The 57,671-nt window shown below is 51.5% G+C and carries 58 protein-coding genes, 1 pseudogene and 1 other annotated feature (2 of these 60 running past the window's edge); of the genes and pseudogenes, 30 read left to right on the forward strand and 29 right to left on the reverse strand.

Annotation, left to right across the window (positions count from 1 at the left end):
- The 7 genes and pseudogenes from fabI to osmB all read left to right on the forward strand — a co-directional run.
- Positions 1-212, forward strand: partial view of an enoyl-ACP reductase FabI gene (gene fabI / locus J4614_RS03655; RefSeq protein WP_000506501.1) — the end only. The gene continues 577 nt to the left of window position 1, outside the view; only the last 212 of its 789 coding nucleotides appear in the window; the start codon falls outside the window, past its left edge; it ends in the stop codon at positions 210-212.
- 199 nt (positions 213-411) lie between these two features.
- A pseudogene (locus tag J4614_RS03660) lies at positions 412-1,389 on the forward strand (CMD domain-containing protein); the annotation flags it as partial.
- Between the two features lie 244 nt (positions 1,390-1,633).
- Positions 1,634-3,568: an exoribonuclease II gene (locus J4614_RS03665; RefSeq protein WP_023220538.1), complete on the forward strand. Its 1,935-nt coding sequence runs from the start codon at positions 1,634-1,636 to the stop codon at positions 3,566-3,568.
- Between the two features lie 261 nt (positions 3,569-3,829).
- On the forward strand, positions 3,830-5,812 hold the full coding sequence (gene pdeR / locus J4614_RS03670) for a cyclic di-GMP phosphodiesterase (protein ID WP_208293069.1): 1,983 nt from the start codon (positions 3,830-3,832) through the stop codon (positions 5,810-5,812).
- A 121-nt stretch (positions 5,813-5,933) separates the two neighbouring features.
- A complete protein-coding gene (locus J4614_RS03675) occupies positions 5,934-6,113 on the forward strand; it encodes a hypothetical protein (protein ID WP_001279854.1) in 180 nt (59 codons plus the stop codon).
- A gap of 86 nt (positions 6,114-6,199) precedes the next feature.
- Entirely contained in the window at positions 6,200-6,952 is a 753-nt protein-coding gene (locus J4614_RS03680) for a DNA-binding transcriptional regulator YciT (protein WP_001088594.1), read from the forward strand.
- 258 nt (positions 6,953-7,210) lie between these two features.
- Positions 7,211-7,429, forward strand: coding sequence for an osmotically-inducible lipoprotein OsmB (gene osmB / locus J4614_RS03685; RefSeq protein WP_000481166.1), 219 nt, complete (start codon positions 7,211-7,213; stop codon positions 7,427-7,429).
- Positions 7,430-7,548: 119 nt separating this feature from the next.
- Here osmB and yciH read toward each other — a convergent pair whose 3' ends face one another.
- The 5 genes from yciH to pgpB form a co-directional block, all read right to left on the reverse strand.
- Positions 7,549-7,875, reverse strand: coding sequence for a stress response translation initiation inhibitor YciH (gene yciH / locus J4614_RS03690; protein ID WP_001285199.1), 327 nt, complete (start codon positions 7,873-7,875; stop codon positions 7,549-7,551).
- Positions 7,875-8,612, reverse strand: a complete 738-nt coding sequence (gene pyrF / locus J4614_RS03695; RefSeq protein WP_023213823.1) for an orotidine-5'-phosphate decarboxylase — start codon at positions 8,610-8,612, stop codon at positions 7,875-7,877. Before pyrF ends, yciH begins: the two co-directional genes overlap by 1 nt.
- Positions 8,613-8,802: 190 nt before the next feature.
- Entirely contained in the window at positions 8,803-9,972 is a 1,170-nt protein-coding gene (gene lapB / locus J4614_RS03700) for a lipopolysaccharide assembly protein LapB (RefSeq protein WP_000891378.1), read from the reverse strand.
- 6 nt (positions 9,973-9,978) lie between these two features.
- Positions 9,979-10,287, reverse strand: a complete 309-nt coding sequence (locus J4614_RS03705) for a LapA family protein (RefSeq protein ID WP_000876301.1) — start codon at positions 10,285-10,287, stop codon at positions 9,979-9,981.
- A gap of 149 nt (positions 10,288-10,436) precedes the next feature.
- Positions 10,437-11,201: a phosphatidylglycerophosphatase B gene (gene pgpB / locus J4614_RS03710; RefSeq protein WP_000948651.1), complete on the reverse strand. Its 765-nt coding sequence runs from the start codon at positions 11,199-11,201 to the stop codon at positions 10,437-10,439.
- A 195-nt stretch (positions 11,202-11,396) separates the two neighbouring features.
- Between pgpB and ribA the strand changes: the two genes are divergently transcribed.
- Positions 11,397-11,987, forward strand: a complete 591-nt coding sequence (gene ribA / locus J4614_RS03715; RefSeq protein ID WP_001176283.1) for a GTP cyclohydrolase II — start codon at positions 11,397-11,399, stop codon at positions 11,985-11,987.
- Positions 11,988-12,042: 55 nt separating this feature from the next.
- Here ribA and acnA read toward each other — a convergent pair whose 3' ends face one another.
- From acnA to topA, 6 genes are all read right to left on the reverse strand, one after another.
- Complete coding sequence (acnA, locus tag J4614_RS03720; RefSeq protein ID WP_000099466.1) at positions 12,043-14,718, reverse strand: aconitate hydratase AcnA; 2,676 nt, start codon at positions 14,716-14,718, stop codon at positions 12,043-12,045.
- 182 nt (positions 14,719-14,900) lie between these two features.
- Positions 14,901-14,993: a small membrane protein YmiC gene (ymiC, locus tag J4614_RS21985; protein ID WP_223148964.1), complete on the reverse strand. Its 93-nt coding sequence runs from the start codon at positions 14,991-14,993 to the stop codon at positions 14,901-14,903.
- A gap of 109 nt (positions 14,994-15,102) precedes the next feature.
- On the reverse strand, positions 15,103-15,273 hold the full coding sequence (locus J4614_RS03725; RefSeq protein WP_000029025.1) for a hypothetical protein: 171 nt from the start codon (positions 15,271-15,273) through the stop codon (positions 15,103-15,105).
- Complete coding sequence (locus J4614_RS03730) at positions 15,274-15,414, reverse strand: YmiA family putative membrane protein (RefSeq protein WP_213083417.1); 141 nt, start codon at positions 15,412-15,414, stop codon at positions 15,274-15,276.
- 280 nt (positions 15,415-15,694) lie between these two features.
- The gene (gene cysB / locus J4614_RS03735) at positions 15,695-16,669 is read right to left on the reverse strand and encodes an HTH-type transcriptional regulator CysB (protein ID WP_000776232.1); all 975 of its coding nucleotides are present in this window, start codon (positions 16,667-16,669) and stop codon (positions 15,695-15,697) included.
- 404 nt (positions 16,670-17,073) lie between these two features.
- Entirely contained in the window at positions 17,074-19,671 is a 2,598-nt protein-coding gene (gene topA / locus J4614_RS03740; RefSeq protein ID WP_000513597.1) for a type I DNA topoisomerase, read from the reverse strand.
- A gap of 402 nt (positions 19,672-20,073) precedes the next feature.
- Here topA and J4614_RS03745 point away from each other — a divergent pair, with 402 nt between their 5' ends.
- Complete coding sequence (locus J4614_RS03745; protein WP_000548616.1) at positions 20,074-20,325, forward strand: YciN family protein; 252 nt, start codon at positions 20,074-20,076, stop codon at positions 20,323-20,325.
- 41 nt (positions 20,326-20,366) lie between these two features.
- Here J4614_RS03745 and sohB read toward each other — a convergent pair whose 3' ends face one another.
- Positions 20,367-21,413 (reverse strand): protease SohB, encoded by a 1,047-nt coding sequence (sohB, locus tag J4614_RS03750; RefSeq protein WP_000422082.1) that lies wholly within the window; start codon positions 21,411-21,413, stop codon positions 20,367-20,369.
- A 237-nt stretch (positions 21,414-21,650) separates the two neighbouring features.
- On the opposite strand from sohB, the gene J4614_RS03755 reads away from it, so the two are divergent.
- Both J4614_RS03755 and cobO read left to right on the forward strand, forming a co-directional pair.
- Positions 21,651-22,412 carry a YciK family oxidoreductase gene (locus tag J4614_RS03755; RefSeq protein ID WP_000559310.1) on the forward strand — a complete coding sequence of 254 codons (762 nt, stop codon included), beginning with the start codon at positions 21,651-21,653 and terminating at the stop codon, positions 22,410-22,412.
- Positions 22,409-22,999 carry a cob(I)yrinic acid a,c-diamide adenosyltransferase gene (gene cobO / locus J4614_RS03760; protein WP_001278862.1) on the forward strand — a complete coding sequence of 197 codons (591 nt, stop codon included), beginning with the start codon at positions 22,409-22,411 and terminating at the stop codon, positions 22,997-22,999. The genes J4614_RS03755 and cobO overlap by 4 nt, the downstream gene beginning before the upstream one ends.
- 86 nt (positions 23,000-23,085) lie before the next feature.
- Here the strand turns inward: cobO and rluB are convergent, their stop codons facing one another.
- The 3 genes from rluB to rnm all read right to left on the reverse strand — a co-directional run bounded on the left by rluB (position 23,086) and on the right by rnm (position 25,571).
- On the reverse strand, positions 23,086-23,961 hold the full coding sequence (gene rluB / locus J4614_RS03765; protein WP_001291233.1) for a 23S rRNA pseudouridine(2605) synthase RluB: 876 nt from the start codon (positions 23,959-23,961) through the stop codon (positions 23,086-23,088).
- Positions 23,962-24,061: 100 nt separating this feature from the next.
- A complete protein-coding gene (locus tag J4614_RS03770) occupies positions 24,062-24,682 on the reverse strand; it encodes an L-threonylcarbamoyladenylate synthase (protein ID WP_000077250.1) in 621 nt (206 codons plus the stop codon).
- Positions 24,683-24,689: 7 nt separating this feature from the next.
- Entirely contained in the window at positions 24,690-25,571 is an 882-nt protein-coding gene (gene rnm / locus J4614_RS03775; RefSeq protein ID WP_000500452.1) for an RNase AM, read from the reverse strand.
- 121 nt (positions 25,572-25,692) lie between these two features.
- Between rnm and trpL the strand changes: the two genes are divergently transcribed.
- From trpL to J4614_RS03825, 10 genes are all read left to right on the forward strand, one after another.
- A complete protein-coding gene (gene trpL / locus J4614_RS03780) occupies positions 25,693-25,737 on the forward strand; it encodes a trp operon leader peptide (RefSeq protein ID WP_010989026.1) in 45 nt (14 codons plus the stop codon).
- Positions 25,714-25,809, forward strand: a sequence feature (Trp leader region). (Overlaps the previous gene by 24 nt.)
- A gap of 22 nt (positions 25,810-25,831) precedes the next feature.
- Positions 25,832-27,394, forward strand: coding sequence for an anthranilate synthase component I (gene trpE, locus J4614_RS03785; RefSeq protein WP_208293070.1), 1,563 nt, complete (start codon positions 25,832-25,834; stop codon positions 27,392-27,394).
- Positions 27,394-28,989: a bifunctional anthranilate synthase glutamate amidotransferase component TrpG/anthranilate phosphoribosyltransferase TrpD gene (gene trpD, locus J4614_RS03790; protein WP_000763492.1), complete on the forward strand. Its 1,596-nt coding sequence runs from the start codon at positions 27,394-27,396 to the stop codon at positions 28,987-28,989. The genes trpE and trpD overlap by 1 nt, the downstream gene beginning before the upstream one ends.
- A 3-nt stretch (positions 28,990-28,992) precedes the next feature.
- Positions 28,993-30,351, forward strand: coding sequence for a bifunctional indole-3-glycerol-phosphate synthase TrpC/phosphoribosylanthranilate isomerase TrpF (gene trpCF / locus J4614_RS03795; RefSeq protein ID WP_001195293.1), 1,359 nt, complete (start codon positions 28,993-28,995; stop codon positions 30,349-30,351).
- A gap of 9 nt (positions 30,352-30,360) precedes the next feature.
- Positions 30,361-31,554 carry a tryptophan synthase subunit beta gene (trpB, locus tag J4614_RS03800; RefSeq protein WP_085425630.1) on the forward strand — a complete coding sequence of 398 codons (1,194 nt, stop codon included), beginning with the start codon at positions 30,361-30,363 and terminating at the stop codon, positions 31,552-31,554.
- Positions 31,554-32,360, forward strand: a complete 807-nt coding sequence (trpA, locus tag J4614_RS03805; RefSeq protein ID WP_000443031.1) for a tryptophan synthase subunit alpha — start codon at positions 31,554-31,556, stop codon at positions 32,358-32,360. Before trpB ends, trpA begins: the two co-directional genes overlap by 1 nt.
- Positions 32,361-32,839: 479 nt before the next feature.
- Positions 32,840-33,022 carry a general stress protein gene (locus tag J4614_RS03810; RefSeq protein WP_000807657.1) on the forward strand — a complete coding sequence of 61 codons (183 nt, stop codon included), beginning with the start codon at positions 32,840-32,842 and terminating at the stop codon, positions 33,020-33,022.
- Positions 33,023-33,111: 89 nt separating this feature from the next.
- Positions 33,112-33,615: a ferritin-like domain-containing protein gene (locus tag J4614_RS03815; RefSeq protein WP_001022826.1), complete on the forward strand. Its 504-nt coding sequence runs from the start codon at positions 33,112-33,114 to the stop codon at positions 33,613-33,615.
- A gap of 73 nt (positions 33,616-33,688) precedes the next feature.
- Entirely contained in the window at positions 33,689-34,195 is a 507-nt protein-coding gene (locus J4614_RS03820; protein WP_001109977.1) for a ferritin-like domain-containing protein, read from the forward strand.
- A 19-nt stretch (positions 34,196-34,214) separates the two neighbouring features.
- The gene (locus tag J4614_RS03825; protein ID WP_000488348.1) at positions 34,215-35,093 is read left to right on the forward strand and encodes a manganese catalase family protein; all 879 of its coding nucleotides are present in this window, start codon (positions 34,215-34,217) and stop codon (positions 35,091-35,093) included.
- 81 nt (positions 35,094-35,174) lie between these two features.
- On the opposite strand, the gene ompW is transcribed toward J4614_RS03825, so the two are convergent.
- Complete coding sequence (gene ompW / locus J4614_RS03830) at positions 35,175-35,813, reverse strand: outer membrane protein OmpW (RefSeq protein ID WP_000714802.1); 639 nt, start codon at positions 35,811-35,813, stop codon at positions 35,175-35,177.
- 336 nt (positions 35,814-36,149) lie between these two features.
- Between ompW and J4614_RS03835 the strand changes: the two genes are divergently transcribed.
- The 4 genes from J4614_RS03835 (at position 36,150) to yciA (ending at position 38,481) form a co-directional block, all read left to right on the forward strand.
- Positions 36,150-36,554, forward strand: a complete 405-nt coding sequence (locus J4614_RS03835) for a YkgJ family cysteine cluster protein (RefSeq protein ID WP_000114955.1) — start codon at positions 36,150-36,152, stop codon at positions 36,552-36,554.
- Positions 36,555-36,579: 25 nt separating this feature from the next.
- A complete protein-coding gene (locus tag J4614_RS03840) occupies positions 36,580-37,323 on the forward strand; it encodes a YciC family protein (protein WP_000028507.1) in 744 nt (247 codons plus the stop codon).
- Between the two features lie 56 nt (positions 37,324-37,379).
- Positions 37,380-37,919 carry a septation protein A gene (locus tag J4614_RS03845; protein ID WP_000808683.1) on the forward strand — a complete coding sequence of 180 codons (540 nt, stop codon included), beginning with the start codon at positions 37,380-37,382 and terminating at the stop codon, positions 37,917-37,919.
- A gap of 160 nt (positions 37,920-38,079) precedes the next feature.
- A complete protein-coding gene (gene yciA / locus J4614_RS03850; protein WP_000210317.1) occupies positions 38,080-38,481 on the forward strand; it encodes an acyl-CoA thioester hydrolase YciA in 402 nt (133 codons plus the stop codon).
- A 59-nt stretch (positions 38,482-38,540) separates the two neighbouring features.
- Here yciA and tonB read toward each other — a convergent pair whose 3' ends face one another.
- Positions 38,541-39,269: a TonB system transport protein TonB gene (tonB, locus tag J4614_RS03855; RefSeq protein ID WP_001525247.1), complete on the reverse strand. Its 729-nt coding sequence runs from the start codon at positions 39,267-39,269 to the stop codon at positions 38,541-38,543.
- Positions 39,270-39,492: 223 nt separating this feature from the next.
- Here tonB and J4614_RS03860 point away from each other — a divergent pair, with 223 nt between their 5' ends.
- The gene (locus J4614_RS03860; protein ID WP_000967605.1) at positions 39,493-39,789 is read left to right on the forward strand and encodes a YciI family protein; all 297 of its coding nucleotides are present in this window, start codon (positions 39,493-39,495) and stop codon (positions 39,787-39,789) included.
- Positions 39,790-39,832: 43 nt separating this feature from the next.
- On the opposite strand, the gene J4614_RS03865 is transcribed toward J4614_RS03860, so the two are convergent.
- Complete coding sequence (locus J4614_RS03865; protein ID WP_001531561.1) at positions 39,833-40,006, reverse strand: YciY family protein; 174 nt, start codon at positions 40,004-40,006, stop codon at positions 39,833-39,835.
- Between the two features lie 142 nt (positions 40,007-40,148).
- On the opposite strand from J4614_RS03865, the gene cls reads away from it, so the two are divergent.
- The gene (cls, locus tag J4614_RS03870) at positions 40,149-41,609 is read left to right on the forward strand and encodes a cardiolipin synthase (protein WP_000206886.1); all 1,461 of its coding nucleotides are present in this window, start codon (positions 40,149-40,151) and stop codon (positions 41,607-41,609) included.
- A gap of 33 nt (positions 41,610-41,642) precedes the next feature.
- Positions 41,643-41,972, forward strand: a complete 330-nt coding sequence (locus J4614_RS03875) for an HI1450 family dsDNA-mimic protein (RefSeq protein ID WP_000425070.1) — start codon at positions 41,643-41,645, stop codon at positions 41,970-41,972.
- A 47-nt stretch (positions 41,973-42,019) separates the two neighbouring features.
- Here J4614_RS03875 and J4614_RS03880 read toward each other — a convergent pair whose 3' ends face one another.
- The 7 genes from J4614_RS03880 to J4614_RS03910 all read right to left on the reverse strand — a co-directional run bounded on the left by J4614_RS03880 (position 42,020) and on the right by J4614_RS03910 (position 49,944).
- A complete protein-coding gene (locus J4614_RS03880) occupies positions 42,020-42,856 on the reverse strand; it encodes an ion transporter (protein ID WP_138019998.1) in 837 nt (278 codons plus the stop codon).
- Between the two features lie 47 nt (positions 42,857-42,903).
- A complete protein-coding gene (oppF, locus tag J4614_RS03885; protein WP_000994698.1) occupies positions 42,904-43,908 on the reverse strand; it encodes a murein tripeptide/oligopeptide ABC transporter ATP-binding protein OppF in 1,005 nt (334 codons plus the stop codon).
- Positions 43,905-44,912 carry an ABC transporter ATP-binding protein gene (locus J4614_RS03890; protein WP_138019999.1) on the reverse strand — a complete coding sequence of 336 codons (1,008 nt, stop codon included), beginning with the start codon at positions 44,910-44,912 and terminating at the stop codon, positions 43,905-43,907. Before J4614_RS03890 ends, oppF begins: the two co-directional genes overlap by 4 nt.
- An 11-nt stretch (positions 44,913-44,923) precedes the next feature.
- Positions 44,924-45,832, reverse strand: a complete 909-nt coding sequence (oppC, locus tag J4614_RS03895) for an oligopeptide ABC transporter permease OppC (RefSeq protein WP_000979653.1) — start codon at positions 45,830-45,832, stop codon at positions 44,924-44,926.
- 14 nt (positions 45,833-45,846) lie between these two features.
- Positions 45,847-46,767 carry an oligopeptide ABC transporter permease OppB gene (gene oppB, locus J4614_RS03900; RefSeq protein ID WP_000911097.1) on the reverse strand — a complete coding sequence of 307 codons (921 nt, stop codon included), beginning with the start codon at positions 46,765-46,767 and terminating at the stop codon, positions 45,847-45,849.
- A 122-nt stretch (positions 46,768-46,889) separates the two neighbouring features.
- Complete coding sequence (oppA, locus tag J4614_RS03905; RefSeq protein WP_208293071.1) at positions 46,890-48,521, reverse strand: oligopeptide ABC transporter substrate-binding protein OppA; 1,632 nt, start codon at positions 48,519-48,521, stop codon at positions 46,890-46,892.
- Between the two features lie 775 nt (positions 48,522-49,296).
- Positions 49,297-49,944, reverse strand: coding sequence for a YchE family NAAT transporter (locus J4614_RS03910; protein ID WP_000615840.1), 648 nt, complete (start codon positions 49,942-49,944; stop codon positions 49,297-49,299).
- 476 nt (positions 49,945-50,420) lie between these two features.
- Here J4614_RS03910 and adhE point away from each other — a divergent pair, with 476 nt between their 5' ends.
- Positions 50,421-53,099 (forward strand): bifunctional acetaldehyde-CoA/alcohol dehydrogenase, encoded by a 2,679-nt coding sequence (gene adhE / locus J4614_RS03915; RefSeq protein WP_000301625.1) that lies wholly within the window; start codon positions 50,421-50,423, stop codon positions 53,097-53,099.
- 196 nt (positions 53,100-53,295) lie between these two features.
- Here the strand turns inward: adhE and tdk are convergent, their stop codons facing one another.
- Complete coding sequence (tdk, locus tag J4614_RS03920) at positions 53,296-53,913, reverse strand: thymidine kinase (RefSeq protein ID WP_000068097.1); 618 nt, start codon at positions 53,911-53,913, stop codon at positions 53,296-53,298.
- 662 nt (positions 53,914-54,575) lie between these two features.
- On the opposite strand from tdk, the gene hns reads away from it, so the two are divergent.
- Complete coding sequence (hns, locus tag J4614_RS03925; protein ID WP_001287383.1) at positions 54,576-54,989, forward strand: histone-like nucleoid-structuring protein H-NS; 414 nt, start codon at positions 54,576-54,578, stop codon at positions 54,987-54,989.
- 131 nt (positions 54,990-55,120) lie between these two features.
- Here hns and galU read toward each other — a convergent pair whose 3' ends face one another.
- From galU to rssA, 3 genes are all read right to left on the reverse strand, one after another.
- Positions 55,121-56,029: a UTP--glucose-1-phosphate uridylyltransferase GalU gene (galU, locus tag J4614_RS03930; protein WP_000729450.1), complete on the reverse strand. Its 909-nt coding sequence runs from the start codon at positions 56,027-56,029 to the stop codon at positions 55,121-55,123.
- 202 nt (positions 56,030-56,231) lie between these two features.
- Complete coding sequence (gene rssB / locus J4614_RS03935) at positions 56,232-57,245, reverse strand: two-component system response regulator RssB (RefSeq protein WP_000193432.1); 1,014 nt, start codon at positions 57,243-57,245, stop codon at positions 56,232-56,234.
- Between the two features lie 90 nt (positions 57,246-57,335).
- Positions 57,336-57,671 carry the 3' end of a patatin-like phospholipase RssA gene (gene rssA, locus J4614_RS03940; protein ID WP_001230575.1) on the reverse strand. 570 nt of this gene lie beyond the right edge of the window, so only the last 336 of its 906 coding nucleotides appear in the window; the start codon falls outside the window, past its right edge; the stop codon is at positions 57,336-57,338.

The raw sequence follows: 57,671 nt of genomic DNA on the forward strand, positions 1-57,671 counted from the left end.
GCACGCTGGCGGCGTCCGGTATTAAAGACTTCCGTAAAATGCTGGCGCATTGTGAAGCCGTTACGCCAATTCGTCGCACCGTGACCATTGAAGATGTGGGTAACTCAGCGGCGTTTCTGTGCTCCGATCTCTCGGCAGGCATTTCTGGCGAAGTCGTCCATGTTGACGGCGGGTTCAGCATTGCGGCAATGAATGAACTGGAACTCAAATAAGCGCATTAAGTTTATTAGCGGGCAGCACGGCTGTGCTGCCCCATTCCCCTCACTCACCACTCATCTCGTTATATAGCGTTCTGATATTTGTTATCACCTAACAATCTTTCATCCCTTTCCCGCATACGCCAGGATAATCCAGCATAAACGATCCGACGCCGAATCATTATCGATCGCCATTTCATCCTCGGGAAACCCTATGGAACAATGCCGAAAAGCGGGTAAAAGCCACTGGTATCATGAAACACAATCCACTATGTCGTCACAAACCCCGCTTTCGCTGATGCCGGAAGCCGCGTATGTTAACGATCGATTTTTACTGGATTTAGCGGTAGCAAAAACCGCGTTGACGCCTTTTGAATCATGGTTAAAGCCAGCTCGCCAGTTGGCGGATGTCTTATTTCCCCGCACGGTTCTCAACGACCGGCTTCATACGTTTAGCGCCTATGAACGTATGAGCACCGCGCTGACCGCCGCTCAGGTATTTGGGGTTCAGCGTTTGTGCCGCCATTATGCCGCACGTCTGGCACCGCTACCTGGCCCTGACGCCTCAAGAGAGAGCAATCAACGGCTGGCGCAAATTACGCAATACGCTCGTCAACTTGCTGGCTCCCCCTCCGTTATCAATACGCGGGCCCGTGAACAGCTTGCAGAGGTGGGATTAACCGCCCGGGATACCGTACTCATCAATCAGATCATTGGGTTTATCGGTTTTCAGGCGCGGGTAGCGGCGATATTTCAGGCGTTTTGCCGTTTGCCCGTGCGCGAACTGCCCGGCCAGGAGATGCAGCGCTTTGCCAGGGCCGCACGGTTTCAAAACCCCCAGACGACATGGCGGCCCGCCGCCAGTCTGGTAGAATATCCTCCCGCCCATACCAAAGTTCGGCGGCAATATTCGTCTTCACAATGCCAAATAATGGCACCGGTACTCATCCGCGATCCGTCTTCATTCGCGTTACTCGAACGCATACTGACCAGCACATTACACACCGCGTCGCCCCTTTCTTTACTTCCACTTATCACGCTCCTCACATCACGTATCAACGGCAGCGCCGCCTGCTTTAACGAACAGGCAACCCAACCTGGCGCGTGGCGTCGCGCTGTCATCACGTTACGCCAGGAAGACGACGACATCGCTCGTTGGGAACTTGAGCCTGCGCTGACACAGGCGATACAATGGCTCACCAGAGCGCCCGATCGCTTTAGCGCCGCGCATTTTTTCCCGCTACTCACCAGGGGTGTTTCATCGGAGCAGGCCATTAACATGTTAGGCTGGTGCGGCGTGTGCGGATGGTTAAATCGTTTAAAAATCGCGTTGGGCGAAACCTATTAACTCATCCATTACAGAAAGAGCGCTTGCTGCGCCAGGCAGAATCGCGTAAAACTGTCAGCCGCTCTTTTGGCTACGAAAATAGACGAATATGTTTCAGGACAACCCGCTGCTAGCGCAGCTTAAACAGCAACTGCATTCCCAGACGCCGCGCGCTGAAGGGGTCGTAAAAGCCACGGAAAAAGGCTTTGGCTTCCTTGAAGTTGACGCGCAAAAAAGCTATTTCATTCCTCCGCCGCAGATGAAAAAAGTGATGCATGGCGATCGTATCGTCGCGGTCATCCACACGGAAAAAGAACGGGAGTCTGCCGAGCCGGAAGAACTGATCGAACCGTTCCTGACGCGCTTTGTGGGAAAAGTTCAGGGTAAAAATGACCGCCTGTCCATCGTGCCGGATCATCCGTTGCTGAAAGACGCGATTCCCTGCCGCGCCGCGCGCGGCGTTCAGCATGAGTTCAAAGAAGGTGACTGGGCGGTTGCTGAAATGCGCCGCCATCCGCTTAAAGGCGACCGTTCGTTTTACGCCGATTTAACGCAGTATATCACCTTTGCCGACGATCACTTTGTTCCCTGGTGGGTTACGCTTGCCCGCCATAACCTGGAAAAAGAAGCGCCGAACGGCGTAGCGACGGAGATGCTTGACGAAGGGCTGGAGCGCCAGGATCTTACCGCGCTGAATTTCGTCACTATCGATAGCGCCAGCACTGAAGATATGGATGACGCGCTTTATGCTGAGGAATTAGCGGACGGCAGACTCCAGCTTACGGTGGCTATCGCCGATCCTACCGCCTGGATTGCCGAGGGCAGTAAGCTGGATAACGCAGCGAAAATTCGCGCCTTCACCAACTACCTGCCGGGCTTCAATATTCCTATGCTGCCGCGTGAGCTGTCTGACGATCTGTGCTCACTGCGCGCCAACGAAGTGCGTCCGGCGCTCGCCTGTCGCATGATAATCGCCGCAGACGGCACCATTGACGATGATATCGCCTTTTTTGCGGCCATCATCGAATCGAAGGCCAAGCTGGCGTACGACAATGTCTCCGACTGGCTGGAAAATAACGGCACCTGGCAGCCGGATAACGAAGGCATTGCCCAGCAGATTCGTCTGTTGCACCGTATTTGTCTAAGCCGCAGTGAGTGGCGTCATCATCATGCGTTAGTCTTTAAAGACCGCCCGGATTACCGCTTTGTGCTTGGCGAAAAAGGCGAAGTACTGGATATTGTGGCGGAACCGCGCCGTATCGCTAACCGTATCGTAGAAGAGTCGATGATCGCCGCTAACCTTTGCGCCGCGCGCGTACTGCGCGATAAGCTCGGTTTCGGTATTTACAACGTACATACGGGCTTCGATCCCGCGAATGCCGACGCGCTGGCCGCGCTGCTGAAAACGCATGGTCTGCATGTCGATGCCGAAGAGGTGCTGACGCTGGAAGGCTTCTGTAAACTGCGTCGCGAACTGGATGCGCAACCCTCCGGTTTCCTTGACAGCCGCATTCGTCGCTTCCAGTCTTTTGCGGAAATCAGCACCGAGCCGGGGCCGCATTTCGGTCTTGGTCTTGAGGCTTACGCCACCTGGACTTCTCCCATCCGTAAGTATGGCGATATGATTAACCATCGCCTGCTGAAAGCGGTCATCAAGGGGGAAGCTATTGCGCGTCCGCAGGAAGATATCACCCAGCAAATGGCGGAACGCCGTCGCCTGAACCGTATGGCGGAGCGCGATGTCGGCGACTGGTTATATGCACGCTTCCTTAACGATAAGGCGGGGACAAATACCCGTTTCGCGGCAGAAATTATTGACGTCAGCCGCGGTGGTATGCGTGTGCGACTGGTCGATAACGGCGCTATCGCCTTTATCCCTGCCCCGTTCCTGCACGCCGTTCGCGATGAACTGGTATGCAGCCAGGAAAACGGTACGGTACAGATTAAAGGTGAGACGGTTTATAAAGTGACGGATGTCATTGATGTCACTATTGCGGAAGTTCGCATGGAAACCCGCAGCATTATTGCCCGACCGGCAGCGTAACCACGCTTAGCTCGCTCAACGGCCTTTGCTGAGAAGGCAAAGGCCGTTTCTTTTCTTCTTCTCCCTTCCGTCATGCTCTGCGTTTAATCTTATTCAAGCGCCCCATTTCTTGTTATTTTTAGCTGGCGACTATGCTTTTTCCAGAATCTGGATTACATATGAATACATAGATAAAACAATACGTTCAGCCATAATTACCCTTATTTATAACATGGCTAACCTTTCTTTTCGGGCACCTGGCGCTTAAATGGGATGGTATGCATGATGAAACAGATTCAGGAACAAACGGCGCTAAGTCCCCTTCACTCTCACTGGCGTCTGGCTGATAACCGCAACGTGCTGTATCTCTCCCCGACAGGTGAAACGGATGCAGAAAAAACGGTTGAGCTATCGCCGGAGCAAGCCGGGCGTATCCGGGAAATAACGGCGATTACGTCCAGTCTGCTGATAACGTTGTTGATAGAAAAACAGGTTACCGCAGTACACCTGGTAGGCCGTAAGATTAATAACCGTGAATGGGCTGGCAGCCTGGCAACCTGGCCTGATACGCCTGCCGTCACACCAACGCAGGCGCAGGAACTCTCTTTTGCCGAGCAAATCGTATCAGAAGCCAACTCAGTCATTGCGATACTGGATAGTCGGGGAAAAATCTGTCGATTTAATCGGTCATGCGAAGAGTACACGGGCTTAAAAGAGCGAGATGTAATTGGTCAAAGCGTCTTTAAATTATTTATGAGTCGCCGGGAGGCGGTTGCCTCCCGGCACTACATTGAGAATTTTTTTCGCAATGGCAATGCCTATGAAATCGAACGCTGGATAAAGACCCGTAAAGGCCAACGCCTGTTCTTATTTCGTAATAAATTCGTCCATAACGGTAGCGGAAAAAACGAAATTTTCCTGATCTGCGCAGGCACGGATATCACCGAAGAAAGGCGGGCTCAGGAGCGTTTACGCATACTGGCGAATACAGACACCGTCACCGGCCTGCCCAATCGCAATGCTATTCATGAATTTATTAATCATGCTATTGCCTCGGCTGGCGAGTCGCAAGTGGGTATCGTTTATCTCGATCTGGATAATTTCAAGAAAATTAATGACGCCTATGGGCATATGTTTGGCGATCAGCTCTTACAGGCCGTTTCGCTGGCGCTGTTGAGTTGTCTGGAGGAAGATCAATTGCTGGCCAGACTGGGGGGAGATGAATTCATTGTTCTCGCTGCCCATACGTCTCAGGCCGCGCTGGAAGCAGTAGCCTCACGAATCCTTACCCGTCTGCGGCAACCGTTTCGTATTGGACTCATTGAAGTTTACACGGGATGCGCTATTGGCATTTCGTTGGCCCCCCGGCACGGACAGGACAGCGAAAGTCTCATTCGCACTGCCGACACCGCAATGTATAACGCCAAAGAAGGCGGCCGCGGTCAGTTCTGCGTTTTTTTGCCGGAAATGAATCAGCGCGTATTTGACTACCACTGGCTGGATACAAACCTGCGAAAAGCGCTGGAAAACGACCAGTTACTTATTCACTATCAGCCCAAAATTACCTGGCGCGGCGAAGTACGTAGCCTGGAAGCACTGGTACGCTGGCAATCGCCGGAACGCGGATTAATTCCGCCGCTGGAGTTCATCTCATACGCCGAAGAGTCAGGACTCATCGTCCCGCTGGGCCGCTGGGTGATTCTGGATGTGGTTCGCCAGATTGCGAAATGGCGCGATAAAGGGATTAACTTGCGCGTAGCCGTTAACTTTTCGGCGCGACAACTGGCCGACCAGACGCTTTTTACTGCGCTTAAACAGGCTTTGTACGATCTGAATTTTGAGTATTGCCCGATCGATGTCGAGCTAACGGAAAGCTGCCTGATCGAAAACGACACGCTGGCGCTATCGGTTATCCAGCAATTTAGTCAGCTCGGCGCTCAGATTCATCTGGATGATTTTGGCACCGGGTATTCTTCGCTTTCTCAACTCGCCCGGTTCCCTATTGATGCCGTTAAACTGGATCAGGCTTTCGTCAGAGATATCCATAAGCAACCGCTGTCGCAATCTCTGGTTCGGGCGATTGTCGCGGTGGCTCAGGCGCTAAATTTACAAGTGATTGCCGAAGGCGTAGAAAATGCTAAAGAAGATGCCTTCCTGACAAAAAACGGCGTCAATGAACGACAGGGCTTTTTATTCGCCAAACCTATGCCCGCCGTTTCTTTTGAACGCTGGTACAAACGTTATCAGACGAAAAAAATGCGTTAATGGCGACGATAATAGGGAGAACAGCCTGTGCAGACAGGCATAGCCCTATTTTTCCCTTCTCTTTTCAGATTAATTTCTGCATCATGAATTGAAACCTTTTCTGACATTAAGGATGACAAACATGTCTGATATCGAAGCACAACGAATTGCCGCACGCATTGATACCGTGCTGGATATCCTTGTTGCTGGCGATTACCACTCGGCCATCAATAACCTTGAAATATTGAGAGCAGAGCTGTTAGATCAGGTTAAAGACGGTATCTCGCCATCCCAGGCTCCCGGGTCGCCCTGGGAAATCTGATAGCGATAATTTGTCCGGGATGGCCGTTAGCCCTTCCCGGCTCTCTGACTGTCTGTTGACTCCTCTTAACGTATAAAATTAATACTATGAACTCCCGACAACAATCAATTTTGCAAATGGTGGTTGATAAAGGCCAGATGAGCGTTGCTGAACTGGCGAAAATTACCGGCGTATCTGAAGTCACGATTCGTCAGGATCTGAATACCCTGGAAAAGCAGAGCTATTTACGCCGTGCGCACGGTTTCGCCGTTTCGCTTGAGAGCGATGACGTAGAGACTCGCATGATGACGAACTACACGCTAAAACGCCGACTGGCGGAGTTCGCCGCCTCGCTGGTCAGTCCAGGGGAATCCGTTTTTATTGAAAATGGCAGCAGCAATGCGCTATTGGCCCGGACGTTGGCGGAACAAAAAGATGTCACGATCATCACCGTGAGCAGTTATATCGCGCACCTGCTCAAAGAAACTCCTTGCGAAGTCATTCTCCTCGGTGGAATCTATCAGAAAAAAAGTGAAAGCATGGTAGGGCCGTTGACGCGACAGTTTATCCATCAAGTGCATTTCAGCAAAGCATTTATCGGTATTGATGGCTGGCAGGCTGATACCGGCTTTACCGGACGCGATATGATGCGATCGGATGTGGTTAACGCTGTTCTGGAAAAAGGCTCAGAAGCGATTGTCCTCACCGACAGCTCCAAATTTGGCTGTGTGCATCCCTATCCCCTGGGCCCGCTCTCTCGCTTCCATCGTGTCATTACGGATTCCAGAATTTCCGCCAGCGATCAAATGCAGTTAGAACATGCAGGGCTGCTAGTCAATGTTATTGGCTCATCCGTTTAAAATATTTCCCGATGGTTTGCCCTATGGCAAATCATCCTCTCTCTAAGACTTTTCTGACATCCCAATTAAGACTATTTACCTGTTGTAACGAGCGTAACGTCGTAAAATTAATATTAGCGAAATAACAGGAAGTGACTATCACCTGCGTGATATACCCCTGCGCAATCAGGTTTTACGGAAAATCTCTTAACAGGTTTTATTTTAACTATAGTTATAGTGAGCTTAATTCCGTGAATCGTTAATTCAGGAGAGAGTATTATGTTTATGACGAGCAAAAAAATGGCCGCTGCTGTGCTGGCAATCACCGTAGCAATGTCTCTGAGCGCCTGCTCAAACTGGTCCAAGCGCGATCGCAACACGGCTATTGGCGCAGGTGCGGGGGCGTTAGGCGGCGCAGTGTTAACGGACGGCAGTACATTAGGCACCTTGGGCGGCGCGGCGGTCGGCGGCGTGATTGGTCACCAGGTTGGAAAATAATCCAGACGTTTAAATATTGAACGGCTCAAAATAATACGTTTATTCTTTTCAGGTCTGGATTACAAAAATAGACAAAGTTGACTTTTACGCCACGGTAATTTACAACCGTGGCGTTTTCATTAGCCGCCAGCTAATTTTACTTTCATTCCTTTAGCTTCCAGCAATGATTTTATCAAGTCGCGTTTATCACCCTGAATTTCAATAATCCCTTCTTTTACTGCCCCGCCACAGCCGCATTTTTTCTTCAGTTCAGCCGCCAGTTTGGTTAATTCCGCATCATTCATCTCGATACCGGTAATCAAACATACGCCTTTACCCTTACGGCCACTGGTTTGACGCTGAATGCGAACGATACCATCCCCTTTGGGACGAACCGGCGCCGTTTTAGGTTCTTCAATGCGCCCCGTCTGTGTTGAATAAACCAGACGACTATTGGAATCGCTCATTATGCCTCCCGTTTCAGTGACGCGTTAATATCCTTCAGCGTTTGCGCCGGATCTACCGATTGCGTAACCGGGCGGCCAATCACCATATAGTCGACGCCGGCGGATAATGCCTGTTCGGGCGTCATAATGCGTCGCTGATCGCCTGCCTCGCTGCCTGCGGGCCGAATGCCCGGCGTCACCAGCTTAAATGCAGCGCCAAAGACCTGTTTAAATCTGACCGCTTCCTGAGCGGAACAGACCACGCCATCCAGCCCGCATTGCTGCGTCAGGCGCGCCAGCCGCTCCGCATGTTCCGCCGGTGACAACGTCACGCCCAGATCGCGCAGATCGCAGGTTTCCATACTGGTCAACACGGTCACGGCAATGAGCAACGGCGCATCTTTACCGAATGGCGCCAGCGCGTCGCGCGCTGCGGCCATCATTCTCGCCCCGCCAGACGCGTGAACGTTTACCATCCAGACGCCCAGGTCTGCCGCTGCGGCGACTGCCCGGGCCGTGGTGTTGGGAATATCATGAAATTTTAGATCAAGAAAGACATCAAACCCACGCTGCTGGAGATCCCGAACGAGCTGTGGACCAAACAGCGTGAACATCTCTTTGCCTACTTTTAAGCGACAATCGCGAGGATCGATTTTATCGACAAACGCCAGGGCTTTATCGCGTTCATGGTAATCCAACGCCACAACGACAGGCGATTCAGTAATAGCGCAGGAAGAAGATGAAGCAGTAAACGTCATGACCAGACCTTCTTGATGATGGGCACCGGAAGTGGCGCAAATTGGATAAACGGCGTGCATTCTACCTGCGGCGCAGGGAAATTAACAGGTTCGATTGACAACCTGATAAGCCTTGGTCGCCGATGCCAGCGTTGTTTTTAGTTTTACATCATTAAGTATGTTGTAACTAAAGTAAAGCTTTTTTTATATACTACTGCCCATCAAGTCCGCGAATAGGTTTAATGGTCGACCATGCCCGGCAGGACGGACAGTGCCAGTACAAGGTATAGGCGGTAAAACCGCATTTCTGACAACGATACCGCGGTTTACTGCGCACCTGCTCGCCAACCATATCACGCAGTACCATCAGGCTTTCTTTCGCTCGCCCTTCTTCCGCCTCGTTGAGATGGTAATCCATCAGCTTATGGAACACCCGCATGGTAGGATGTCGCTGTAGCTGACGTGTGATATAGACTTGAGCTGCGTCACTACCTTCACGCGCTTCCAGAATATCGGCAAGCATTAACTCAGCGCCAGCACCGGTATTCTCCTCAACGGCGCGACGTAAAAACTCCGCCCACTCGGCATTTTTACCGAGCTGTTGATAACAGGTTTGCAGCATCTCCAGCGTTTCGCTGACCAGCTCTTTATCCTGAACGATCACACGTTGCAGGCTTTCGACCGCTTTGGCGTAATCCCCTCTCGCCATATAAACGCGCCCCATCATGATAGACACCCGGGCGCTATTTTTATCTGCGGCGGCACCTTTTTTCAGCAACGCCATCGCGCGATCCATGTCGTCGTTGCCCATTTGCTGTAACGCTAACTCACAGTAAAAATGGGCGATTTCGATACGCTGTTTATCTTTGCCCAGTTTCACCAGCCGTTCTGCTACTTCGATCGCCTTTTGCCAGTCGCTGGTTAGCTGATAGATTTGCAAGAGCTGCTGTAACGCGCCTACGCGAAATTCCGTTTCGTCGGTAAGTTGGTTAAACATATCTTCCGCGCGGTCATATAAACCGGCGGCCATATAGTCGCGCCCCAGTTGCTGAACAGCCAGTAAACGCTGTTCATAGGTCAATGAAGCGCTTTCCATGAGCGTTTGATGAATACGAATGGCGCGATCGACTTCGCCTCGTGAGCGAAACAGATTACCGAGAGTGAGATGAGCCTCAACGGTGCCGGTATCCTCTTTAAGCATATCGAGGAACAGATCCACCGCTTTATCTTGTTGGTTACTCAGCAGGAAGTTAACCCCTGCGACATAATCGCGCGACAGGCGGTTAGCTTCATCCTGTTTTGTTTGTTGCGCACTTCTGCGACCCATATACCACCCATAGGCAGCGGCTACAGGCAACAGCAGAAATAACAACTCCAACATAAATGATTATTCCTTTACAACCGACGAATCGGCAGGGACCGCAACGTCGGTTGCTGGCGAAAGCTTGTTTTCCAGTCGTTTAATTTTACGTTCAGCACGGGCAAGGGAAACGCGGACCCGCAGCCAGAACAGGCCGCAAATCAGCCAGCCAATCGCAAAACCGACGGCGAACAACACAGCAAGCAACGTGGAGATACGATACTCCCCTTGCGCCAGCAGGTAGTTAAACGTCACCTGTTGATCATTCTGCGCGCCCAGCGTCACCGAAATAACAAAAATCGCCAATACCAGTAAGAAAATGAGTAAATATTTCACATTACTTCCCGTTATGTGGTTTGCGCGAATAAATCGTGTCCAACTTACCGCATCCAGCCTTCTAAATTACCATTTTCCCGCCTCGCGCGAAATGGAAATGCGCCCGCCATCAGATGATTTAAGGGCAATAGTCAGAAAATCAACCGTTGTCAGCTTTCCTGCTCGCGTTCAGCAATTTCTTGCGCTTCTTCACGAGGCGGCATAAGCGGCCCGCAAATTCGCTGCGCCAGCCAGGTCGCCAGGGTAACTAATAGCCAGGAGATAAGCGTGGCGACCACTAAATCTCGCGGCCAGTGCATTCCCAGAAGCAAACGGCTGCCCATTACGCCGGTTGCCCAGACTAACAAAAACGCGATGGTGAAAGTCCGTCTGCGCGGCCATAACAGACCCACGGCCAAAAGCGCCCAGCTCGCTGCAAACATGGTATGTCCGGAGGGAAACGCAAAACCCGTCTCTTTTTGCCAGTGCTGACGCAGGAAAACGGGGATGTTCTGTTGCCCGGCCAACTGCTCTTTCACTAAATGTCCGCGTTCTGTACGCTTTAAAGTGTAGAACTCATCGACGGGAATATGGTGCGTTTTTTCAAGCCAGACCACAAATGGCCGCGGCTCCTGTACGCGCTCCTTTACCCATGACTTCACGCCCTGCCCGACGATAATCGCCCCACCGAGAATCGCAAACAGCATAATGGCGGCGCGCAGGCGAAATCGCAGGCACCATAAGAACCATCCACAAAGAATCACATGCGTGATAACGCCCCAGGGTTTGGTCACGGTTTCCGTTATCCAGAATAGCGTTTTTAGCCACCAGACCTGATGTCCTGGCTGCCACTGCCAGCCTGATACCCATACGGCAAGCGGCATGATAAGCAACAGGGCGGCGCCTGCCGCGGTGCGCCTCGCAATTGAAAGCATGGATGCTCCTTTTATAAGTAAGTATCACAATCATAACTGAAAATTCTCGCCGGACTGGAAAATTGACAAATTTGTGCCATTCCTGAGCAATTACGTGGTAGTGATTAGGTGATGTCCGCCGCCTTATGGCAAAATAGCGGGATACAAGCCAACAGGCGACGACACCGCAGGCGTCAGCATAATCTGGAGAAATACATGCAGCTTAAACGTGTGGCAGAAGCCAAACTGCCAACCCCATTGGGTGACTTTCTGATGGTGGGATTTGAAGAACTGGCAACCGGACACGACCATGCCGCGCTGGTTTTTGGCGATATTTCAGGTAAAACGCCGGTACTGGCTCGCGTTCATTCCGAATGTCTTACCGGGGACGCGCTTTTTAGTCTGCGCTGTGATTGTGGTTTTCAACTGGAAGCCGCGCTGACGCATATTGCGGAAGAAGGACGCGGAATTCTGATATACCACCGTCAGGAAGGCCGCAATATTGGCCTACTTAATAAAATTCGCGCTTATGCGTTACAGGATCAAGGCTATGACACGGTGGAGGCCAATCATCAGCTCGGCTTTGCCGCCGATGAGCGTGATTTCACCCTGTGCGCGGATATGTTCAAATTACTCGGCGTGGATGAAGTTCGCCTGCTGACCAATAATCCGAAGAAAGTCGAAATACTGACCGAGGCGGGAATTAATATCGTGGAACGCGTTCCGCTCATTGTGGGTCGTAATCCAAATAATGAGCATTATCTCGATACTAAAGCGGCCAAAATGGGTCACCTGCTAAACAAGTAAGCCACCGGTATTAAAGCGCGGGCCTGCCTGTTTACGGCAGGCCCGATAAACGGCTTTAGTTCAGCATATTTCTAATGACATAGTGCAATATGCCGTCATTCTGGTAGTAAGTCAGCTCGGTGGCGGTATCAATGCGACAGCGACAAGGTACCGTTTCTTTGCTGCCGTCCGATCTCGTTAACGTCACCGGAATGGTCGCGCCAGGGCGCAGGTTTTGCAGATCCGCGATATCAATCACCTCTTCCCCGGTCAGTCCCAGCGTTTTACGCGTTACGCCCTGTGGAAACTCCAGCGGCAGGATCCCCATCCCAATCAGGTTTGAGCGGTGGATACGTTCGAACGACTCGGCGATCACCACGCGGATACCTAACAGCCGCGGACCTTTTGCCGCCCAGTCACGGCTCGATCCCGACCCATACTCTTTCCCGGCAATCACCGCCAGCGGCGTTTTTTCCTGCTGGTAGAGCATCGCGGCATCATAAATCGACATCGCTTCCGTACCCGGCAAATGCCGCGTCATCCCACCTTCGACGCCGGGCAGCATTTCGTTGCGAATACGAATATTGGCGAACGTACCGCGCATCATCACTTCATGGTTACCGCGCCGTGATCCATAAGAGTTAAAATCCTTCCGCTCAACGCCGTGATTTTGCAGATAGCGTCCGGCGGGACTGTCCGGCTTGATACTGCCGGCCGGGGAAATATGGTCGGTCGTCACCGAATCACCCAGCATCGCCAGGATACGCGCGCCGTGGATATCTTTGACGGGCGCAGGCTGGGCCTGCATTTCATCAAAGAAAGGCGACAGGCGAATATAGGTTGAATCCGACTGCCATCCGTAGGTATCGGACGATTCAACCTGAATCGATTTCCATTCGTCCGTGCCCTCAAACACTTCCGCATACTCTTTACGGAACATATCCGATGATACCAGTTCAACGGCGCGGGCAATTTCCTGCGCTGAAGGCCAGATATCCTTCAGGTATACCGGATCGCCTTTACGATCATACCCCAGCGGGTCTGTCGCGAGGTTAATATTCATGTTTCCGGCCAGCGCATACGCCACCACCAGCGGCGGCGACGCCAGCCAGTTCGTTTTCACCAGCGGATGGATACGCCCTTCAAAATTTCGGTTACCGGAAAGCACGGCCCCTACCGTCAGATCGCCTTTTTTAATCGCGGTCTCAATAGGCTCCGGCAACGGACCGGAGTTCCCGATACAGGTCGTACAGCCATAACCGACCAGGTTAAAACCGAGCTCATCCAGGTAAGGCGTAAGTTTGGCCTGCGCCAGATAGTCAGATACCACTTTTGACCCCGGCGCCAGAGAAGCCTTGACCCAAGGTTGACGCTTCAACCCCAGCGTTACTGCCTTTTTCGCCAGTAATCCCGCAGCCATCAGCACGCTGGGATTCGAGGTATTCGTACAGGAGGTGATGGCGGCAATGACGACAGCGCCATCAGGAAGCTGATATGGCTGTCCGTTCATCGTATAGTCAACCGGCTGGCGATCTCTTTGCGCGGTATTCAGCTCCAGCTCGGCGCTGGCGGCAAAGGCTTTCGGCACATCGCCTAACGCTACGCGATCCTGCGGGCGTTTCGGCCCGGCCAGGCTGGCCTCGACATCGCCCATATCCAGTTCCAGCGTACTGGTAAATACCGGTTCGTCTCCGGGATTACGCCACATTCCCTGCGCCTTCGCGTAGGCTTCAACCAGCTCGACCAGATCGTCGCTACGTCCGCTTAATCGCATATATTCCAGGGTAATGGCGTCAATAGGGAAGAAACCACAGGTTGCGCCATATTCCGGCGACATATTAGCGATGGTCGCGCGATCCGCCAACGGCAGCGAATCCAGACCATCACCATAAAATTCAACAAATTTACCCACGACGCCATGCTTACGCAGCATTTGCGTGACGGTTAGCACCAGGTCAGTGGCAGTGATCCCCTCCCGAAGTTTACCGGTTAACTTAAAGCCGACGACATCCGGGATAAGCATCGACACGGGCTGACCAAGCATCGCCGCTTCCGCTTCAATACCGCCCACGCCCCACCCCAATACGCCCAGACCATTAATCATGGTCGTATGGGAGTCAGTCCCCACCAGCGAGTCCGGGTAAGCAATCCACTCCCCGTCCTGTAATTCGCTCCAGACGGCTTTACCCAGGTATTCCAGGTTAACCTGATGGCAAATGCCGGTTCCGGGTGGCACCACGCTGAAACGACTGAATGCCTGCTTTCCCCATTTCAGGAACATATAACGCTCATGGTTACGTTCCATTTCCAGCCGCACGTTTTCTTCAAACGCATCGTCATCGCCGAAATGATCGACCGTCACAGAGTGGTCAATAACCAGATCAACCGGCGATAACGGGTTCACTTTCGACGTATCGCCGCCGAGGCGTTTAACGGCTTCACGCATCGCCGCCAGGTCGACAACGGCAGGCACGCCGGTAAAGTCCTGCATCAGGACACGGGCGGGCCGCCAGGCAATTTCACGATCGGCATGGGCATTTTTAAGCCAACCGGCCAGCGCCTGAATATCTTCATCAGTCACAGATTCGCCGTCCTGCCAGCGCAACAGGTTTTCCAGTAACACTTTAAGTGATTTGGGCAAACGGGCGATATCGCCCAGGGATTTGGCAGCCAGCGGCAGACTGTAGTAATGATACGTTTTATCTTTGGCCTGCAATGTATCCTTACTGGCTTCTCGTAGGGTTGACGACATAGCTCCTCCTTAAATGACAGGGTTGCGTTACCCTGATTCTCCACAGGGTTGTATTAAAGATAACACAAACAAAATGTAACGTTTTGATAACAACCCAAATTGCTAAAAGAGGAGAAACCTAACAGGCGAGGAGCGAAGATGAAAAAGCCCGATAAATAGCGCATTATCGGGCTTTGACGAGATTAGACGGCAATCCAGATTAACTCGGCCCAGAACAGTAGCGATAATATAAACGCGCCAGTCCATGACCAATACTTTATATTTGACGTTAACATAGGCGACACCAACTGTGTTTAATCAATACTGAGAGGCGCTCAGCACACGGTTGCTGCGGTGTAATAAGACAGCGTTAATAAAACAGTAACGCCAATAAAAAGACGAATATTATTTTTGTGACACCTCGTCAGCAAAAGCATCAATAAATGCCCGCTGCTGCGGTGTGAGCGTCCAGTGTTGCGGAACAGACCGGAAAACGGTCGTATCCGGGGTGTTATCATCGTCACAAGATTGAATCGGGGGCGCGACCACGCGCTCGCGTTCCGACGTAATGCTCACTTAGCCCCACCAATGCCAGATAACAAGCGCTACCACTACCCAGAACAACGCAGAACCCACAAAAACCGCCAGCCATGCTTTACGTTTGAGCTCAGGGTCGCGGCGCGGTTCCTGGTTTTCAGAAGGCATTACTAACCTCATGCTATCGGTATCACTTATCATTTCAGCACCAAACAATCGGTACAATTAATCATCAGATGAGACAAATCCTAAATAAACTTTAGTCAAAAATCCAGTCAATTTACGAATCGTTGCCAGTGAATAAATCAATCTTTTGACTCAAGATAACTATTTGGAAAAAGAAACTGGCGGGACGGGTAATTCAACACTATTTTGCTGATCATTACCCGTAATACTTTGAGGGATATTGCAAAAAGCGGCTTTGTCTGCCATGCCACTACGACACAAACCGACGGTGCTATTACTTTTCAGGCAGCTTTATATCCTGAAACATCGCTTCAATTTCTTCATTAGAACGCAACGCCACCGCCGTATCCACCACATCACGCGTCAGATGCGGCGCAAAACGCTGGATAAAATCGTACATATAGCTGCGTAAAAAAGTACTACGGCGAAAACCAATTTTTGTGGTGCTGTGGCTAAAAATATCGTGCGCGTCAATCCGCACTAAATCAGGATCGGCAAGCGGATCGACCGCCATGCTGGCAATGACGCCAACGCCCAGCCCCAACCTGACATACGTTTTAATCACATCCGCATCGGTTGCTGTAAAGACGATCCGCGGCGTTAACCCTGCGCGATTAAAAGCGGTATCCAGTTCGGAACGCCCGGTAAAGCCGAAGGTATACGTCACCAGCGGATACTTCGCCAGCGCTTCAATCGTTACGGAAGACGTTGCCGCCAATGGATGATCCGGCGTCACCACTATCGAACGGTTCCAGTGATAGCATGGCAACATCACCAGATCGTCATATAAATGCAGCGCTTCCGTGGCAATCGCGAAATCGGCGTTCCCTTTCGATACCGCTTCCGCAATCTGCGTTGGCGACCCCTGGTGCATATGCAGCGAAACGCGCGGATAACGCTCGATGAAGCCTTTAATCACGCCTGGCAATGCGTAACGCGCCTGAGTATGGGTAGTGGCAATATAGAGCGAGCCTTTATCCGGCCAGGTGTGCTCGCCGGCGACCGACTTAATGGCATCGACTTTGGAAAGCACCTCACGCGCAATACGAATAATCTCCTGTCCTGCGGGCGTCACCTGAGTCAGATGCTTACCGCTGCGGGCGAAAATCTGGATGCCAAGCTCATCTTCCAGCATCCTAACCTGCTTGCTGATCCCCGGCTGGGAAGTATACAACCCCTCAGCGGTAGAGGAGACGTTAAGGTTATGATTAACCACTTCAACAATGTAACGAAGCTGCTGCAATTTCATAATACATCATCCAGATTAGCGCCATCAGGCCATCGTTTATCTGCAGACTTAATCGGGCTGCTAATACGATTTAATAATAAAAAAGGTGTTAACTATAACCACTATATCACTTATATCTGAACTGTATAGCCGACGCGATAAAATAATAAGACCGCTCTACCCAAAATAATTCGAGTGCTTAAAGGCGGCAAGAGAGTGAGTCCCCAGGAGCATAAGGTGACTGGGATGAGCGACAAATCTGCCGGGCGCAGATTTGAACGTCGCGTGCGACGGCCCGTCAGGGCGAGGCCCATGGATGGGCCGAGTAAATCCGTAGCCAACACATAAGCCACTTTAAATATGAAGGGTATATAAAAAAGGGCCGCTTACGCGGCCCGCTTGGCTATAGTGACGACAGGCAGGGGTTATTTCTTGCCTTCAACCCACTTGCCGTCGACGAAGAACGCTGACCATCCCGTCGCCTTCCCGTCTTTTTCCGCCGCAACGTACTGCTGTTTTGTTTTGCGGCTAAAGCGAACAACGGTTTTATTACCTTCTGGATCCTGCTGCGGCGCATCCGCCAGATAACGCAGTTTTTCCGGCAGGCGATCGCGGAACCGGTAAAGCTCCTCGACTAATGGCGCGCGCGTTTCGCGTGATTTCGGGAACGTATTGGCCGCCAGGAATATCCCTGCGGCGCCATCGCGCAGCACAAAGTACGCGTCCGATTTTTCACACGGCAGTTCCGGCAATGGAACAGGATCTTCCTTCGGCGGCGCAACTTCGCCGTTACGCAAGATCTTACGGGTATTTTTACATTCGTCGTTAGTACAGGCCATGTACTTACCAAAACGCCCCATTTTCAGGTGCATTTCGGAACCACATTTCTCACACTCAACGATCGGGCCGTCATACCCTTTGATGCGGAACTCGCCTTCTTCAATCTCGTAGCCGTCACAGGTCGGGTTATTACCACACACATGCAATTTACGCTTCGGATCGATCAGATAGCTGTCCATCGCCGTACCGCACTTCTGACAGCGACGTTTGGCGCGCAGGGCGTTGGTTTCGGCGTCGTCGCCTTCCAGCACGTTCAGAACTTCATTTTCCGGCACCAGGTTAATGGTCGTTTTACAACGCTCTTTCGGCGAAAGCGCATAACCTGAACATCCAAGGAAAACCCCCGTACTGGCAGTACGAATTCCCATTTTACGGCCACAGGTTGGACAGTCGATGCTGGTCAGCACCATCTGGTTAGGACGCATCCCCCCTTCTTCCGGATCTTTCTCGGCTTTATCGAGCTGCTGAGTAAAATCGCTGAAGAAGTTATCCAGTACCGCTTTCCACTCGGCCTGGTGATTTGCAACCTGATCCAGACTATCTTCCATCTGCGCGGTAAAATCGTAGTTCATCAATTCGCGGAAGTTTTCTTCCAGCCGATCGGTGACGATTTCACCCATTTTTTCCGCATAGAAACGACGGTTTTCAACGCGAACATAGCCGCGATCCTGAATGGTCGAGATAATCGACGCATAGGTAGACGGACGACCAATACCGCGCTTCTCAAGCTCTTTAACCAGAGAAGCCTCGCTAAAACGGGCTGGCGGTTTAGTAAAGTGCTGAGCAGGCGTCAATTCAAGTAGCGTCAGCGCATCGCCCTTATTCACGGCAGGCAATGTGCGATCTTCATCGCCTTTACGCAGCGCCGGCATCACTTTTGTCCAGCCGTCAAAGCGCAAAATACGCCCACGCGCTTTCAGGCGGAACTCGCCTGCGCCAACGGTAAGCGTAGTAGAGTCATATTGTGCTGGCGTCATCTGACAGGCGACAAACTGACGCCAAATTAGTTGATACAACTTCTGCGCGTCAGCCTCCATGTCTTTCAGCGACTCCGCCATGACAGCAACGTCGGAAGGACGGATCGCTTCGTGCGCTTCCTGAGAGTTTTCTTTGCTGGCGTACTGGTTCGGGTTATCCGGCAGGTATTTCTTGCCGAAATTATCGCCAATATAACCGCGCACCATGTTGACCGCATCCTGACTCAGGTTGGTGGAGTCTGTACGCATATAGGTGATGTAGCCCGCCTCATACAGACGCTGCGCCATCATCATGGTTTTCTTCACGCCAAAGCCCAGCCGGGTGCTGGCCGCCTGCTGTAGCGTGGAGGTGATAAACGGCGCGCCTGGCTTGCTGCTGGTCGGCTTGTCTTCTCGCTCCAGCACGCTATAGCTGGCTTTTTCCAGCAAGCTGACGGCGGCAAGCGTCTGCTCGCGATTTACCGGCCGGAATGGCTTGTCGTTCTGATGCGTGACCTGTAGCGGTAGCGCCTCGCCAGACGGCGTCGTCGTATTAGCGTCAATTTCCCAGAACTCTTCCGGAACAAACGCTTTAATCTCGCGCTCGCGCTCAACGACCAGACGGACCGCGACAGACTGAACGCGACCTGCCGACAAACCACGGGCGATCTTTTTCCACAGCAGCGGCGAGACCATATAGCCTACCACGCGGTCCATAAAGCGGCGCGCTTGCTGGGCGTTGACCCTGTTAATGTTCAGCTCGCCCGGCTGTTCAAACGCCTGGCGAATGGCATTTTTGGTTATTTCGTTAAAGACTACGCGACTGTAGCGCGCGTCATCGCCGCCGATCACTTCCCGCAGGTGCCATGCAATGGCTTCCCCTTCGCGGTCAAGGTCGGTTGCGAGATAGATGTGGTCGGCTTTTTCCGCCAACTGTTTCAGTTCAGAGACGACCTTCTCTTTACCGGGCAGCACTTCATAGTGCGCATCCCAGTTGTGCCACGGATCAACCCCCATACGGTTGACGAGAGCGCCACGTTCATCCTTTTTGGGCTTTTTAGCCGTTTTGGTGGAGGTAGAGTCGGCGCTCTTTTTAGCTGCTGAGCCACTGGTCGGCAAATCACGGATATGACCCACGCTGGATTTCACCACGTAGTCATTACCCAGATACTTGTTGATCGTTTTGGCTTTTGCCGGGGACTCAACGATGACAAGAGCTTTACCCATATTCACCTTTACCTAAGTTGATTCTTCCAGGAATGCGTCGCACGTTGATTCACCTTCCACTGGCGACGAGACAACGATATATGGTCTCTGCGTCTGCGGATATCAACCCCTTGTACTGGCTTTGTGTACGAAATGTAACCCTCAGGTGACTGAGTTAACAGGCTTTTTTGCACACACGCGCTATAGCACGACGGAATTTTGGTCGAATGTCAAGCAATTCTGTTGCCAGATTGACGAAAGCGTCACACTGTACCTGATAAAATTCGATACGCAACTTTATTAGCATGCAAAAACAAATCTTGCCAGTGAACGCAACATGACAAATCCATCAATTTCCTGTGAGAATATTTGCCCATCAGAAGTGCTCAGCGTAGACTAATCTCCTTGTTTAAGGAGTAAAAAATGCATAAAGAGACGCAACCTATCGATCGCGAAACACTGTTGCTTGAAGCCAACAAAATTATTCGGGAACATGAAGACACGATGGCAGGTATTGTCGCCACCGGCGTAACGCAGAGAAATGGCGTGCTGGTTTTCAGCGGCGATTACTTTTTAGACGAGCAAGGGTTACCGACCCCTAAAAGCACCGCGGTGTTTAACATGTTTAAACACCTGGCGCATGTGCTGTCTGAGAAGTATCACCTGGTTGATTAATCCATGCCGGATGGCACTGAATGCCATCCGGCAATAGCGGTTTACATCAACGGCTTTTGTCCACGCTGCCACCAGCGCAGCAGCAGCCGATCCGCGCTTTCCGCCGCGCTGCCGGTAACACGATCGATCAGTTTTTTACGCTGCATATAGCGCACATTCAGTACCTCGCGCCCTTCCATCAGGCCGAGAATAACCTCATCGCTGGTGTTAATCTCATCAACCAGCCCCTTCTCCAGCGCCTGCTGACCGTACCAGTGTTCGCCCGTGGCGACCTGTTCAATGTCCAGAGCCGGACGCATCCGTTGCACAAACTCTTTGAACAGATGGTGCGTTTCGTTGAGATCTTCACGAAACTTCTGCCGCCCTTCTTCCGTATTCTCGCCTAACAATGTCAGGGTACGTTTGTACTGCCCTGCGGTATGCAGTTCAATATCAATGTCTTTACTTTTGAGAAAGCGGTTAAAGTTCGGAATTTGCGCGACAACACCAATTGACCCCACAATAGCGAACGGCGCCGCAATAATTTTTTCCGCCACGCAGGCCATCATGTAGCCTCCGCTTGCCGCGACTTTATCCACCGTCACGGTCAGCGGAATATTTTTATCGCGCAGGCGCTGCAATTGCGATGCCGCCAGGCCATAGCCATGCACAACGCCGCCGGGGCTTTCCAGACGCACAACCGCCCGATCGCCGGGTTTCGCCACTGCCAGCACCGCCGTGACCTCTTCGCGTAACGCATTAACTTCGTGAGCGTCCATACTGCCTTTGAAATCTATCACCCATACGCGCGGTTTGTCCGATGTCGCAATGTCCCCCAGCTTCGCTTTCGCTTTGGCGGCTTTCGCCTCCTGCTTATGCTTTTTTTTCTGCGCTTTATGCCACAGTTTTTGCTGATGGCCATCCATCAACGCCGCAGCAAGGTCATCCTTCATCTCCTGATACTGCTCGCTCAAATTGGTCACGCGCAGCTCGCCGCGCTGACGTTTGCGTTGCGTAGCATTCACGATCAGCAACACAATGACGGCAATGGCCACCACAACGGTGACGATTTTTGCCAAAAATAAGCCATATTCAGACAACAATTCCACGACTCCCACCTTGATTAAATAACGCGACTTGCGCTCAGTGTACAACAGGCATCGAAGCCAGTCTCTCTTCATCCGTATGCCTGTTGAGGAAGAAAAAGTATGACAAGACGTTCATTTTACGGCGTTATCGCCCCTGTCTGATTGAAAAAAAAGGCGCTTTCAGGCATAAACCCGAAAAGTTAACGCGAAGATAAGACAACCTGGCAGGACGGTGTACCACGCCGTTGAGGAGTAGCCATGCATTACCAACCGAAACAAGATCTATTGCAAAACCGCATTATTCTGGTCACTGGCGCCAGCGATGGCATTGGGCGGGAAGCCGCGCTCACGTATGCGCGTTACGGCGCAACGGTGATTCTGCTGGGACGTAACGAAGAGAAACTGCGTCGGGTCGCGCAGCACATTGCTGACGAGCAACATGTTCAACCACAGTGGTTTACGCTCGATCTGCTGACCTGCACCGCTGAAGAGTGCCGGCAAGTGGCCGACCGCATCGCCGCGCACTATCCCCGCCTGGATGGCGTCCTGCACAATGCCGGGCTACTGGGGGAAATCGGTCCAATGAGCGAACAAGATCCGCAGATCTGGCAGGATGTCATGCAGGTAAACGTTAACGCCACCTTTATGCTCACCCAGGCGCTGTTACCGTTATTGCTGAAGTCCGATGCCGGCTCGCTGGTCTTTACGTCATCAAGCGTTGGCCGTCAGGGACGCGCCAACTGGGGCGCCTATGCCACCTCGAAGTTTGCTACTGAAGGAATGATGCAGGTGCTGGCGGACGAATACCAGAACCGTTCTCTGCGTGTTAACTGCATTAACCCGGGCGGCACGCGCACCAGTATGCGCGCCAGCGCCTTTCCGACGGAAGATCCACAGAAATTAAAAACGCCTGCCGATATTATGCCGCTTTACCTGTGGCTTATGGGCGACGACAGTCGCCGTAAAACCGGTATGACCTTTGACGCCCAACCGGGCCGTAAACCAGGAATCGCCCAATGAGTGATGAACGTTATCAGCAGCGCCAGCAGAAGGTAAAAGATCGGGTTGACGCCCGTGTCGCCCAGGCACAGGAAGAGCGCGGTATTATTATCGTGTTTACTGGCAATGGTAAGGGCAAAACCACGGCGGCTTTCGGGACTGCCGCCCGCGCCGTAGGACACGGTAAAAACGTAGGTGTGGTGCAATTTATTAAGGGCACCTGGCCCAACGGCGAGCGTAATCTGCTGGAACCGCATGGCGTCGAATTTCAGGTGATGGCAACGGGATTTACCTGGGAGACGCAAAATCGCGAGGCAGACACTGCAGCATGTATGGCCGTTTGGCAGCATGGTAAACGGATGCTGGCCGATCCGCGGCTTGATATGGTGGTACTGGATGAGCTGACCTATATGGTGGCGTATGACTATTTGCCGCTGGAAGAGGTCATAAGCGCGCTAAACGCGCGCCCTGGTCACCAGACGGTGATTATTACAGGTCGCGGCTGTCACCGGGATATTCTTGATCTTGCGGATACCGTCAGCGAACTGCGTCCGGTTAAACATGCTTTCGACGCGGGCGTAAAAGCCCAGATGGGAATTGATTATTAACCGTAGGCCGGATTAAGGCGTTTGCGCCGCCATCCGGCACAAACCCTCTTGTCTGATGATTCTCAGCCTATAGACCGCGGTAGAGATTACCCGTTGTTATTACGCCCACCGGAGCGGCGTCCGCCAGCTATCTGGCTGTGGCGTTTTACCGCCCGACGGATCTGGTTCGCTTTCATACGACGACGGTCTTTTTCGACGGCAACCTTCGACGAGGTTTCCGGCGGGAGCTCTACCAGACCACGCAGATAGTTCGTTTGCGCGAGGTCGAGCTCAGTCCAGCCGCCGCGCGGCAGGCCTTTCGGCAGCGGGATATCGCCGTAACGAACGCGGATCAAACGGCTGACCTGAACGCCTACCGCTTCCCACAGTCGGCGAACTTCGCGGTTGCGTCCTTCCGTCAGCGTCACGTTATACCACTGGTTAATGCCTTCGCCGCCGCTGAATTTAATGGTCTTAAATGCCGCCGGACCATCTTCCAACTGTACGCCACGGCTTAAATCACGCAGTTTCGATTCATCCACCTGACCGAACACGCGCACGGCATATTCACGTTCAACTTCACGACTAGGGTGCATCAGGCGGTTCGCCAGTTCACCGTCGGTGGTAAATAACAATAGCCCGCAGGTGTTGACATCCAGACGTCCTACCGCAATCCACCGCGCGCCGCGCAGTTTCGGTAAGCGATCAAAAACGGTTGGCCGCCCTTCAGGGTCATTGCGGGTACACAGTTCACCTTCTGGTTTGTAATAGGCCAGAACGCGGCAAATTTGTTCCGCCGACTCTTTCACCGAAATCAGGTGACCGTCGATACGGATTTTCAAACCGGGAGTGACTTCAACACGATCGCCAAGCGTGGCGATTTTACCGTCAACGCTGACACGTCCCGCTTCAATAATGGATTCGATTTCACGGCGAGAGCCGTGGCCAGCGCGCGCCAGCACTTTTTGTAACTTTTCGCTCATAGAGCTTCCTTCAGGTGTCGCCTTCACAGGCGTCGAACAGGAGAATGAACGGCGCGTTGCCGCGCCATTTTAAGGCCGCGTAGTATACAGACTTACGCCCTTATAAGAAAGGTGTAACGTCGCCGACGCCTTCGCGCAGCACCACCGGGGAGTCATTGGTCAAATCGATTACCGTGGTAGGCTGTTGACCGAGGTAACCGCCGTGGATGATCAGATCCACCTGCTTCTCCAGCCGATCTTTAATCTCCTCCGGGTCCGACTCGGTAAAATCGCTGCCAGGCAGCATCAACGACGTCGAGAGCATTGGTTCGCCCAGCGTATCCAACAACGCCAGCGCAATCGGGTTTGACGGTACGCGCAGGCCGATAGTTTTACGCTTTTCCTGCAACAGACGGCGCGGCACCTCTTTTGTCCCCTTCAGGATAAAGGTGTAGTTACCCGGCGTATTGTTTTTCATCAGACGAAACGCCACGTTGTCGACGTAGGAGTAGGTCGACAACTCGGACAAATCGCGGCACATCAGCGTGAAGTTGTGGCCGTCCGGCAGATGACGAATGCGGCAAATGCGCTCCATTGCGCCTTTGTCTTCAATTTTACAACCCAGGGCATAGCCGGAATCGGTTGGATAAACAATAACACCGCCTTTACGCACAATGTCGACGGCCTGATTAATCAGCCGTTGCTGTGGGTTATCCGGATGGATATAAAAAAACTGGCTCATACTTCCCTCACTGTGATATTTGCGGCTGTTCCCATGTCTGCCATACGCCTTCAACGCCAGCGGGCAGCCAGAGTTTACGCCCCAACTCAATCCACGGGCAGGGCTGATGGAAATCAGATCCAAGCGATGCCCATAAATGATGCTGACGCGCAAGCGTCGCCAGTTGGGTGCGTTCATTGGGCGATTGTTGGCACTGCGCCACTTCCATCGCGTCGCCGTGATGGTCGGCAAAATGCGCCACTAATCTTTTCAGCCACTTAGCGCTAAGGTCGTAGCGTCCCGGATGGGCCAACACCGCCTTACCGCCAGAATGATGAATGACATCAATAGCTTGTTCTATTGTACACCACTGCGGCGGAACGTAACCGGTTTTCCCACGCGCGAGATATTTTTTAAAAACCTCCGCCATGGTCGCGGCTTTGCCGCACTCCACCAGAAAGCGGGCGAAGTGGCCGCGCGTCACCGCGCCGCCATTGGCCAGTCTCAATGCCCCTTCCCACGCGCCGGGAATATGGGCTTTTTCCAGACGCTCCGCAATGAGCCGACCGCGTGCCTGACGCCGCTGTGTCTGCTGCGCCAGAAAATCGCGCATTGCCGGGTGCGCAATATCAATATTCAGACCCACAATGTGAATCTCATGATTCTCCCAGACCGTTGAAATCTCCACGCCGGGAATAAGATTCAGGGCCAGCCCGGAACGTGAAATTTCTTCTCTTGCCGCAGGAATCGCGGCTGTGGTGTCATGATCGGTAATCGCCAGCGTGCCGACTCGCATCTCTACCGCACGGTGTACTAATGTTTCTGGCGTCAACAGTCCATCGGACGCCGTGGTATGACTGTGCAGATCGTAAATCACTGCGTAATTCGTGTCGCTCAAGGCGGCTCCCATAGAGATAAAGGTATGTCATGTACATCATAACGGTTCCGGCAAATATACTGAAATAGGTGTTGACATTATTCCATCGAACTAGTTAACTAGTACGAAAGTTCACATGAAGAGGGTATCTAAAATGGCAGCGACATTTGCATTACACGGTTGGTGGCGCACTTCCTGATAGCGGGCGGTGTATGAACAGCTGTAATCAGCCAAACGATACCCGGCCCGCCTGTTAAGCGGGCTTTTTTTTGAACAAAATAATGAGAATAACCATGCAAACACTAAAACCCACGCTCGAACTGTTGACCTGCGATGCCGCCTACCGGGAAAACCCAACGGCGCTTTTTCACCAGGTCTGCGGCGATCGCCCGGCCACGCTGCTGCTGGAGTCCGCAGATATCGACAGTAAAGACGATTTAAAAAGCCTGCTGCTGGTAGATAGTGCGCTGCGCATTACCGCTCTAGGTGACACTGTCACTATCCAGGCGTTATCTGATAATGGCGCCTCGTTATTACCGCTACTGGATACCGCCCTCCCCGCTGGCGTGGAGAACGAAGTCCTGCCTGCCGGTCGCATTCTACGCTTTCCGCCCGTCAGCCCATTATTAGATGAAGACGCCCGTTTATGCTCTCTGTCGGTATTTGATGCGTTCCGCCTGTTACAGGGAGTGGTGAACATACCGACGCAAGAGCGGGAGGCTATGTTTTTCGGCGGTCTGTTTGCCTACGACCTGGTCGCTGGCTTTGAAGCGCTGCCACACCTTGAGGCTGGCAATAACTGCCCGGACTACTGCTTTTATTTAGCGGAAACGCTGATGGTGATAGACCATCAGAAAAAAAGCACCCGTATTCAGGCCAGTCTGTTCACCGCCAGCGACCGGGAAAAACAGCGCCTGAACGCCCGCCTGGCGTACCTTAGCCAACAGTTAACCCAGCCTGCGCCGCCGTTGCCGGTGACGCCGGTGCCGGACATGCGCTGCGAATGTAATCAGAGCGATGACGCGTTCGGCGCGGTGGTACGCCAGTTGCAAAAAGCCATCCGCGCGGGGGAGATATTTCAGGTGGTGCCGTCGCGCCGCTTTTCATTGCCCTGCCCGTCGCCGTTGGCTGCCTACTACGTGCTGAAAAAGAGCAACCCCAGCCCGTATATGTTCTTTATGCAGGATGATGATTTCACGCTTTTCGGCGCGTCGCCGGAAAGCTCGCTGAAATATGACGCCACCAGCCGTCAGATTGAAATTTACCCCATCGCGGGTACCCGTCCACGCGGTCGCCGCGCCGATGGTACGCTGGACAGAGATCTCGACAGCCGTATTGAGCTGGACATGCGTACCGACCATAAAGAGCTTTCCGAACATCTGATGCTGGTCGATCTGGCGCGCAATGACCTGGCGCGCATCTGTACGCCGGGCAGTCGCTACGTTGCCGATCTGACAAAAGTTGACCGCTATTCGTACGTGATGCATCTGGTTTCCCGGGTGGTGGGCGAACTGCGTCACGATCTCGACGCGCTGCACGCCTATCGCGCCTGCATGAACATGGGCACCCTGAGCGGCGCGCCGAAAGTACGCGCCATGCAGTTGATTGCCGATGCGGAAGGACAGCGCCGCGGCAGCTATGGCGGCGCTGTCGGTTACTTCACCGCCCACGGCGATCTGGACACCTGTATTGTTATCCGCTCCGCGCTGGTGGAGAACGGTATCGCCACCGTACAGACGGGCGCCGGAATCGTGCTGGACTCTGTTCCGCAGTCTGAAGCCGATGAAACCCGTAATAAAGCGCGCGCCGTATTGCGTGCTATCGCCACCGCGCATCATGCACAGGAGACCTTCTGATGGCTGATATTCTGCTGCTCGATAACATCGACTCGTTTACCTGGAACCTGGCAGATCAGCTACGGACCAACGGTCATAACGTGGTGATTTACCGTAACCATATTCCGGCGCAGACGCTTATCGATCGCCTGGCGACAATGAAAAATCCGGTGCTAATGCTCTCCCCCGGTCCGGGCGTTCCCAGCGAGGCAGGCTGTATGCCGGAGCTGCTGACCCGACTACGCGGCAAGTTACCGATCATCGGCATTTGTCTGGGGCATCAGGCGATTGTCGAAGCTTACGGCGGTTATGTCGGTCAGGCGGGAGAAATCCTGCATGGCAAAGCCTCCAGCATTGAGCATGACGGTCAGGCGATGTTCGCCGGGCTGGCGAATCCGCTACCGGTCGCGCGTTATCATTCGCTGGTCGGCAGTAATGTTCCTGCCGGGCTGACCATTAACGCCCATTTCAACGGCATGGTGATGGCGGTACGTCATGATGCGGATCGCGTTTGCGGTTTTCAATTTCATCCTGAGTCCATCCTGACGACACAGGGCGCGCGTCTGCTGGAGCAAACATTAGCCTGGGCGCAGCAAAAGCTGGAACCGACCAACACCCTACAGCCGATTCTGGAGAAACTCTATCAGGCGCAAACTCTGACGCAACAAGAGAGCCATCAGTTGTTTTCGGCGGTCGTCCGCGGCGAACTTAAGCCTGAACAGCTCGCTGCCGCGCTGGTGAGCATGAAAATTCGCGGCGAGCATCCCAATGAAATTGCCGGCGCCGCCACTGCGTTGCTGGAAAATGCCGCCCCGTTCCCGCGCCCGGAGTATCTGTTTGCGGATATCGTTGGTACCGGCGGCGATGGCAGTAACAGTATCAATATCTCTACCGCCAGCGCCTTTGTCGCGGCGGCCTGTGGACTGAAAGTGGCGAAACACGGCAACCGCAGCGTGTCCAGCAAATCGGGGTCATCCGATCTGCTGGCGGCATTCGGTATTAATCTGGATATGAACGCCGATAAATCACGTCAGGCGTTAGATGAACTGGGCGTCTGTTTCCTGTTCGCACCGAAATATCACACCGGATTCCGTCACGCGATGCCGGTTCGCCAACAGTTAAAAACGCGAACCCTGTTCAACGTACTCGGCCCGCTGATCAACCCGGCGCATCCGCCGCTGGCATTGATTGGCGTCTATAGTCCGGAACTGGTGCTGCCGATTGCGGAAACCTTAAGGGTACTGGGCTATCAGCGCGCGGCGGTAGTACATAGCGGCGGCATGGATGAGGTTTCGCTCCATGCGCCGACGATTGTCGCGGAGCTGCATGACGGCGAAATTAAAAGCTATCAACTTACGGCGGAGGATTTTGGCCTGACGCCTTACCATCAGGATCAGTTGGCTGGCGGCACGCCGGAAGAAAACCGTGACATTCTGACGCGGTTATTACAAGGTAAAGGCGATGCCGCGCATGAGGCCGCCGTCGCCGCCAACGTGGCGATGCTGATGCGTCTGCATGGTCAGGAAGATCTCAAGGCCAACGCGCAAACCGTGCTTGATGTTCTGCGCAACGGCACCGCATATGACAGAGTCACCGCACTGGCGGCAAGAGGGTAAATAATGCAAACCGTTTTAGCGAAAATCGTCGCAGACAAGGCGATTTGGGTAGAAGCCCGCAAACAGCAACAGCCGCTGGCCAGTTTTCAAAATGAGATCCAGCCAAGTACACGCCATTTTTATGATGCGCTCCAGGGCGCGCGTACCGCCTTTATTCTGGAGTGTAAGAAAGCATCGCCATCAAAAGGCGTGATTCGCGATGATTTCGATCCGGCGCGTATTGCCAGTATTTATCAACATTACGCCTCGGCAATCTCGGTGCTCACCGACGAAAAATATTTTCAGGGGAGCTTCGATTTTCTGCCGGTCGTTAGCCAAAGCGCGCCGCAGCCGATTCTGTGTAAGGATTTTATTATCGATCCCTATCAGATCTACCTTGCCCGTTACTATCAGGCCGATGCCTGTTTACTGATGCTCTCGGTTCTGGATGACGAACAGTATCGCCAACTCTCCGCCGTCGCGCACAGTCTGAAAATGGGCGTGCTCACGGAGGTCAGTAATGACGAAGAACGGGAGCGCGCGATAGCGTTAGGCGCAAAAGTGGTAGGTATCAACAATCGCGATCTGCGCGATCTGTCGATTGATTTGAATCGCACCCGCCAGCTGGCGCCAAAACTGGGCCACGGCGTGACTGTCATCAGCGAGTCCGGGATTAACACCTATGGTCAGGTACGCGAACTGAGCCACTTCGCCAACGGTTTTTTAATTGGCTCCGCGTTAATGGCGCATGACGATCTTAACGCCGCCGTCCGTCGCGTGCTGCTTGGCGAGAATAAAGTCTGCGGCCTGACCCGCGCCCAGGACGCTAAAGCTGCCTGTGACGCTGGCGCAATATATGGCGGGTTGATTTTTGTACCCTCATCTCCGCGCGCGGTGAGCGTTGAGCAGGCGCGAGAAGTGATAAGCGCCGCGCCATTGCAGTATGTCGGCGTTTTCCAGGACGCTGATATCGCCGATGTTTGCCAGAAAGCTGCCGTCCTGCCGCTTTCTGCCGTACAGCTACATGGCAGCGAAGACCAGGCGTATGTCAACGCGCTGCGCGAGGCGTTGCCCAAACAGGTGCAAATCTGGAAGGCGCTGAGCGTTAGCGATGCCCTTCCCGCACGCGATTACCACCATGTCGATAAATACATTTTCGACAATGGGCAAGGCGGCAGCGGGCAGCGCTTCGACTGGTCACTGCTACAGGGGCAACCGCTGGATAATGTGTTACTGGCGGGCGGGCTGGCGGCCGATAACTGCGTCCAGGCGGCGCAAGTCGGCTGTGCCGGTCTCGATTTTAATTCAGGTGTGGAGTCACAGCCGGGCATCAAAGATGCTCGTCTTCTGGCCTCGGTTTTTCAGACACTGCGCGCATATTAAGGAAAAAACATGACAACACTTCTCAACCCCTACTTTGGTGAATTCGGCGGCATGTATGTGCCGCAGATCCTGATGCCTGCGCTGAACCAGCTTGAAGAGGCCTTCGTCAGCGCGCAAAAAGATCCTGAATTTCAGGCGCAATTCGCCGATCTGCTAAAAAACTACGCGGGACGCCCCACTGCGCTGACGAAATGCCAGAACATTACCGCCGGTACGCGTACCACGTTGTATTTAAAGCGCGAAGATTTACTGCACGGCGGCGCGCACAAAACCAATCAGGTACTGGGTCAGGCGCTGCTGGCCAAACGGATGGGGAAAAGCGAGATTATCGCTGAAACCGGCGCCGGTCAGCACGGCGTCGCCTCTGCGCTCGCCAGCGCCCTGCTGGGTCTGAAATGCCGTATCTATATGGGCGCCAAAGACGTTGAGCGCCAGTCGCCGAACGTCTTCCGTATGCGTCTGATGGGCGCTGAGGTTATCCCGGTTCATAGCGGCTCCGCTACGCTAAAAGATGCCTGTAACGAGGCGCTGCGCGACTGGTCCGGTAGTTACGAAACCGCGCACTATATGCTCGGCACGGCGGCAGGACCGCATCCCTATCCCACCATCGTTCGCGAGTTCCAACGCATGATTGGCGAAGAGACGAAAGCGCAAATCCTCGACAAAGAGGGCCGTCTGCCAGATGCCGTTATCGCTTGCGTCGGTGGCGGCTCAAACGCTATCGGGATGTTTGCGGATTTTATTAATGATACCAGCGTCGGGCTAATAGGCGTTGAACCTGGCGGTCACGGTATTGAAACCGGCGAGCATGGCGCGCCGCTTAAACATGGTCGCGTTGGCATCTATTTCGGGATGAAAGCGCCGATGATGCAAACAGCGGACGGGCAAATTGAAGAGTCCTATTCCATTTCCGCCGGGCTCGATTTCCCGTCCGTTGGGCCGCAACATGCGTACCTGAACAGCATCGGACGCGCGGATTATGTCTCCATTACCGATGATGAGGCGCTGGAAGCCTTCAAAACGTTGTGCCGCCATGAGGGAATTATCCCGGCGCTGGAATCCTCCCACGCGTTGGCGCACGCTCTGAAAATAATGCGCGAGCAGCCGGAAAAAGAGCAACTGCTGGTGGTCAATCTCTCTGGCCGCGGAGATAAAGACATCTTTACCGTACACGATATCCTGAAAGCGCGAGGGGAAATCTGATGGAACGCTACGAAAATTTATTTGCACAGCTCAACGATCGCCGGGAAGGCGCTTTTGTCCCCTTCGTGACTCTGGGCGACCCTGGCATTGAACAGTCACTGAAAATTATCGACACACTGATTGACGCTGGCGCCGACGCTCTGGAACTGGGGGTTCCCTTCTCCGATCCGCTGGCCGATGGCCCTACTATCCAGAATGCGAACTTACGCGCCTTCGCCGCTGGCGTCACGCCGGCTCAGTGTTTTGAAATGCTGGCGCTGATTCGTGAAAAACACCCGACCATTCCGATTGGCCTGCTAATGTACGCGAATCTGGTGTTCAATAACGGCATAGATGCGTTCTATGCCCGTTGTGAACAGGTTGGCGTAGATTCCGTGCTGGTCGCAGATGTCCCGGTTGAAGAATCGGCCCCCTTCCGCCAGGCGGCGTTACGGCATAATATCGCGCCGATCTTCATCTGCCCGCCAAATGCGGATGACGATCTTCTGCGCCAGGTCGCATCTTACGGCCGCGGTTACACCTACCTGCTTTCGCGTTCGGGCGTCACCGGCGCGGAAAACCGTGGCGCATTGCCGTTGCATCATCTCATTGAGAAGCTTAAAGAGTACCACGCCGCGCCTGCGTTACAGGGCTTCGGTATCTCCTCGCCGGAACAGGTGTCTGCGGCCGTGCGTGCCGGGGCGGCTGGCGCTATCTCCGGCTCAGCCATTGTCAACATTATCGAGAAAAACCACGCTTCTCCCGAACAGATGTTGGCGGAGCTCAGGTCCTTTGTCTCAGCGATGAAAGCCGCCAGCCGCGCATAACGGGTTAAGCCGTCAGCATAACGCTGGCGGCTTAATGAGAGGTTGGCGCCGAACCAGAATCACGATTCAGACATACATCATCAATCTTTTTGGTGTTATTCCCTGTCCAGCTTTCAAAAAGTCTGAAGTCAATTTTTGTTAAGAAAACTCCTAATCACGCCGAAAAATTTAGCGTTTTCACGTCAATTTCCCCTGCCTTTATGTAAAGAAATGTCAACAAACAATGCATTAACGTTTCTATTGCCGCAGATAGTCACGCTTGTTATTAATAACAATGCAAAGCATTTTCTGTTAAATCGCTTATTCTAAAAGAAAATATAGAATATATTATCTCTAAACCATTTTTTGTGCGTTATTTACGCGGTAAATCACAACTATTTCCGTCAATTTGACTAATCGGTTTAACCAACTAATTTTAATAGGGTGTCGACACGGTTAAAACCGATTTTTTCAGCAAGCAACGAGACAGGAGAAATAATATGGCCGAACATCGTGGTGGTTCAGGAAATTTCGCCGAGAATCGTGAAAAAGCATCTGAAGCGGGCCGCAAAGGCGGTCAGCATAGCGGCGGGAATTTCAAAAACGATCCGCAACGAGCTTCTGAAGCCGGTAAAAAAGGTGGTCAGAATAGTCACGGCGGACGTAAATCCGATAATTCCTGATTTACTGTAATGTAAATATAACACATGCTTTTATCAAGCAATCTGCGAGTCTTCTGGCTCGCAGTATTTTGCCCAGGAGAATTAGATTTATGAATATTAAAACCGTTGAAGACCTTTTTATCCATCTACTTTCAGATACCTATAGTGCAGAAAAACAATTAACCAAGGCTCTTTCTAAACTAGCCAGAGCCACGTCCAATGAAAAATTAAGCCAGGCCTTTCAATCTCATCTTGAAGAAACCCAGGGTCAGATTGAACGTATTGATCAGATCGTCGAATCTGAATCTGGCATTAAACTGAAAAGAATGAAATGCGTCGCTATGGAAGGGCTGATTGAAGAAGCCAATGAAGTCATCGAAAGTACGGAGAAAAACGAAGTACGCGATGCAGCGCTTATCGCCGCGGCGCAAAAAGTCGAGCATTACGAAATCGCCAGCTACGGCACGCTTGCCACCCTGGCCGAGCAGCTTGGCTATAGCAAAGCATTAAAACTGCTCAAAGAAACCCTCGACGAGGAAAAACAAACTGATTTAAAACTTACCGATTTAGCAGTCAGCAATGTTAATAAAAGTGCTGAACGCAAATCGAAATAATATTTTTAATTATCAGCTTGCATGATTCCGATTTTATTATCGGAGCAGATTATCACGCATTGAGGAATGTAAAATGAATTATACTGAACATTATCATGACTGGCTTCGTGACGCCCATGCCATGGAAAAACAGGCAGAATCGATGCTTGAATCTATGGCCAGCCGTATTGAAAATTATCCTGATATAAAAGCCAGAATTGAACAACATATTAGTGAAACCAAACATCAAATTACCATGCTCGAAGAAGTATTGGACCGTAATGGCATTTCTCGTTCGGTGTTGAAAGACTCCATGAGTAAAATGGCAGCAATGGGGCAATCTATCGGTGGCATGTTCCCTTCCGATGAAATTGTCAAAGGCTCAATTAGCGGTTATGTTTTCGAGCAGTTCGAAATTGCTTGTTATACCTCCCTGCTGGCGGCGGCAAAAAAAGCTGGTGACACTGCCTCAATTCCGACGATTGAAGCCATTCTGAAAGAAGAAATGCAAATGGCTGACTGGCTTATCAAACATATTCCGCAGACAACGGAACAATTTTTACTGCGATCTGAAGCAGATGGCGTTGAAGCCAAAAAATAAATAATAAGCAGGAGGCAATATGTTTCGACACGTAAAACAACTTCAATATACTGTGCGAGTGAGCGAACCTAATCCTGGATTAGCGAACCTGCTGCTGGAACAGTTTGGCGGCCCGCAGGGCGAACTGGCGGCCGCCTGCCGCTACTTCACGCAAGGTTTAAGCGATGATGATGCCGGTCGTAGAGAGATGTTAATGGACATCGCCACCGAGGAGCTGAGTCATCTGGAAATTATCGGCTCACTGGTAGGAATGCTTAATAAAGGCGCTAAAGGCGAGCTGGCGGAAGGCACCGAAAACGAAGCGGAACTTTATCGCTCGCTGACGCAGAATGGTAATGACAGCCATATCACCTCTCTGCTGTATGGCGGCGGCCCTGCGTTGACAAACTCCGGCGGCGTACCGTGGACCGCGGCTTATATTGATACTATCGGCGAAGTCACAGCCGATCTACGCTCAAACATCGCGGCAGAGGCGCGAGCGAAGATCATTTATGAACGCCTGATTAATCTGACCGACGATCCTGGCGTAAAAGACACGCTCAGTTTCTTAATGACCCGTGAAGTCGCGCACCAGCTCTCTTTTGAAAAGGCGCTGTATTCGATTCGTAACAACTTCCCGCCGGGTAAATTACCGCCGGTAGAACAGTATACCGACGTGTACTACAACATGTCGCAAGGCGACGATCCGCGAGGTAGCTGGAATAGCGATGAGAACTTCAACTATGTCGCAGAACCGATGCCTGCTGTTGATGGCGGCGATGGCCTGGCGACAGTGAAATTGCCGCGCGAGCAGCTGGCGCTGCTCAAAGCGATGGCAGAAAGAACGAAATCGGACCCCACCGTTGATCCTCTCACTGGCGCAGAACTAGGCTGCGGCGAACCGAAAGAAGACAAGTGAGTTCCGACAAGTAAAATCCGTGTGTCATGTCCTTTTTTGACCCCGCCTGGCGGGGTCTTTTTTCGTCACAACATCACGCGATTAGAAACGATAGCCTGCCGAGAACATAAATACCCATGGGTCCAGACGCACGCTGTCATGCTGCTGAACGCCGCCCATTTTATAATTGGCGGTAGTATCAATATCCATGTACCAGACAGAGGCGCCAATTAACCAGTCGCGGTTAATCAGGTAATCTACCCCAACTTGCCCTGCCGCGCCCCAGGAATCCTTAAAGCTCAGATCGGACAGCCCGGCATTTTTACCATTATCGTTAAAGCCGTTATCGAAGAAGGTGGTGTAGTTCACCCCTACGCCGACATAAGGACGCACTTTGCTGCTGGAATCGCCGAAGTACCACTGCGCCATTAACGTTGGCGGTAACAGGTGGACCGTGGCGATATCGCCCGTCGCGCCCGTACCCACCTTATGGCGGAACGGCGTGGCCGCCAGCAATTCAACCCCGATATTGTCCGTCGCCATGTAAGTGAATGTCAGGCCGAGTTGCGTGTTATTACTCACATCAAACCCGTTTAAATGCCCCAGCGTACCACCCGCCCCTTCTGTAGGTCTGACGGTTGCCGGACCTGCACGCATAAAGAATTCTCCGGCTTCGTGCGCGAACGCGCTGCCTGAGAGAAGAGTTGTTAACGCCAGTGCCGCCACTGTAAATTTTTTCATACCCGCTCCATCGTTATGGTTATAAAAGCGTGATGAATATACCCACAATGAAGTAATAAGTGATCTAACACAGATCACATTTGTTCTTATAATTTAACATTTATTGATCCAGATTAATTTAGAACTTGTATTGAAAATCCTGGTTATAGGAATTCAGATCAATTTTGACATATTCACGCTATGCAAATATTTGTCTGCTCTGTTGCCCTGGCGATAAAGGCTGGCTAAGGTAATCAATGTCCCGCAATGGCGCGTGGCGTTAAGATTCGCGAACACTGCGGGACAGATTAATTTCCGTTGTAATCTATTGATACGTGAGTTTTTTGCAGGTGAATCATGAGCGTTCTTAACCCATGCATGACATGCGGTGCCTGTTGTGCCTATTTTCGTGTCTCCTTTTATTGGGCTGAAGGCGACGATGCCAGCGGACGCGTTCCGGCATCATTAACCGAGCCCGTTACCCCTTTTTTACGTTGTATGGCCGGCACCAACCAAAAACAGCCGCACTGTAAAGCGCTAATTGGCACGCCGGGTGAAAACGTCAGTTGCGCTATTTATGAAAACCGCCCTTCAACCTGTCGCGAATTTTCGATATCGGGCGAAGGAGGCGAAGTGAATGAGGCGTGCAATCGCGCCCGCGCGCGATACGGATTACCGCCGCTTTACAAAGATATGCTTTTCCATACAACTGCTGATGCTGCCACTGTAGAGTTATCCAGGGTACAATTGCCCGCAAATTAACACCTGCAAAACTCAAGGAGAGTGCATGTCTATCACGGCGAAGTCCGTTTACCGTGACGCCGGAAATTTTTTCCGAAATCAATTTATTACTATCTTGCTGGTTTCGTTGCTGTGCGCATTTATCACGGTGGTCTTAGGTCATGCCTTTTCACCCAGCGATGCGCAAATCGCGCAACTCAGTGAAGGAGAACATCTGGCAGGCAGCGCTGGCCTGTTTGAGCTGGTACAAAATATGACGCCGGAGCAGCAGCAGATCCTGTTGCGCGCCTCTGCCGCCTCGACGTTTTCCGGGCTTATCGGCAACGCTATTCTGGCCGGCGGTATCATCCTGATGATTCAGTTAGTTTCAGCGGGACATCGGGTTAGCGCGCTGCGCGCTATCGGCGCCAGCGCCCCTGCATTGCCTAAACTGTTTATTCTCATTTTTCTGACTACCCTATTAGTGCAAATCGGTATAATGCTGATTGTCGTTCCGGGGATTATTATGGCCATTGTGCTGGCGCTTGCGCCAGTGATGTTGGTTGAAGAGAAAATGGGCGTGTTTGCCGCAATGCGCAGCAGTATGCGTTTAGCCTGGGCTAACATGAGACTGGTCGCGCCTGCGGTGATAGGCTGGTTGCTGGCTAAAACATTGCTATTGCTGTTCGCGCCCAGCTTCGCTGTACTGACCCCAAATGTAGGCGCTGTACTGGCGAATACGTTGAGCAATCTGATTTCCGCAGTATTGCTTATCTACTTATTCCGCCTGTATATGTTGATTCGCCAATAATCCGCAATGCGCCGTTACGCGGCGCATTCGACGCTCGTTGATGATGGAATCGAAGAATGAAGCAGTTTCTGGATTTTTTACCGCTGGTTGTCTTTTTTGCGTTTTATAAACTTTATGACATCTATGCGGCGACCTCCGCACTGATTGTCGCGACGGCAATCGTGCTGATTTATAGCTGGGTGCGCTATCGGAAAATAGAGAAGATGGCGCTGATTACCTTTGTTCTGGTTGCCGTCTTCGGCGGTCTGACGCTCTTCTTCCATAACGATGAATTTATTAAATGGAAGGTGACGGTTATTTATGCGCTGTTCGCCGGCGCGCTGTTAATAAGCCAGTGGGTGATGAAAAAACCGTTAATCCAACGTATGTTAGGTAAAGAACTGGCGTTGCCGCAGCAGGTCTGGTCAAAGCTGAACCTGGCGTGGGCGCTGTTTTTTATTGTGTGCGGTCTGGCTAACATTTATATCGCCTTCTGGTTGCCGCAAAATATCTGGGTCAACTTTAAGGTCTTTGGACTCACGGCGCTGACGCTCATTTTTACCCTGCTGAGCGGCGTCTATATCTACCGGCATCTGCCACAGGAAGATAAATCATAACCCTCCCGTGACTTATCATCGCCAGACTGCGAACGCCTGGCGATATTTTCTCCACCTTTACGCCCTGCGCTTTCCCGTCAGTACCTTTATTCCCTCTATTCTCCACACAAAATTCATAGTAGCATCGCGGCTGTAATTTTTTCTGATAGTCGGTTTTACAATGACAACAATGGATAATACTCCTCAGGGCGAGCTGGTTTTACGTACATTGGCCATGCCTGCCGATACCAATGCGAACGGCGATATTTTTGGCGGCTGGCTGATGTCGCAAATGGATATTGGCGGCGCGATACTGGCCAAAGAGATCGCGCACGGTCGGGTTGTAACCGTACGCGTGGAAGGAATGACATTTCTGCGCCCCGTCGCGGTTGGCGATGTCGTATGCTGCTACGCGCGCTGCGTTAAACGCGGCACGACGTCTATTAGCATCAATATTGAAGTCTGGGTGAAAAAAGTCGCGTCAGAACCGATTGGACAGCGCTACAAGGCCACCGAGGCGCTGTTTATTTATGTTGCCGTCGATCCGGACGGTAAACCTCGCCCGCTCCCGGTTCAGGGTTAAGTATACCCGCTTACGCCGCCAGCAGGTGATGGTAATATTCCTACTGGCGGCGCCAGAGATTACTCAATCTGCGCCGTACCGTTCAGACGGAAGATAATATTGACCACCAGCCCGGAACCCGGCTTGCCTGCTTCATAGCGCCATTTGCGCATCGCATTCTTAACTTCACGCTCAAACATATTGGCCGGCTGCGCGGACAGAATCTGTACATTTTCCACTCGCCCAGCAGAGGTCACGTCAAACTTCACCTTTACGCGGCCTTCAATACGTAACGCCTGTGCTCGCGCCGGATACTGCGGCTGGTTACGGCTCAGAGCGCGAGGCCCAGTGGGCACGCTCACCGCCGGCTTGCTGGTCGCCGACGCGGTGCTGCTTGTTGGCCGCGCCGGGGCGCTATTTTCAAACGGTGAGGCAGGACGCGGCGCAGCCGGTTTGACTTCGCGCTTCGGCTGCTCTTCAACCTTTTTCACCGGTTCCGGTTTCGGTTTTGGCTTGGGTTTTGGCTTAGGTTTGGGTTTCTCAATCACCACGGGCGCTTCTTTAGGCGGTTCAGGGATCGGCTCTGGCTCCGGTTCGGGTTCAACCACTGGCTCCGGCGGCGGCTGAACCGCCTGGGGCGGCTCCAGGTCAGCGGGTGAAACCATTGTCACCGTGATAGGCTGCGCTGGCGCAGGCAATTCAATAACCTGATGTACCGAGGTATAGAGCAAACCTGCCACTACAGCACCATGAATGCCTACGGAAAGGAGTGTCGGCCAGGGAAAGCGACGAGGTAAATCAAGGGTCATTGAAGTCATAATCGTTTCAGTTGAAAAACCAGAGCTGAATTTTAAATGCAAATAGCAATCATATTCAATAAGGCATTGCCGATAGCGGCATTTAAAAGATGATATCGCACAAAAACACCACACAAAATGTGCATGTTTAACAAAGTCGGTATCTTTACATTGCAGTTAAATGCCCTTTCCAATAACGTAATCAGCAACTTTTGCCGATTAAGGAGCTCTACCCGTGCTGTATGTTATTTACGCTCAGGATAATGCCAACTCGCTTGAAAAACGCCTCTCGGTACGGCCCGCGCATCTGGCGCGCCTGCAACTTCTACATGATGAAGGGCGATTATTAACTGCCGGGCCGATGCCCGCAGTGGACAGTAACGATCCTGGGGTAGCCGGATTTACCGGGTCAACGGTGATTGCTGAATTTGAATCTTTAGAAGCGGCGCAATCCTGGGCTGATGCGGACCCCTACGTCGCAGCGGGCGTCTATGCACAGGTTTCGGTCAAACCATATAAGAAGATCTTTTGAAAAGGATGGCCTGTTGGGCACCGCATACGGTGCCCTTTCTGGCTCACACACCGTGAATCGCAAAGAGTAATGAATTACGCTGACGATTAAAGATGCATTTCCTGATGGTATGGATACGCATATTACGGCGTGATTGCCCTTCAAGCCAACGCGCTTTACGGCGGCTCGCCTGACGTAGCATTCGCCAGCGCCCCACTTCCGTTCTACTACGCTTCATGTTTACGACTCTCACTGTAACAGAAGCGCCATTATACCCCCTCGCCGGATGCAGACCAGCGCTTTTCCCGTGTTTTTATTTGCCATGTGAATCCTGACGCGTAAACTCTTAACAACACGCTTTCTAAAGGATTTTTAAAGTTATGACAACCTTCTACACCGTGGTGAGTTGGCTGGTCATTTTGGGATACTGGGTTCTCATTGCCGGCGTCACATTACGTATTCTAATGAAACGGCGCGCAGTTCCCTCCGCAATGGCCTGGTTATTAATCATCTATATCCTTCCACTGGTCGGGATCATCGCCTATTTGTCCGTGGGCGAATTGCATTTAGGCAAACGTCGCGCCGAGCGTGCCCGCGCCATGTGGCCGTCTACCGCCAAATGGTTGAATGACCTCAAAGCCTGCAAACACATTTTCGCGCAAGAAAACAGTAGCGTCGCATCGTCCTTGTTTAAGCTGTGCGAACGACGTCAGGGGATTGCGGGCGTCAAAGGCAACCAGTTGCAATTGCTTACCGACTCCGATGATGTCATGCAGGCGCTTATTCGCGATATCCAACTGGCGCGGCATAATATCGAAATGGTGTTTTACATCTGGCAGCCAGGCGGCATGGCGGATCAGGTCGCTGAATCGTTAATGGCCGCCGCCCGCCGCGGCATCCACTGCCGGCTTATGCTGGACTCCGCGGGTAGCGTCGCTTTCTTCCGCAGCCCCTGGGCGGCCATGATGCGTAACGCTGGCATTGAAGTCGTAGAGGCGCTGAAGGTGAATCTGATGCGCGTCTTTTTACGCCGTATGGATCTTCGCCAGCACCGTAAAATGGTGATGATTGACAATTACATCGCCTATACCGGCAGTATGAATATGGTGGACCCGCGTTTTTTCAAACAGGATGCCGGCGTTGGGCAATGGGTCGATTTAATGGCGCGGATGGAGGGCCCCGTGGCGACAGCAATGGGGATTGTTTACTCCTGCGATTGGGAAATTGAGACGGGTAAACGCATTCTGCCTCCCCCGCCGGATGTGAATATTATGCCGTTTGAGCAGGCCAGCGGGCATACCATTCATACCATTGCTTCCGGTCCTGGTTTTCCGGAGGATCTCATTCACCAGGCACTATTAACCGCCACCTATGCTGCGCGCGAATATTTAATTATGACCACGCCATATTTCGTCCCCAGCGACGATCTGCTGCACGCCATTTGTACCGCTGCGCAGCGCGGCGTGGATGTCAGTATTATCCTGCCCCGTAAAAATGATTCACTGCTCGTCGGCTGGGCCAGTCGCGCCTTTTTCAGCGAGTTACTGGCGGCGGGCGTGAAAATCTATCAGTTCGAAGGCGGGCTGTTGCATACCAAAAGCGTACTGGTCGATGGCGAACTGAGCCTGGTCGGTACCGTGAATCTCGACATGCGTAGCCTGTGGCTTAATTTCGAGATTACGCTGGTCATTGATGATACGGGTTTCGGCGCCGATCTGGCTGCGGTACAGGACGATTATATTTCGCGCTCCCGCCTGTTAGATGCGCGTTTGTGGGTAAAACGTCCGTTATGGCAGCGTATTACCGAGCGATTGTTTTACTTCTTTAGTCCATTGCTGTAAAACGTGACCAACATGAGTAAACAGGTAGTCACTATGGAAATGGATCTGAACAATCGCCTGACTGAAGACGAAACGCTTGAGCAGGCTTACGATATTTTTCTTGAGCTGGCGGCGGATAATCTTGATCCGGCTGATATCATTCTGTTCAATTTGCAATTCGAGGAGCGCGGCGGCGCGGAGTTGTTTGATCCCGCTGAAGACTGGCAAGAGCACGTCGATTTTGACCTGAATCCAGACTTTTTTGCCGAGGTGGTGATTGGCCTGGCGGATACCGAAGACGGCGAAATTAACGACATTTTTGCCCGCGTTCTGCTGTGCCGGGAAAAGGACCACAAGCTGTGCCATATTCTCTGGCGCGAATAAGCGGTTCAGGCCGGATGGCGTTTGATTGCGCCCTCCGGCAAGCCTGTTTAATCCGGTAGCTTACTGCCGCATCGGTTACAATATTGCGCGCTATGTTCATGCTGGCTTTGCTGGCACTGCGGACATTTTCGCTGCCAGTGACGTTTTTGAAACGCGCTGCTCATGTGCGTGGTAATCAGTCCTGTAGGAATCGCAATCACCGAATAACCAATCAAAATAAGCACCGACGCGACAATATGTCCCAGCGGCGTATGCGGCGTAATATCACCGTACCCCACGGTTGTGACTGTCACTATCGCCCAATACACCGAGGCATTAAGCGTCGTGAAGCCATATTTCGGTCCTTCAATAAGATACATCAGGGCACCGAAAATAATCATCACGATCGCAATAAATGAATAGAACAGAATAAGCTGATGACGCGCGCTAATAATGGCGCTCCAGAATACGCGCAGAGATGGCATAAAGCGTAGCAGTTTAAGAATACGCAGCACGCGAATCGCTCGCATAGCACGCCAGGCAAACATATAGTTCAGGCTAATTTCCGGCCACAGCCACATGACGTACAGCGGCAAAATCGTCACCAGATCAATAAATCCCCAAAAACTAAAAACGTATTTTGTCGGGTCGGGCCAGCTAAACAGTCTGAGCAAGTATTCACCGGTAAATATCAGGGTAACGCAGAGCTCCAGCCAGACAAAAATATGCCATTCATCAAATGTCAGGTGATATTCCGTTCCTACGCCTGATTCAACAAAAATGACCAGTACGCTAAGCAGCGCAAACAGCGCGCATAACCCTTCAAAACGGCGACCTGAGCGCGTAGTCAAATCGAACAGATTATGATAAAGACGACGGCGAACCGACGACAAAGAAAGTGACACGGTAACCTCACCTAAAAGAAGGGCTGACGAATTGTCAGCCCTTGCGATTATAACGGGTCTACTTTAAGGCAGGAAACGGCATGGCGAAAACTCCCTTCCAGCACCGGTCGCGTTTGCGCGCATTCTGGCCCGGCTAGCGGACAGCGTGTACGGAACACGCAGCCGGAAGGCGGGTTAATGGGCGAAGGTAATTCGCCCTCCAGCAATTGTATCTTCTTATTTCGCTCCAGATCGGGATCGGGAATCGGTACCGCCGACATCAGCGCTTTGGTATAAGGATGCAGTGGGTTATGGTACACCTCATCATAGGTGCCCAATTCTACCGCATGACCGAGATACATCACCAGGACACGATCGGATATGTGCTTTACGACCGCCAGATCGTGCGCAATAAAAATCAACGACAGCCCCATCTCTCGCTGTAACTGCTGGAGCAAATTCACCACCTGCGCCTGAATAGAAACGTCCAGCGCCGACACCGGCTCATCGCAAATAATAAGCTTAGGTTCCAGGATCAACGCCCGGGCGATACCGATGCGCTGGCACTGCCCCCCGGAAAATTCATGGGGATAACGGTTAATGAGATTCGGCAGCAGCCCCACTTTCAGCATCATGGCTTTCACGCGGTCACGCACGTCCTGGCGCGAAAGTTTAGGATGATAAGTGCGCAGCGGTTCAGCGATAATTTCGCCAATCGTCATTCGCGGGTTGAGTGACGCCAGCGGGTCCTGGAAAATCATCTGGATATCGCTGCGCACCTCGCGCCACTCATCCGCTTTCATGCCCAGCAGATCTTTTCCCAGCCAGGCGACTTTACCGTCTGTCGCCTTCACCAGACCAATAATGGCGCGCGCAAACGTCGACTTGCCGCAGCCGGATTCCCCCACCACGCCCAGCGTTTCGCCTTCATACAGGCGTAGCGTAACGCCGTCCACCGCTTTCAGAGTTTTCGGCGGTTGCCAGAACCACTGCTTCCCTTCTTTGATATCAAAATGTACTTTTAGATCGGCGATTTCGAGGAGAACTTTACGTTGTTCAATCACAGCATTCATAGCAGTTCCTCCACCGGTTTAAAACAGGCGCGCAAGCGACCAGGACTGAACGCTTCAAGTGGCGGCGCATTATTGCAGATCTCCATCGCATGAGGACAACGCGGCTGGAACGGACACCCTTTAGGCAAACGCAATAAATTGGGAGGATTGCCCGGAATCGTCAGCATTTCCGCCCCCTCGCTATCCAGACGCGGCACCGCATTAAGCAGGCCTATCGAATACGGATGAACGGGCTGATAAAAGACATCGCGCGCCTTACCGTATTCCATGGTACGCCCGGCATACATTACCAGGACCTTATCGCAAATACCCGCGACCACACCCAGATCGTGGGTAATCATGATAATGGCGGTATTAAATTCGCGCTTTAGCTCATTAAGCAAGGTCATAATCTGCGCCTGCACGGTAACATCAAGCGCGGTGGTAGGCTCATCGGCAATAAGCAGTTTCGGCCTGCACAACAGCGCCATCGCAATCATCACACGTTGACGCATTCCGCCGGAAAATTCGTGCGGGTACATTTTCATCCGTTTGCGCGCTTCCGGCATTTTTACGGCATCCAGCATTCTGACGGACTCTTCAAAAGCTTCCGCTTTGCTCATTCCTTTATGCAGCATCAGGACTTCCATTAACTGCTCCCCAACGCGCATATAAGGATTTAGCGAGGTCATCGGGTCCTGAAAAATCATCGAAATCTGTTCTGCGCGCAGCGTATTCAGTTCGCGCTCAGGTAGATTAAGAATTTCACGTCCGTTAAAGGTCGCGGAACCGCCGATTCGACCATTCGTCGCCAGCAGTCCCATTAATGCGAACGCCGTTTGCGATTTCCCCGATCCAGACTCGCCAACAATACCTAACGTTTCTCCAGCGCGAAGCGTAAAGTTCAGATCGTTGACCGCCGTCACATCACCATCAGGCGTAGCGAACGTAACACGAAGATCGTTTATCTCCAGCAGTACATTCGCCGATTGCGGCGCCTGAGTTGCGGTTTCTGATAAGCTCATGGCTGTACTCCTTAACGATCTTTCGGGTCGAGGGCATCACGCAGGCCATCGCCAATAAAGTTAAAACAGAATAACGTCACCACGAGAAAGCCAGCCGGAAACAGCAGCAGCCACGGTGAGACTTCCATTGAATTTGCGCCATCGCTCAACAACGCTCCCCAACTGCTTAACGGTTCCTGCGTCCCAAGCCCCAGGAAACTGAGGAAAGACTCAAACAGAATCATGCTGGGCACCAGCAACGATGCATACACTACCACTACGCCCAGGACGTTAGGCACAATATGGCGGATCACAATGCTGGCGGTCGACACACCACCCACCTGCGCGGCTTCGATGAACTCTTTACGTTTAAGACTTAGGGTTTGGCCACGCACGATACGCGCCATATCAAGCCAGGAGACCATGCCGATGGCGACGAAAATCAACAGAATGTTCTGCCCAAAAAACGTCACCAGCAAAATCACAAAGAACATAAACGGGAACGAGTTGAGGATCTCCAACAACCGCATCATCACAGAATCAATTTTGCCGCCCAGATAGCCGGACAGCGAGCCATACAGCGTTCCAACAATGACCGCCACCAGCGCGGCGGCAATCCCGACCATCAATGAGATACGCCCGCCGATGGCAACGCGCACCAACAGATCGCGCCCGGAAGAGTCAGTGCCGAAATAGTGACCGGACGCCATATCCGGCGCGCTGGACATCATGCCCCAGTCGGTATCGAAATAGGTAAATTGCGACAGCATAGGAGCCACTGTCACGAATAAGGCTATCAGAAACAGGACAATAAGACTGGCCACCGCCGCACGGTTATGCATAAAGCGCCGACGGGCATCTTGCCAAAGGCTGCGACCTTCCACCTCCAGCTTTTCACTGAAATTTTCCAGCGTCTCGCTGTTTTTCTTACTTAACATCATCGCGAGCTCCAGTATCAATAGCGAATTTTCGGGTCGATAACGGCATAGAGCACATCGACAATGGCGTTAAACAATATGGTCAGAGCCCCGACTAAAATGGTCAAACTTAACACCAGCGAGTAATCGCGGTTGAGCGCGCCATTAACGAAAAGCTGCCCAATGCCCGGTAAGCCATAAATAGTTTCAATCACCATTGAGCCGGTAATAATGCCGACAAAGGCTGGCCCCATATAGGATAAAACCGGCAGCAGCGCAGGTTTTAACGCATGGCGGAAGATGATTCTGCGCATCGGTAATCCTTTTGCCCGCGCGGTACGAATAAAGTTCGAATGCAGAACTTCAATCATTGAGCCGCGCGTAATACGAGCGATGCTGGCAATATAGGCCAGTGAAAGCGCGACCATCGGCAGGATCATAAATTTTAACGCCCCGCCGTTCCAGCCGCCGCCAGGCAGCCATTGCAAGGTTATCGCAAAGACCATCACCAGTAGCGGCGCTACCACAAAACTGGGGATAACGACGCCGGTCATGGCAAATCCCATCACCGTATAATCCCATCGCGTATTTTGCTTTAGCGCGGCAATCACGCCAGCGCTGACACCAATAATGACCGCCAGTAAAAAAGCGGCGGCGCCAAGTTTCGCCGAAACGGGGAAGCTGGCGGCAACCAGATCGTTGACCGTGTAATCTTTGTATTTAAACGATGGTCCAAAATCGCCATGCGCCAGCTGCTTCAGGTAGCTGAAGTACTGCGTCATGATAGGATCGTTCAGATGATATTTTGCTTCAATATTGGCCAGCACTTCCGGCGGCAATGCGCGCTCGCCGGTAAAAGGACTCCCCGGCGCGAGGCGCATCATAAAGAAAGAGATGGTAATAAGAATAAACAGCGTCGGAATCGCTTCCAGACAGCGGCGTAAAATAAATTTCAACATTGCCCGTACCTTCTGGCCTGTGCCTTTACTTCCCGGACGTGACAAACAGATCCGCCAGGGAACGTTATAGTGCGATGAAAAAAGACACCATGGGACAACCGCAGTTGTCCCATGTCTTGCCATTAATGTTTGATAATATATAAGTTTTTCACATAAATATTATCCAGCGGGTCTTTACCGATATACCCGCCCACCCAGGGTTTCACCAGGCGCGCGTTAACGTAGTAATACACCGGCACAATAGCCGAGTCTTTATCTAACTGCTGCTCCGCTTTAGCGTAGAGTTCGCTGCGCTGCGTATCGTCCGCCACTTTCAGCGTGTCGGCAATCAGCTTATCAAACGCCGGGCTCTTATAATGCGCGGTGTTATTTGAACTGTCGGACAACATGGTATTCAGGAACGAGGTCGGTTCATTATAATCTGCGCACCACCCGGCTCTGGCGACATCAAAGGTGCCCTGATGACGGGTGTCCAGGAAGGTCTTCCATTCCTGATTCTCCAGATTCACATTGACGCCCAGATTTTTCTTCCAGATAGACGCCACGGCAATGGCCAGTTTTTTATGCAGATCGGAGGTGTTATACAGCAGGTCGAATGTTAAGGGCTTATCCGCCGTAAAGCCGGCTTCAGCCAACAATTTCTTCGCTTCTTCATTACGCTTTTGCTGGGGCCATTTGAACCACTCAGGCTCTACCAGTTTTGCGCCATCGGTATACGGCGGCGTGTAGCTATAAGCGGGTAAATCGCCCTGATTTTTAACCTTATTAACAATAATGTCGCGATCTAACGCCAGTTTCAGCGCGGTACGCACGCGGACATCGTTAAATGGCGCTTTTTGATTATTAATTTCGTAATAATAGGTACACAAATAAGGGTCTACGCGAACTTCATTCGGGATCTCTTTTTTCAGTTTCTGGAATAATTCGATCGGCATATTGTTATAAGTCATATCGATCTCGCCGCTGCGGTAGCGGTTGACATCCGTCACCTCCGAAGAGATAGGCAAATAAGTTACCTGATTGATGACGGTTTTGGCGTTATCCCAGTATTGCGGGTTACGCTCCAGCACGATACGTTCGTTCACCACCCAGTTTTTTAACTTATAAGCGCCGTTAGTGACAATATTGGCCGGTTGCGTCCATTTATCGCCAAATTTTTCGACCGCTGATTTCGGTACAGGAGACACTGAAGGATGGACCAACAATTTGTAGAAATAAGGCACCGGCTCACTTAAGGTCACTTCAAAGGTGTGATCATCAAGCGCTTTTACCCCCAGATCGGTGGCGGGTTTTTTACCGGCGATAATGTCATCGATATTAGCGATATGACCGTATTGCAGATAGCTGGCGTACGGCGATGCCGTATTAGGATCGGCCAGGCGTTGCCAGCTATAAACGAAATCATGGGCGGTGACAGGCGTACCATCTGACCATTTCGCATTTTCACGTAGATGGAATGTCCAGACTTTAAAATCTTTATTCTCCCATTTTTCCGCGACGCCCGGTGAAGGATGCCCCTCGACATCACTAATTAATAAGCCTTCAAAGAGATCACGGCTGACGTTCGATTCCGGCACGCCTTCAATTTTATGCGGGTCGAGAGACTGCACTTCTGATCCGTTATTACGTACCAACGTTTGCTTGTCGGCTAACTGAACGCCGGCGGGCACGTCTGCCGCAGTCGCGGCGCTGGCGGCGATGAGCGCAGTGAGTATTCCCGCTGCAATCAAACTTTTTTTCGTGATGTTAGACATTGTGTTTGTACTCCACTCATTATAATTACTGGTTTTTACCAGCCTGTTTAATCCCGTCAGGGCTCCTGTACAGCACTGGTGGTGTACTGCCAGGTCTGTCACTGCTTTTGCTATCACCGACTTTATTTATTCTGACGATTCGTTCGATCGCCTTTCGTCGATTCGGTATACGACGTACCTGCCCACGTCGCACGTTATTTCTGACAACCATGTAAATGAAAATAGTTATCAACAATGTGAAATCTTCTGCAAAATGTTTGGCCGAAAAGTATCAAATGCGTTTCTGAACCGCCAATTCATTTTACAATTTTGTTAACCAATTCTCTTTTATGGAAAATTTCCTGCCCAGAAAAACAGTTCAAGAATGTTAAAAAGCTTTAATTTATTCTTTATAATCAATAATTTGAAAGAAGATCATCTCACTGTCACATCGTAGATCATGCCTTCGCCAGAAAACACACACAAATTTAACAAATGCTCATTATTTAGCACATTCATCTACGATGGAGCTGAAACAACTAATAACATTTCAATAATCCTTCATCAAGCCCCAGAGTATGGTGTGAATAAAATAACAGACCTACCGCTTCTCACGGACTCAGTAATGTTGGTAATAGTTTGATTAATAAAAATAAATATCGTTAGATTATATTAGTATTTTTTATCATTTAAACGCTGAATGCTTATCAAAGTAAGAAGTGTTACGTGGGAATGTCACTGGAAATGTCACAAGGCGGCCCCTTAGGGCGCCGCCTGTAAATCAACAGGTGGGAGTTTAGTTGAGCAAGCCGGGGAAAATGCCTTTTATTCCTGTGACAATAAATTCGATGCCGAGCGCCATTAACAACAACCCCATGATTCGGGTAATAACGTTGATACCGGTTTGCCCCAGCAAACGAACCAGCCACGGCGCCATACGGAACACGCCCCAGCAGCAAAGCGCAAAAAGCGCAATGGCAACTGAAAAACCAAGCAAATGCGCGATGCTGTGATAACGCGTCCCCCAGACGATAGTGGAGCTAATCGCCCCTGGCCCTGCCATTAACGGCAGCGCTAACGGCACAACGCCAATGCTCTCGCGTATGGCCGTCTCTGACTTTTCTTGCTTGTTTTGTTTATCTTCCCCCAGCTTCCCGCTGATCATCGACATTGCAATGGTGACAACCAGGATACCGCCCGCAATTCTGAACGAATCAATAGAAATACCAAAGAGTTGCAGGATGCCATCGCCGAGGAATAAGGAACTCCACAAGATAATCGCAACCGACAGATTCGCGGTGAGGTTAGTTTTATTACGCGCCGTGGCCGTCTGGTAGCTGGTCATGCTGATGAAAACGGGGATAATCCCCACCGGGTTAACTAGCGCAAAGAGCCCGATAAAGAACTTAAAGTAAACAGGAAAATCAAAAAGCGGTTGAATCACGGTTAGCTCCGAAGCGTTAGCCGGATGAAGTCAATGTTCGTTAATGATCAAAACGCGCAGAAGATACGCCTTTTATTCGCATAGTTCACCTCTTATCTACACCTAATTTCATCCATTCATCGCTGTTATTTATATGTACTCGTTATGCTAATCCACTTACTCTTCATGACAACGATTTCTTAACAATTTACATAAAAGGCTAAAATGGCCTGCTGAAAGGTGTCAGCTTTGCGTAATCTTGATTTAGATCACACAATCGCTACTCAGAAGTGAGTAATCTTGCTTACGCCACCTGGACGTAACGCGTTAGAGTTAAATGATACTAACGCAGAAGCTCTTTTAGTAAATCAGAGCGAAACGGACGTTAAGTAACCACCTGAATTTCAGGCATTTATACAAAGTATCGTCGATCTGTCTATACTCACGTATCGCGCAGATGATTTACTAAAAAAGTTTAACATTATCAGGAGAGCATTATGGCTGTTACTAATGTCGCTGAACTTAACGCACTCGTAGAGCGTGTAAAAAAAGCCCAGCGTGAATATGCCAGTTTCACTCAAGAACAGGTCGACAAAATCTTCCGTGCCGCCGCTCTGGCAGCCGCTGATGCCCGCATTCCGCTGGCCAAAATGGCCGTCGCCGAATCCGGTATGGGTATCATCGAAGACAAAGTGATTAAAAACCACTTCGCTTCTGAATATATTTACAACGCTTATAAAGATGAAAAAACCTGCGGCGTGCTGTCTGAAGACGACACCTTCGGGACCATCACCATTGCTGAACCTATCGGCATTATTTGCGGTATCGTTCCAACCACTAACCCGACCTCTACCGCGATCTTCAAATCGCTGATTAGCCTGAAGACCCGTAACGCCATCATCTTTTCTCCGCATCCGCGCGCTAAAGAAGCAACCAACAAAGCGGCAGACATCGTTCTGCAAGCGGCTATCGCTGCCGGCGCGCCGAAAGATCTGATTGGCTGGATCGATCAACCTTCCGTAGAACTGTCTAATGCGCTGATGCACCACCCGGATATTAACCTGATCCTTGCGACGGGCGGTCCAGGCATGGTTAAAGCAGCATACAGCTCCGGTAAACCTGCTATCGGCGTAGGCGCAGGCAACACCCCGGTTGTCATTGATGAAACCGCTGATATCAAACGCGCTGTGGCGTCTGTTCTGATGTCTAAAACCTTCGATAACGGCGTAATCTGTGCTTCTGAACAGTCTGTTGTCGTTGTTGATTCCGTCTATGATGCCGTTCGCGAACGTTTCGCCAGCCACGGCGGCTACATGCTGCAGGGCCAGGAACTGAAAGCGGTTCAAAACGTTATCCTGAAAAATGGCGCTCTGAACGCCGCTATCGTTGGTCAGCCAGCCTACAAAATCGCTGAACTGGCAGGCTTCTCCGTACCAGAAACCACCAAGATTCTGATCGGTGAAGTTACGGTCGTTGATGAAAGCGAACCGTTCGCACACGAAAAACTGTCTCCGACTCTGGCGATGTATCGTGCGAAAGATTTCGAAGAAGCGGTAGAAAAAGCAGAAAAACTGGTCGCTATGGGCGGTATCGGTCACACCTCCTGCCTGTACACTGACCAGGATAACCAGCCAGAACGCGTTGCTTACTTCGGTCAGATGATGAAAACCGCGCGTATCCTGATCAACACCCCGGCCTCTCAGGGTGGTATCGGTGATCTGTACAACTTCAAACTCGCACCTTCCCTGACGTTGGGTTGTGGTTCCTGGGGTGGTAACTCCATCTCTGAAAACGTTGGTCCGAAACACCTGATCAACAAGAAAACCGTTGCTAAGCGAGCTGAAAACATGTTGTGGCACAAACTTCCGAAATCTATCTACTTCCGCCGTGGCTCTCTGCCCATCGCGCTGGATGAAGTGATTACTGATGGCCACAAACGTGCGCTCATCGTGACTGACCGCTTCCTGTTCAACAACGGCTACGCAGACCAGATCACCTCTGTGCTGAAAGCGGCTGGCGTTGAAACCGAAGTCTTCTTCGAAGTTGAAGCCGACCCGACGCTTTCCGTTGTTCGCAAAGGCGCTGAGCTGGCTAACTCCTTCAAACCGGACGTGATCATCGCGCTGGGCGGTGGTTCCCCGATGGACGCGGCGAAAATCATGTGGGTCATGTACGAACATCCGGAAACTCACTTCGAAGAACTGGCGCTGCGCTTTATGGACATCCGTAAACGTATCTACAAGTTCCCGAAAATGGGCGTGAAAGCGAAAATGATCGCCGTCACCACCACTTCCGGTACCGGTTCTGAAGTCACACCGTTTGCGGTTGTGACCGACGATGCAACCGGTCAGAAATATCCGCTGGCTGACTACGCCCTGACCCCGGATATGGCGATTGTCGATGCCAACCTGGTGATGGATATGCCGAAGTCCCTGTGTGCGTTCGGTGGTCTGGATGCGGTAACTCACGCCCTGGAAGCTTACGTTTCCGTACTGGCTTCTGAGTTCTCTGACGGTCAGGCTCTGCAGGCTCTGAAACTGCTGAAAGAAAACCTGCCGGCGTCTTACCACGAAGGGTCTAAAAACCCGGTTGCGCGTGAACGTGTTCACAGTGCAGCGACTATCGCCGGTATCGCGTTTGCCAACGCCTTCCTCGGTGTATGTCACTCCATGGCGCACAAACTGGGCTCTCAGTTCCACATTCCGCACGGTCTGGCGAACGCCCTGCTGATTTGTAACGTTATCCGCTACAACGCGAATGACAACCCGACCAAGCAGACCGCTTTCAGCCAGTACGATCGTCCGCAGGCACGCCGTCGTTACGCTGAAATTGCTGACCACCTGGGCCTGAGCGCGCCGGGCGACCGTACCGCCGCTAAGATTGAAAAACTGCTGGCATGGCTGGAAAGCATTAAAGCTGAGCTGGGTATTCCTAAGTCTATCCGTGAAGCAGGCGTGCAGGAAGCTGACTTCCTGGCACACGTTGACAAACTGTCTGAAGATGCCTTCGATGACCAGTGCACCGGCGCTAACCCGCGTTATCCGCTGATCTCCGAACTGAAACAGATTCTGCTGGATACCTACTACGGTCGTGATTTCACCGAAGGTGAAGTTGCAGCGAAGAAAGACGTCGTTGCCGCACCGAAAGCAGAGAAAAAAGCGAAAAAATCCGCTTAATTCGTTATCTGCTTTAGCATGACAATAACGGCCTCAATTGAGGCCGTTTTTTTGTTTTACCTGTTTACCTGATGCCTGAAGGCGCTATGCTGATCATCTGGCCTACGTGCTCACGGCACGCGCTTCGTCAGGAGGCCTGAATAATGACCTCCAAAGCGCTACAGGGCGTTTTATAAGCCGATCTTTACCTCAGGTATCATATGTGCCGATGACGCTCCTGAATCGCCGTCAGTGAGCCCTCCTCCAGCGCGTCCTTATAATGCTTACGGCAAACTGAAACGTAGCGTTCATTCCCGCCAATAACCACCTGTTCGCCTTCGTTATAAGGCCTGCCGTCCTGATCAAGTCGCAGAACCATACTGGCTTTACGACCGCAGAAACAGATAGTTTTTAATTCCACCAGCTTATCTGACCATGCCAGCAAGTATTGGCTGCCGACAAAGAGCTCCCCACGAAAGTCTGTTCGTAGCCCATAGCAGAGTACTGGAATATCTAATTTGTCGACAACCTCGGATAATTGATAAACCTGCTGGCGAGTCAAAAACTGGCTTTCGTCGACTAACACGCAATGTATTGTCTGCCGCGCGCTCTCGGCACGAATCTCTTCAAACAAGGATGTATTTTGGTTAAACAATTTTGCCGGCGACGACAAACCGATACGAGAGCTGACTTTGCCTGCGCCGAAACGATCGTCGATTTCCGCCGTATATACGACGGTACGCATCCCGCGTTCCTGATAATTGTATGAAGATTGCAGCAGTGCAGTCGACTTACCCGCATTCATTGCCGAATAGTAGAAATATAGCTGTGCCATTGGTCGCAGGACCTCACCTGAGTGAAATAAAGATTGGCGGGATTGTACCATAATTTACCGACGCGACGGCGCGGCTCGCGCTCCGGTGAGTATTAAGAATTGTACAAACATCGCTCACTATACCCAAAATAATTCGAGTTGCTTAAAGGCGGCAAGGGAGTGAGTCCCCAGGAGCATAGATAACTATGTGACTGGGGTGAGCGAGCGTAGCCAACACATAAGCAACTTGAAGTATGAAGGGTATATACACATTCCTTCACAAATTATGCCGTTAAAATTCATCAACAATGCTTATCATCACCCGCCAATATGAAAACCTTGTACTTATTGTTACCGTTACTCATACCCGGTGCAAAGTAATAGGGTTTTCTTGTAAGGAAATCTAATACAAGAGATTGATATCTCAGCAATGAGATCGTATTTCATCATGATAAAATGTGACCTGACTCCTAAATTTTTAGCGACAGACGGTGAGTATCCCCCCTGCCAATAAGCTCTTTTTTGTGCGGCGCCTCAAGGAAAATTTAAGTTGAGATAATTAAAACGTGTGCTTAATAAAGCGTAATTTTGAATTCCTTACATTCCTGGCTATTGCACAACTGAATTTATCGCTCTATTATTAGCTCAACAAACCACCCCAATATAAGTTTGAGATTACTACAATGAGCGAAGCACTTAAAATTCTGAACAACATCCGTACTCTTCGTGCGCAGGCAAGAGAATGTACTCTGGAAACGCTTGAAGAAATGCTGGAAAAATTAGAAGTTGTCGTTAATGAGCGTCGTGAAGAAGAAAGCGCTGCTGCTGCTGAAGTGGAAGAACGCACTCGTAAACTGCAACAGTATCGTGAAATGTTAATTGCCGACGGCATTGACCCGAATGAACTGCTGAATAGCATGGCTGCCGCTAAATCCGGCACCAAAGCTAAACGCGCAGCTCGTCCGGCTAAATATAGCTATGTTGACGAAAACGGTGAAACTAAAACCTGGACTGGCCAGGGTCGTACACCGGCTGTAATCAAAAAAGCAATGGAAGAACAAGGTAAGCAACTGGAAGATTTCCTGATCAAGGAATAATTTACTTCCTGGATGCTTAAAATCCCGCCGCTGGCGGGATTTTTTTTGCCTGAGTTCTCCGCTGACGACCCCGGGCATAAAAAAAGCGCCGGATTTACCAGCGCTTCTGTTAAAAAATTTATAACGTATCGTTACTTCTTAATACCCATTTCTTCTTCAAGCCAGGCTTTAAATTCAGCACCCAGCGAATTATGACGGATGCCATATTCAACGAATGCCTGCATATATCCTAACTTATTACCACAGTCATGGCTTTTACCCTTCATGTGGTAGGCTTCAACCGTTTCTTTTTCGATCAGCATATCGATAGCATCGGTCAACTGAATTTCATCCCCGGCACCCGGAGGGGTTTTCGCCAGCAACGCCCAGATATCCGCGCTCAACACATAACGCCCGACAATCGCAAGGTTAGACGGCGCGACATCCGCTTTTGGTTTTTCAACCACGCCAACCATCGGCACACTTTCGCCCGGTGCCAGCTCAACGCCTTTACAATCGACCACGCCGTATGCAGTCACATCTTCTACTGGCTCAACCATAATCTGGCTATTGCCGGTTTCGTCGAAACGGCGGATCATTTCAGCCAGGTTATCCTGAGACAGGTCGGACTCATATTCGTCAAGAATAACGTCTGGCAGAATAACAGCGACAGGTTCGTTTCCGACAACGGGATGCGCGCACAATACGGCATGGCCCAGGCCTTTTGCCAGCCCTTGACGTACCTGCATAATAGTGACATGCGGAGGGCAAATAGACTGGACCTCTTCCAGAAGCTGACGCTTAACGCGTTTTTCCAGCATCGCTTCCAGCTCAAAACTGGTATCAAAGTGGTTTTCAATAGAGTTTTTAGACGAGTGCGTCACAAGCACGATTTCAGTAATGCCAGCAGCGATACATTCGTTCACGACGTACTGAATTAATGGCTTATCAACCAGCGGCAGCATCTCTTTCGGGATAGCTTTGGTCGCTGGCAACATCCTGGTTCCCAATCCCGCGACCGGGATAACGGCTTTTTTGACTTTCGAATTAAGGGCAGCCATTTAAAATTCTCCTGGACTGTTCATGTATTGAACGTGTTCATTAATCTGTATCGTGTTCCAGTATATCAGTACCAGAACAAGCCTCAGGTCCAAAAAGGACTTATATTGGTATAATTAAGACAAATACTTATAAATCTGCCGCAGATAGTAACACTCGTCGGGAAAGGCCGGTAAAGCAATTTCCGCTCACTCTTCCGTTTGGTCATTCCGCAGACAACATCAATCGCAGACGCCCTCCTGCGCCCCATATTTGACACTGCCATGAGTCGCAACGCTGGCTTAATTGGTTAAGGTAGGCGTTACCCAATGTTCCTAGCGGCACGCCGCTGCTAATTTGAACCTGATGAGCGCCCGTATTTAAGGTGGCGTTCAATCCGGCGGAGACGAGAATCAAATTTTTGAGCTCACTGTGATAGTAGCCGACAAATAGCGGGAATTGCCCAGGTAAATTGGCTTGTCTGAGCAGATGATTTACCTGTTTTAATAGCGCGCCTAACTCCGGTAAACGGTGCTTTTGTTGGCCGAGCTGATCCTGCAATAAGCCGTTAAATAGCGCCCGCAGCAACAATGCGGCTAACACGCCGTTATCGCCCGCCCGGGTGACATCCAGGCAATAAAATGCCAGTTCGTTATCAGATAGCGGCGCAATATCCAGCACCAGTCCAGGCTGATCGGCGGAGACGAGCTGCCGGTAATTAATGCGGCAATGAGAAATCACCTGCTGTACCGGGGGCTGCAATTCCTGCAACAATTGCGCTGCGGCGGTCGGATTACTCACCATTGCATCCCAGTCACGAAACAGGCGTTCTTCTTCTTCAACCCGCGAGTTAAACATATTAGGGTATAAGCAAGCGAATACGGTTTCCCGCAAGCGGTTGAGATCTTTTACCGGCTTCAGCAAGACATCTTCAACCCCAAGGCGTAACGCTTTGGCGATATCCGCCATATTTTCTGTTGCGGAAATAACCAGAATAGGCGTCTGGTCTCCGCGATTACGTAAGTTTTCTACCAGTTTGAGACCGTTCATTCTCGGCATAGCGATATCACATATCATGAGATCAGGGGTAAAACGCCCCATCAACTCCAGGGCATCCACCCCGTCGCCTGCCAATGCCGTTGTCGCTCCCAAAGAGGAAAACCACGAATCCAGAAGCGAGCGAAATACAGGCTCGTCTTCAACAATAAGAATCTGTTTTCCGACCAATGGCTGCGTCATGTTCTCTCCCCTGACTGGCTTTAATCAATAGTGGCATGGTATTGCCGCTTGCGCCTGTCAGAATTTGCTTAAGTGATCGTAAAAGGTACATTAAACGTCGGTACGCACCAAGGGTATAAGTTCGTCCATCTTTTTCTCTACGGCTAACTGACCCGCCGCAATAGCGGCATGGGCGCGATGAAAATCCAGCGTAGAGATTTGCGGACAGAATGGTTGAATGAGAATATCAGGCGGATCGCCAGCCATACGGTTACGTTTAAGACGATTTTCCAACACCTGAATGGAGGTTGTCATGATTTCCATTGCCCCAGGCGAACTCACGCCACGGCGTGAAGTCAGGCTACTGAAACGTTCTTTTAAACGCTTATGCCAGGGCAGCGCATCATCGCTCTCTTCATTGATATTCCCGACATTTACAGAGAGCAA

The organism is Salmonella sp. 32031103-2018-00083-FB-01-SM-01, assembly GCF_017571995.1.
GTDB classification, from domain to species: Bacteria; Pseudomonadota; Gammaproteobacteria; order Enterobacterales; family Enterobacteriaceae; genus Salmonella; species Salmonella enterica.

Excerpts from the sequence above, each read along its gene's own strand:
- J4614_RS03890 (WP_138019999.1), bottom strand. The coding sequence starts at position 44,912 with ATGAGCTTATCAGAAACCGCAACTCAGGCGCCGCAATCGGCGAATGTA.
- J4614_RS03665 (WP_023220538.1), top strand. The coding sequence starts at position 1,634 with ATGTTTCAGGACAACCCGCTGCTAGCGCAGCTTAAACAGCAACTGCAT.
- trpB (WP_085425630.1), top strand. The coding sequence starts at position 30,361 with ATGACAACACTTCTCAACCCCTACTTTGGTGAATTCGGCGGCATGTAT.
- J4614_RS03745 (WP_000548616.1), top strand. The coding sequence starts at position 20,074 with ATGCATAAAGAGACGCAACCTATCGATCGCGAAACACTGTTGCTTGAA.
- J4614_RS03810 (WP_000807657.1), top strand. The coding sequence starts at position 32,840 with ATGGCCGAACATCGTGGTGGTTCAGGAAATTTCGCCGAGAATCGTGAA.
- yciH (WP_001285199.1), bottom strand. The coding sequence starts at position 7,875 with ATGAGCGATTCCAATAGTCGTCTGGTTTATTCAACACAGACGGGGCGC.
- J4614_RS03680 (WP_001088594.1), top strand. The coding sequence starts at position 6,200 with ATGAACTCCCGACAACAATCAATTTTGCAAATGGTGGTTGATAAAGGC.
- rnm (WP_000500452.1), bottom strand. The coding sequence starts at position 25,571 with ATGGGAGCCGCCTTGAGCGACACGAATTACGCAGTGATTTACGATCTG.
- pdeR (WP_208293069.1), top strand. The coding sequence starts at position 3,830 with ATGATGAAACAGATTCAGGAACAAACGGCGCTAAGTCCCCTTCACTCT.
- acnA (WP_000099466.1), bottom strand. The coding sequence starts at position 14,718 with ATGTCGTCAACCCTACGAGAAGCCAGTAAGGATACATTGCAGGCCAAA.
- cobO (WP_001278862.1), top strand. The coding sequence starts at position 22,409 with ATGAGTGATGAACGTTATCAGCAGCGCCAGCAGAAGGTAAAAGATCGG.
- J4614_RS03730 (WP_213083417.1), bottom strand. The coding sequence starts at position 15,414 with ATGAGGTTAGTAATGCCTTCTGAAAACCAGGAACCGCGCCGCGACCCT.
- J4614_RS03675 (WP_001279854.1), top strand. The coding sequence starts at position 5,934 with ATGTCTGATATCGAAGCACAACGAATTGCCGCACGCATTGATACCGTG.
- J4614_RS03865 (WP_001531561.1), bottom strand. The coding sequence starts at position 40,006 with ATGAAGCGTAGTAGAACGGAAGTGGGGCGCTGGCGAATGCTACGTCAG.
- pgpB (WP_000948651.1), bottom strand. The coding sequence starts at position 11,201 with ATGCTTTCAATTGCGAGGCGCACCGCGGCAGGCGCCGCCCTGTTGCTT.
- hns (WP_001287383.1), top strand. The coding sequence starts at position 54,576 with ATGAGCGAAGCACTTAAAATTCTGAACAACATCCGTACTCTTCGTGCG.
- ompW (WP_000714802.1), bottom strand. The coding sequence starts at position 35,813 with ATGAAAAAATTTACAGTGGCGGCACTGGCGTTAACAACTCTTCTCTCA.
- tonB (WP_001525247.1), bottom strand. The coding sequence starts at position 39,269 with ATGACCCTTGATTTACCTCGTCGCTTTCCCTGGCCGACACTCCTTTCC.
- lapB (WP_000891378.1), bottom strand. The coding sequence starts at position 9,972 with ATGTTGGAGTTGTTATTTCTGCTGTTGCCTGTAGCCGCTGCCTATGGG.
- oppF (WP_000994698.1), bottom strand. The coding sequence starts at position 43,908 with ATGAATGCTGTGATTGAACAACGTAAAGTTCTCCTCGAAATCGCCGAT.
- J4614_RS03770 (WP_000077250.1), bottom strand. The coding sequence starts at position 24,682 with ATGAGCCAGTTTTTTTATATCCATCCGGATAACCCACAGCAACGGCTG.
- J4614_RS03815 (WP_001022826.1), top strand. The coding sequence starts at position 33,112 with ATGAATATTAAAACCGTTGAAGACCTTTTTATCCATCTACTTTCAGAT.
- galU (WP_000729450.1), bottom strand. The coding sequence starts at position 56,029 with ATGGCTGCCCTTAATTCGAAAGTCAAAAAAGCCGTTATCCCGGTCGCG.
- rluB (WP_001291233.1), bottom strand. The coding sequence starts at position 23,961 with ATGAGCGAAAAGTTACAAAAAGTGCTGGCGCGCGCTGGCCACGGCTCT.
- cysB (WP_000776232.1), bottom strand. The coding sequence starts at position 16,669 with ATGAAATTGCAGCAGCTTCGTTACATTGTTGAAGTGGTTAATCATAAC.
- yciA (WP_000210317.1), top strand. The coding sequence starts at position 38,080 with ATGACAACAATGGATAATACTCCTCAGGGCGAGCTGGTTTTACGTACA.
- J4614_RS03820 (WP_001109977.1), top strand. The coding sequence starts at position 33,689 with ATGAATTATACTGAACATTATCATGACTGGCTTCGTGACGCCCATGCC.
- adhE (WP_000301625.1), top strand. The coding sequence starts at position 50,421 with ATGGCTGTTACTAATGTCGCTGAACTTAACGCACTCGTAGAGCGTGTA.
- tdk (WP_000068097.1), bottom strand. The coding sequence starts at position 53,913 with ATGGCACAGCTATATTTCTACTATTCGGCAATGAATGCGGGTAAGTCG.
- trpA (WP_000443031.1), top strand. The coding sequence starts at position 31,554 with ATGGAACGCTACGAAAATTTATTTGCACAGCTCAACGATCGCCGGGAA.
- J4614_RS03875 (WP_000425070.1), top strand. The coding sequence starts at position 41,643 with ATGGAAATGGATCTGAACAATCGCCTGACTGAAGACGAAACGCTTGAG.
- rssB (WP_000193432.1), bottom strand. The coding sequence starts at position 57,245 with ATGACGCAGCCATTGGTCGGAAAACAGATTCTTATTGTTGAAGACGAG.
- ymiC (WP_223148964.1), bottom strand. The coding sequence starts at position 14,993 with ATGTTAACGTCAAATATAAAGTATTGGTCATGGACTGGCGCGTTTATA.
- J4614_RS03825 (WP_000488348.1), top strand. The coding sequence starts at position 34,215 with ATGTTTCGACACGTAAAACAACTTCAATATACTGTGCGAGTGAGCGAA.
- ribA (WP_001176283.1), top strand. The coding sequence starts at position 11,397 with ATGCAGCTTAAACGTGTGGCAGAAGCCAAACTGCCAACCCCATTGGGT.
- trpE (WP_208293070.1), top strand. The coding sequence starts at position 25,832 with ATGCAAACACTAAAACCCACGCTCGAACTGTTGACCTGCGATGCCGCC.
- J4614_RS03835 (WP_000114955.1), top strand. The coding sequence starts at position 36,150 with ATGAGCGTTCTTAACCCATGCATGACATGCGGTGCCTGTTGTGCCTAT.
- oppB (WP_000911097.1), bottom strand. The coding sequence starts at position 46,767 with ATGTTGAAATTTATTTTACGCCGCTGTCTGGAAGCGATTCCGACGCTG.
- pyrF (WP_023213823.1), bottom strand. The coding sequence starts at position 8,612 with ATGACGTTTACTGCTTCATCTTCTTCCTGCGCTATTACTGAATCGCCT.
- topA (WP_000513597.1), bottom strand. The coding sequence starts at position 19,671 with ATGGGTAAAGCTCTTGTCATCGTTGAGTCCCCGGCAAAAGCCAAAACG.
- oppC (WP_000979653.1), bottom strand. The coding sequence starts at position 45,832 with ATGATGTTAAGTAAGAAAAACAGCGAGACGCTGGAAAATTTCAGTGAA.
- J4614_RS03755 (WP_000559310.1), top strand. The coding sequence starts at position 21,651 with ATGCATTACCAACCGAAACAAGATCTATTGCAAAACCGCATTATTCTG.
- trpD (WP_000763492.1), top strand. The coding sequence starts at position 27,394 with ATGGCTGATATTCTGCTGCTCGATAACATCGACTCGTTTACCTGGAAC.
- trpCF (WP_001195293.1), top strand. The coding sequence starts at position 28,993 with ATGCAAACCGTTTTAGCGAAAATCGTCGCAGACAAGGCGATTTGGGTA.
- osmB (WP_000481166.1), top strand. The coding sequence starts at position 7,211 with ATGTTTATGACGAGCAAAAAAATGGCCGCTGCTGTGCTGGCAATCACC.
- cls (WP_000206886.1), top strand. The coding sequence starts at position 40,149 with ATGACAACCTTCTACACCGTGGTGAGTTGGCTGGTCATTTTGGGATAC.
- oppA (WP_208293071.1), bottom strand. The coding sequence starts at position 48,521 with ATGTCTAACATCACGAAAAAAAGTTTGATTGCAGCGGGAATACTCACT.
- J4614_RS03845 (WP_000808683.1), top strand. The coding sequence starts at position 37,380 with ATGAAGCAGTTTCTGGATTTTTTACCGCTGGTTGTCTTTTTTGCGTTT.
- J4614_RS03840 (WP_000028507.1), top strand. The coding sequence starts at position 36,580 with ATGTCTATCACGGCGAAGTCCGTTTACCGTGACGCCGGAAATTTTTTC.